This is a genomic window from Prevotella sp. KH2C16 (assembly GCF_900113305.1).
Classification (GTDB): Bacteria; Bacteroidota; Bacteroidia; order Bacteroidales; family Bacteroidaceae; genus Prevotella.
This window is the reverse complement of the sequence record NZ_FOOW01000019.1, coordinates 1-55132: the sequence shown is the minus strand read 5'-3', so window position 1 is coordinate 55132 and position 55132 is coordinate 1. Positions and strand designations below refer to the sequence as shown.

The 55132-nt window shown below is 43.2% G+C and carries 49 protein-coding genes, 2 tRNA genes and 2 pseudogenes; 8 read left to right on the top strand and 45 right to left on the bottom strand.

Annotation, left to right across the window (positions count from 1 at the left end; all coding sequences use genetic code 11):
• From BM114_RS11015 to BM114_RS10995, 5 genes are all read right to left on the bottom strand, one after another.
• On the bottom strand, positions 1–331 hold a 331-nt coding region (locus tag BM114_RS11015; protein WP_177207097.1), incomplete at its 3' end, for a transposase.
• 204 nt (positions 332–535) lie between these two features.
• Entirely contained in the window at positions 536–2071 is a 1536-nt protein-coding gene (gene rny, locus BM114_RS11010; protein ID WP_092113410.1) for a ribonuclease Y, read from the bottom strand.
• Positions 2072–2109: 38 nt separating this feature from the next.
• The gene (locus tag BM114_RS11005) at positions 2110–2409 is read right to left on the bottom strand and encodes a cell division protein ZapA (RefSeq protein WP_092113408.1); all 300 of its coding nucleotides are present in this window, start codon (positions 2407–2409) and stop codon (positions 2110–2112) included.
• 8 nt (positions 2410–2417) lie between these two features.
• Positions 2418–2711 (bottom strand): hypothetical protein, encoded by a 294-nt coding sequence (locus tag BM114_RS11000; RefSeq protein WP_092113406.1) that lies wholly within the window; start codon positions 2709–2711, stop codon positions 2418–2420.
• 53 nt (positions 2712–2764) lie between these two features.
• The gene (locus BM114_RS10995) at positions 2765–3406 is read right to left on the bottom strand and encodes a hypothetical protein (protein ID WP_092113405.1); all 642 of its coding nucleotides are present in this window, start codon (positions 3404–3406) and stop codon (positions 2765–2767) included.
• Positions 3407–3704: 298 nt separating this feature from the next.
• Here BM114_RS10995 and rfbA point away from each other — a divergent pair, with 298 nt between their 5' ends.
• Genes rfbA through BM114_RS10980 form a run of 3 tightly spaced genes read left to right on the top strand, consistent with a single transcriptional unit; the run spans position 3705 to position 7519 of the window.
• On the top strand, positions 3705–4583 hold the full coding sequence (gene rfbA, locus BM114_RS10990; protein WP_092113403.1) for a glucose-1-phosphate thymidylyltransferase RfbA: 879 nt from the start codon (positions 3705–3707) through the stop codon (positions 4581–4583).
• An 18-nt stretch (positions 4584–4601) separates the two neighbouring features.
• On the top strand, positions 4602–7085 hold the full coding sequence (locus BM114_RS10985) for a GumC family protein (protein ID WP_092113401.1): 2484 nt from the start codon (positions 4602–4604) through the stop codon (positions 7083–7085).
• Between the two features lie 2 nt (positions 7086–7087).
• Positions 7088–7519: a BT0820 family HAD-type phosphatase gene (locus BM114_RS10980; protein ID WP_092113398.1), complete on the top strand. Its 432-nt coding sequence runs from the start codon at positions 7088–7090 to the stop codon at positions 7517–7519.
• Between the two features lie 396 nt (positions 7520–7915).
• Here BM114_RS10980 and BM114_RS10975 read toward each other — a convergent pair whose 3' ends face one another.
• The 23 genes and pseudogenes from BM114_RS10975 to BM114_RS14645 form a co-directional block, all read right to left on the bottom strand.
• Entirely contained in the window at positions 7916–8992 is a 1077-nt protein-coding gene (locus BM114_RS10975) for a nucleotidyltransferase domain-containing protein (RefSeq protein ID WP_092113397.1), read from the bottom strand.
• 9 nt (positions 8993–9001) lie between these two features.
• Entirely contained in the window at positions 9002–10945 is a 1944-nt protein-coding gene (locus BM114_RS10970) for a polysaccharide biosynthesis protein (protein WP_092113395.1), read from the bottom strand.
• Between the two features lie 33 nt (positions 10946–10978).
• Entirely contained in the window at positions 10979–12337 is a 1359-nt protein-coding gene (locus tag BM114_RS10965; protein WP_092113393.1) for a DegT/DnrJ/EryC1/StrS family aminotransferase, read from the bottom strand.
• Positions 12338–12392: 55 nt separating this feature from the next.
• On the bottom strand, positions 12393–12566 hold the full coding sequence (locus tag BM114_RS14415; RefSeq protein ID WP_177207096.1) for a hypothetical protein: 174 nt from the start codon (positions 12564–12566) through the stop codon (positions 12393–12395).
• Positions 12567–12576: 10 nt separating this feature from the next.
• Complete coding sequence (locus BM114_RS10960; RefSeq protein ID WP_092113391.1) at positions 12577–13704, bottom strand: hypothetical protein; 1128 nt, start codon at positions 13702–13704, stop codon at positions 12577–12579.
• Positions 13705–14048: 344 nt separating this feature from the next.
• On the bottom strand, positions 14049–14687 hold the full coding sequence (locus BM114_RS10955) for a sugar transferase (RefSeq protein ID WP_092113390.1): 639 nt from the start codon (positions 14685–14687) through the stop codon (positions 14049–14051).
• Between the two features lie 61 nt (positions 14688–14748).
• Positions 14749–15288, bottom strand: a complete 540-nt coding sequence (locus BM114_RS10950; RefSeq protein ID WP_369808424.1) for a transcriptional regulator — start codon at positions 15286–15288, stop codon at positions 14749–14751.
• 149 nt (positions 15289–15437) lie between these two features.
• Positions 15438–16751 carry a glycosyltransferase family 4 protein gene (locus tag BM114_RS10945; protein WP_092113416.1) on the bottom strand — a complete coding sequence of 438 codons (1314 nt, stop codon included), beginning with the start codon at positions 16749–16751 and terminating at the stop codon, positions 15438–15440.
• 205 nt (positions 16752–16956) lie between these two features.
• Positions 16957–18066: a glycosyltransferase gene (locus BM114_RS10940; protein WP_092113386.1), complete on the bottom strand. Its 1110-nt coding sequence runs from the start codon at positions 18064–18066 to the stop codon at positions 16957–16959.
• Positions 18063–18965 (bottom strand): glycosyltransferase family 2 protein, encoded by a 903-nt coding sequence (locus BM114_RS10935; RefSeq protein ID WP_255406495.1) that lies wholly within the window; start codon positions 18963–18965, stop codon positions 18063–18065. The genes BM114_RS10940 and BM114_RS10935 overlap by 4 nt, the downstream gene beginning before the upstream one ends.
• A 43-nt stretch (positions 18966–19008) precedes the next feature.
• On the bottom strand, positions 19009–20169 hold the full coding sequence (locus BM114_RS10930; protein ID WP_092113382.1) for an EpsG family protein: 1161 nt from the start codon (positions 20167–20169) through the stop codon (positions 19009–19011).
• 3 nt (positions 20170–20172) lie between these two features.
• Positions 20173–21411 (bottom strand): glycosyltransferase, encoded by a 1239-nt coding sequence (locus tag BM114_RS10925; RefSeq protein WP_092113380.1) that lies wholly within the window; start codon positions 21409–21411, stop codon positions 20173–20175.
• A 20-nt stretch (positions 21412–21431) separates the two neighbouring features.
• Positions 21432–22406, bottom strand: a complete 975-nt coding sequence (locus BM114_RS10920) for a glycosyltransferase family 2 protein (protein WP_092113379.1) — start codon at positions 22404–22406, stop codon at positions 21432–21434.
• A gap of 92 nt (positions 22407–22498) precedes the next feature.
• Positions 22499–22915, bottom strand: coding sequence for a serine O-acetyltransferase (locus BM114_RS10915; RefSeq protein WP_255406494.1), 417 nt, complete (start codon positions 22913–22915; stop codon positions 22499–22501).
• 151 nt (positions 22916–23066) lie between these two features.
• Complete coding sequence (locus BM114_RS10910) at positions 23067–24095, bottom strand: acyltransferase (RefSeq protein ID WP_143089315.1); 1029 nt, start codon at positions 24093–24095, stop codon at positions 23067–23069.
• 2 nt (positions 24096–24097) lie between these two features.
• The gene (locus BM114_RS10905; RefSeq protein WP_092113375.1) at positions 24098–25219 is read right to left on the bottom strand and encodes a glycosyltransferase; all 1122 of its coding nucleotides are present in this window, start codon (positions 25217–25219) and stop codon (positions 24098–24100) included.
• Positions 25220–25242: 23 nt separating this feature from the next.
• A complete protein-coding gene (locus BM114_RS10900; RefSeq protein WP_092113373.1) occupies positions 25243–26208 on the bottom strand; it encodes a glycosyltransferase in 966 nt (321 codons plus the stop codon).
• Positions 26209–26312: 104 nt separating this feature from the next.
• Positions 26313–27419 (bottom strand): polysaccharide pyruvyl transferase family protein, encoded by a 1107-nt coding sequence (locus BM114_RS10895; RefSeq protein ID WP_092113371.1) that lies wholly within the window; start codon positions 27417–27419, stop codon positions 26313–26315.
• Positions 27398–28609: a Coenzyme F420 hydrogenase/dehydrogenase, beta subunit C-terminal domain gene (locus tag BM114_RS10890; protein ID WP_092113369.1), complete on the bottom strand. Its 1212-nt coding sequence runs from the start codon at positions 28607–28609 to the stop codon at positions 27398–27400. Before BM114_RS10890 ends, BM114_RS10895 begins: the two co-directional genes overlap by 22 nt.
• Complete coding sequence (locus BM114_RS10885; protein ID WP_092113367.1) at positions 28569–30110, bottom strand: oligosaccharide flippase family protein; 1542 nt, start codon at positions 30108–30110, stop codon at positions 28569–28571. Before BM114_RS10885 ends, BM114_RS10890 begins: the two co-directional genes overlap by 41 nt.
• Positions 30111–30793: 683 nt before the next feature.
• Positions 30794–31174 carry an L-rhamnose mutarotase gene (locus BM114_RS10880; RefSeq protein ID WP_092113365.1) on the bottom strand — a complete coding sequence of 127 codons (381 nt, stop codon included), beginning with the start codon at positions 31172–31174 and terminating at the stop codon, positions 30794–30796.
• A gap of 44 nt (positions 31175–31218) precedes the next feature.
• Positions 31219–32019: pseudogene (locus tag BM114_RS14750) on the bottom strand (UDP-galactopyranose mutase); the annotation flags it as partial.
• 219 nt (positions 32020–32238) lie between these two features.
• Positions 32239–32871, bottom strand: a pseudogene (locus BM114_RS14645) (UDP-galactopyranose mutase); the annotation flags it as partial.
• 187 nt (positions 32872–33058) lie between these two features.
• Here BM114_RS14645 and htpG point away from each other — a divergent pair.
• A complete protein-coding gene (htpG, locus tag BM114_RS10870; protein WP_092113363.1) occupies positions 33059–35113 on the top strand; it encodes a molecular chaperone HtpG in 2055 nt (684 codons plus the stop codon).
• A gap of 368 nt (positions 35114–35481) precedes the next feature.
• On the opposite strand, the gene BM114_RS10860 is transcribed toward htpG, so the two are convergent.
• From BM114_RS10860 to lon, 9 genes are all read right to left on the bottom strand, one after another.
• Positions 35482–35558: transfer RNA gene (locus BM114_RS10860), tRNA-Arg, on the bottom strand.
• Between the two features lie 30 nt (positions 35559–35588).
• Positions 35589–35662 (bottom strand) — tRNA-Arg (locus tag BM114_RS10855).
• 144 nt (positions 35663–35806) lie between these two features.
• Positions 35807–36493 carry a hypothetical protein gene (locus tag BM114_RS10850; protein WP_092113359.1) on the bottom strand — a complete coding sequence of 229 codons (687 nt, stop codon included), beginning with the start codon at positions 36491–36493 and terminating at the stop codon, positions 35807–35809.
• Positions 36494–36538: 45 nt separating this feature from the next.
• Positions 36539–37261: a DUF6563 family protein gene (locus BM114_RS10845; RefSeq protein WP_143089314.1), complete on the bottom strand. Its 723-nt coding sequence runs from the start codon at positions 37259–37261 to the stop codon at positions 36539–36541.
• 65 nt (positions 37262–37326) lie between these two features.
• Positions 37327–37614: a hypothetical protein gene (locus tag BM114_RS10840; RefSeq protein WP_092113355.1), complete on the bottom strand. Its 288-nt coding sequence runs from the start codon at positions 37612–37614 to the stop codon at positions 37327–37329.
• A 4-nt stretch (positions 37615–37618) separates the two neighbouring features.
• Positions 37619–39226 (bottom strand): DEAD/DEAH box helicase, encoded by a 1608-nt coding sequence (locus BM114_RS10835; RefSeq protein ID WP_092113414.1) that lies wholly within the window; start codon positions 39224–39226, stop codon positions 37619–37621.
• A 10-nt stretch (positions 39227–39236) separates the two neighbouring features.
• A complete protein-coding gene (locus BM114_RS10830; protein ID WP_092113353.1) occupies positions 39237–40508 on the bottom strand; it encodes an LptF/LptG family permease in 1272 nt (423 codons plus the stop codon).
• Between the two features lie 7 nt (positions 40509–40515).
• Positions 40516–41643: a tRNA guanosine(34) transglycosylase Tgt gene (gene tgt, locus BM114_RS10825; RefSeq protein WP_092113351.1), complete on the bottom strand. Its 1128-nt coding sequence runs from the start codon at positions 41641–41643 to the stop codon at positions 40516–40518.
• A complete protein-coding gene (lon, locus tag BM114_RS10820; protein WP_092113349.1) occupies positions 41640–44102 on the bottom strand; it encodes an endopeptidase La in 2463 nt (820 codons plus the stop codon). The genes tgt and lon overlap by 4 nt, the downstream gene beginning before the upstream one ends.
• Before the next feature lie 143 nt (positions 44103–44245).
• Here lon and BM114_RS10815 point away from each other — a divergent pair, with 143 nt between their 5' ends.
• On the top strand, positions 44246–44938 hold the full coding sequence (locus tag BM114_RS10815) for a tRNA1(Val) (adenine(37)-N6)-methyltransferase (protein ID WP_092113347.1): 693 nt from the start codon (positions 44246–44248) through the stop codon (positions 44936–44938).
• Here the strand turns inward: BM114_RS10815 and BM114_RS10810 are convergent.
• Positions 44933–45961: a diacylglycerol/lipid kinase family protein gene (locus BM114_RS10810; protein ID WP_092113345.1), complete on the bottom strand. Its 1029-nt coding sequence runs from the start codon at positions 45959–45961 to the stop codon at positions 44933–44935. The genes BM114_RS10815 and BM114_RS10810 overlap by 6 nt on opposite strands.
• A 166-nt stretch (positions 45962–46127) precedes the next feature.
• Between BM114_RS10810 and BM114_RS10805 the strand changes: the two genes are divergently transcribed.
• The 3 genes from BM114_RS10805 (at position 46128) to BM114_RS10795 (ending at position 48754) form a co-directional block, all read left to right on the top strand.
• A complete protein-coding gene (locus BM114_RS10805) occupies positions 46128–47315 on the top strand; it encodes a serine palmitoyltransferase (RefSeq protein WP_092113344.1) in 1188 nt (395 codons plus the stop codon).
• Between the two features lie 258 nt (positions 47316–47573).
• Entirely contained in the window at positions 47574–48011 is a 438-nt protein-coding gene (locus tag BM114_RS10800) for an Hsp20/alpha crystallin family protein (RefSeq protein ID WP_092113412.1), read from the top strand.
• A gap of 137 nt (positions 48012–48148) precedes the next feature.
• A complete protein-coding gene (locus BM114_RS10795) occupies positions 48149–48754 on the top strand; it encodes a glutathione peroxidase (protein WP_092113342.1) in 606 nt (201 codons plus the stop codon).
• 43 nt (positions 48755–48797) lie between these two features.
• On the opposite strand, the gene BM114_RS10790 is transcribed toward BM114_RS10795, so the two are convergent.
• The 7 genes from BM114_RS10790 to BM114_RS10760 all read right to left on the bottom strand — a co-directional run.
• Entirely contained in the window at positions 48798–49307 is a 510-nt protein-coding gene (locus tag BM114_RS10790; protein WP_092113340.1) for a nitroreductase family protein, read from the bottom strand.
• A gap of 124 nt (positions 49308–49431) precedes the next feature.
• Entirely contained in the window at positions 49432–49623 is a 192-nt protein-coding gene (locus BM114_RS10785; protein ID WP_092113339.1) for a hypothetical protein, read from the bottom strand.
• Positions 49620–51437 carry an InlB B-repeat-containing protein gene (locus BM114_RS10780; RefSeq protein WP_092113337.1) on the bottom strand — a complete coding sequence of 606 codons (1818 nt, stop codon included), beginning with the start codon at positions 51435–51437 and terminating at the stop codon, positions 49620–49622. Before BM114_RS10780 ends, BM114_RS10785 begins: the two co-directional genes overlap by 4 nt.
• Positions 51438–51439: 2 nt before the next feature.
• Positions 51440–52648 carry a lipoprotein N-acyltransferase Lnb domain-containing protein gene (locus BM114_RS10775; RefSeq protein ID WP_177207095.1) on the bottom strand — a complete coding sequence of 403 codons (1209 nt, stop codon included), beginning with the start codon at positions 52646–52648 and terminating at the stop codon, positions 51440–51442.
• 120 nt (positions 52649–52768) lie between these two features.
• On the bottom strand, positions 52769–52972 hold the full coding sequence (locus tag BM114_RS10770) for a hypothetical protein (protein WP_092113333.1): 204 nt from the start codon (positions 52970–52972) through the stop codon (positions 52769–52771).
• Between the two features lie 10 nt (positions 52973–52982).
• Entirely contained in the window at positions 52983–54761 is a 1779-nt protein-coding gene (locus tag BM114_RS10765; RefSeq protein ID WP_092113332.1) for a hypothetical protein, read from the bottom strand.
• Between the two features lie 56 nt (positions 54762–54817).
• Positions 54818–55132 (bottom strand): transposase (locus BM114_RS10760; protein WP_143089313.1); only part of this gene is annotated, 315 nt, incomplete at its 5' end.

Genomic DNA, 55132 nt, shown 5'->3' with positions numbered 1-55132 from the left:
CATACATGCCAATAATCTGGTCTGCCATCCCTTCTGCAAGAATCGTCTCACGCTTGCGGACAGTCTGGGGATCAAAGCTGCCATCACGGTCACGGGGAGTCTCAACGGTCACTTCACCATATTGTGTCTGAACTGTCTTGGACATCTTCCCGTTACGCCGATTGCCAGACTCACGGGATTCTCCACTCAGGTGAGCATCCATCTCACCTTCAAGAGCTGCATTCAATATACGCTCCAACATCGGTGCCAAAGCACCGTCTTTTCCAAATAAAGGCTTGCCTGTACGTAATTGCTCGGCTGCCAACTTGTAATCTATTTCTTCGTTTGCCATCTTAAAATAAACGTGTTAAACTACTTTTTTATTGGTGCCTGACACAGTTTACTTTACATTCTCTGCCAGATTTGCTACCATTCGCGTAACTTATTGTCATCAGGTGGAACAAACCCACAACCAGAAATCTGCACTTTATCTTTAGCATAGAGGGGCGCATCAGTTAGATGCACCCCTCTATTATATTCTGGCTATAAGCCTATGCTATTTAGCATATGCTACCGAACGAGTTTCCCGGATAACAGTAATCTTTACTTGACCTGGATAGGTCATCTCGTTCTGGATCTTTGTAGCAATTTCATCGGAGAGCTTTACACTTTCTTCATCATTCATCTTATCGGCTCCCACGATAACACGAAGTTCACGGCCTGCCTGAATGGCATAGGTCTTAGTTACTCCTGGATAACTCATCGCAATGGATTCAAGGTCATTCAGACGCTTAATATAGGCTTCTACAACTTCTCGGCGGGCACCGGGACGGGCACCGGAAATGGCATCGCAGACCTGCACTATCGGGGCAAGCAATGTCTGCATCTCAACCTCATCATGATGAGCACCAATGGCATTGCAAATATCAGGTTTCTCCTTATATTTCTCTGCAATTTTAGCTCCATAGAGTGCATGCGGCAACTCACTCTCTTCGTCAGGCACCTTACCAATATCGTGAAGCAGACCTGCACGCTTTGCTTTCTTTGGATTCAAGCCCAACTCTGAAGCCATGATGGCACAAAGATTAGCTGTCTCGCGAGCATGCTGCAATAAATTCTGCCCATAGGAAGAACGGTATTTCATCTTTCCGACAATTCGAATCAGTTCTGGATGCAGGCCATGTATGCCAAGATCGATAGTCGTGCGCTTTCCCGTTTCAATAATTTCATTGTCGAGTTGTTTCTTAACTTTTGCAACGACCTCTTCTATACGGGCTGGATGAATTCTTCCGTCAGCAACCAATTGGTGGAGAGCTAATCGACAAACCTCTCGACGGACTGGGTCGAAAGCCGAGATGACAATTGCCTCGGGAGTATCATCGACAACTATCTCAACGCCTGTTGCAGCCTCAAGGGCACGAATATTACGCCCTTCTCTACCTATGATGCGCCCTTTGATTTCATCGTTATCAATATGGAATACGCTTACCGAATTTTCTATTGCGGTCTCTGTCGCAACACGCTGAATGGTCTGGATAACAATTTTCTTTGCCTGACGGTTAGCATCAAGCTTTGCATCCGCAACTATCTCATTGACATAGCTTGCAGCATCCAGCTTAGCCTGGTCCTTCAAGCTCTCTATCAATCTCGACTTTGCCTCTTCTGCACTAAGCCCAGAGAGTTCCTCAAGCTTCATGCGCTCTTGTTCCTGCATCTTCTCAAGATCAACTTGCTTTGCCTGAAGATGCTTCTTTTCGCTATCAACACGCTGTTGCTGTTGATCAATCTCCATCTTTTTGCGACCGAGTTCTTCCTGGCGCTGATTCAAAGAAATCTCGCGTTGTTTGAGGCGATTTTCATTCTGTTGGATCTTCTGGTTACGCACCTGGACTTCTTTTTCCAACTCGCTTTTCTTGTTTAAGAATTTCTCCTTAACTTCAAGAAGCTTTTTTTCTTTTATCACATCCGCCTCTTTATTAGCGGCTTCAACTATACCTTTATATTTTCCTTTAATCACATAACGGAAAATCAGATACCCAGCAGCAATACCTATTACCAAAGCAATAGCTGCGACGATTAATATTGTTGTCATTTATTTAGTTATTAATAATATTCTCTTTTCCACATCACTCATTTTAGAGCCTCTTCTATTTCCGAAGTCAACTTTCTGAGAATATCATTAAAAGGCATGGCATCATGACGCTTGGATTCCTTCTCATATCTAAGTGCAATATCTATAAGTGCCATGTACAGTATTTCTTTATCACTTTTTCTTCCTTTGAAGACAGCGCTATAAGAATTAACGATATCTGTTATAAGCTTAGCACACCTACGATAAAGCTCCTCGTCTTCACGAGGAACCGTCACCGACATGTCAGTGTCGTATACATGCAGTCTTATATGTAATCTTTCTCCGTTGGCCTCACTCATCGCTCTGATTACTTTTCACTGAGCAGTGTGATACATTTGTTTACTTCTCTAATAAGCTTTGCAATTCTCTTCTGAGCTCCTTCAAAGTCTCCGTCTGAGACTTCAATCATGCGAGCCATTTTCAAACTGTCATAATCATGGTGAGCTTGAGCCAGCTTTCCTTGCAAAGTATTCAGCTGGGCATCGCGTTCTTCCAGCTCTGCATAGAGGCTTTCCCTCTCTTTCTTCATCTCTTGAAAGCGAAGAATCATTTGCCTCATGCGAGTGGTAAACAACGATAATGTTTTCTCGTTCTCATCCATAGATTCAGCTATTTGGATACAAATTTAATTTAAAAAACTGAAAATTCCAAATATTATGCAAAATTTTTATTTTTTTTGCCATCGTCTGCCGGCTTGGGCTCTTTCTTTGCAAGCATCACTACTTGATAGATAAAATCTGTAATCCACTTTCGTGAGAATCCAAGCTTTCTGTCATACTGCCGAACAGCCATAACTGCCTTCAATACACCAGCGTCCTTAAAATCATTCTTGTCAAAAAGATCGTTTACGGTTTTCTCTGTCATTACATAGATTGATTTTTTGAAAAAAGACGGTACCCGGAGTTTGAACTTCATCAAATTACCAACCAACATCATTAAATCTTGTGAGAAGCCTTGGAATTGCACAAGATAAATCTGAACATCTTGAATCTTATGACAATTTTTGCGAATGCTTAAATCTATTTCTTTGAAGAAGTCGTCATTGGTATTGTACATATTCTTCAACATCTTTTTGACCTGTGATTTTTCGCCTACTCCCAACTTGTTATTGACGGTTGGGACATGAAGCGTGGCTTTAAACATCCTTAGGTCTGGAAGCATTGATAAGTTCGTTATTCCCAAGTCGCTTGCTAATGCCGCCTGAAAATAAACTCTAACAAGCATCATATAGTCCTCCATTCCTCCAACTTTCCCTTTCTTGGAACTTTTCCCGAAGATTTTTGAAAATATTCCCATAATGTTTATAATATTTTTTATATTTAATTTTTACACTTCCACCATAGAAGTCAGCTACAAAATTACAACAAACTCATGATATTTCAAAATAATTTATGCATTAATTTCCTTGTTCCCATCGAAGTCTTGAAGGATTGCAAGATCTATCACTTATGCATTATCGATAAAATTTCCTGACTTTATTTAAAATAAACATTGAAAAATATTTGGGTTATTTATCCGAATATCATTATTTTGTTGTAACTTTGCACATTATTAAAAATGATATTTCATTTTTCACTTAAAAGATGAGAACTATATGAAAGGTATTGTACTTGCCGGTGGTTCAGGGACTCGTCTCTATCCTATAACAAAAGGAATTAGCAAGCAACTCATTCCTATATACGACAAGCCCATGGTTTACTATCCTGTTTCAGCATTAATGCTGGCAGGTATTCGGGACATTCTTGTCATTTCCACCCCGTTTGACCTTCCCGGGTTTAAAAGACTCTTTGGAGACGGTCATAACATAGGAGTTAATTTTGAGTATGCAGAGCAACCAAGTCCAGACGGCCTCGCGCAAGCATTCATTATAGGAGAAGAATTTGTCGGTAACGATAGTGTCTGCTTGGTATTAGGTGATAATATCTTTTATGGTGCAGGGTTTACCGGCCTATTGGAACAAAGCGTGATCAATGCAGAGCGGAATCATAAAGCTACCGTATTTGGTTATTATGTAAACGACCCGGAACGCTATGGCGTTGCAGAATTCGATGCGGAGGGCAATTGCCTAAGCATAGAAGAAAAGCCCGGGCACCCCAAGAGCAATTATGCAGTAGTGGGACTCTACTTCTATCCCAACAGCGTCATCGAGATTGCCAAGAATATAAAGCCAAGTGCTCGTGGAGAATTAGAAATCACGACCGTCAATCAGGAATACCTGAAACTGAATCAGCTGAAAGTCCAGACTCTACAGCGTGGCTTCGCATGGCTGGACACAGGCACACACGACAGTCTCTCCGAAGCCAGCACCTTTATTGAAGTCATTGAAAAGCGACAAGGCCTCAAAGTTGCCTGCCTTGAAGAAATTGCATACAAGAAAGGCTGGATTAACTCTGATCAGCTTCGTGAAGCCGCAAAGCCTATGTTGAAAAATGAATATGGAAAATATCTCATGCATTTGGTAGAAGAAAAATAAATAAAACACAAATAAATAATGGAAGAAAACAAGAATTTGGTTTCAGAGGAAACGCTGGAACAGGAAGGAAAATCTTCATTCGACTTTGCCCAGATTTACAAAGCCGTAATCCTAAATTGGAAATGGTTCGTGCTTTCCTTGATTATTTGCCTGGGTATAGCCGCTATCTATCTGCGCTACACAACCCCAGTCTATCAGGCAAATGCGAAATTCCTAATCAAGGATGAAAACAATAGTCAGCGCGGGAGTTCTTTGAAGAATGCCACCAACCTTGGTTTCATCTCTAACTCCAACGGTATCGACAATGAGATGGAAATTCTCAAATCCCATTCTCTCGCGGAGCAAACAGTCAGAGACCTAAAACTTTATGTTTCCTACCGTACGGAAGGACGGGTAAAAGATGTCATCTTATACAAAGGGCAACCCATCAGTGTCGACATAGATCCCATACATCTTGAATCGCTTGCCGCACCAGTAGACCTTGAGATACAACGCGAAGGTAAAGTCTACCATGCAACAGGAACCTATGGTAGTGGTTCTACCCCATACAGTTTCGATAAAACATTCTCCACCCTCCCCGCAACCATTGCAACCCAGGCCGGAACCTTAATATTTACCTCCAATGGTAGAACTCCCCTGAAAGACGGGCAGAGAATAAAAGTGCAAATTGTGTCCCCGAAATCCATGTCTTATAAATATAATAAGGCTCTTTCCGTTATCCAGACCTCGAAGACGACCACCATTGCACAGCTATCACTCACCGACGAGGTTCCAATGCGTGCCATCGACTACCTGACTCAACTGGTTGTTGTATATAACCGGCAGGCCAACGAAGACAAGAACGAAGTTGCGCGGCACACCGAGGAATTCATCAACGGACGTTTGGAGAAAATCAATGCTGAGCTGGGTAGTACTGAAGGGCAACTTGAAAGCTACAAAAGAAGAAACAATGTAGTTCAGCTCAATATGAATGCCGCACAGGCCATGCAGAACTCCGATGAATACTCCCAGAAACTGGCCGATGCCAACACTCAGGTGGCTCTTTTGAACAGCGTGCAGCAGAGCATGCGCTCAAGCGAGAAGTACGGACTGCTTCCTGCGAATGTAGGTATCAGCGACGGCAATGTCAACAGCTTGATAAACAAATATAATGAATTGGTCTTGGAGCGCAACCGGATACTGAAGAGTGCTTCGGAGACCTCGCCAACAGTTACGCCTCTTACAGAACAACTGGACGGCTTGAGCAGCAGCATCAACCGCGCGATGAATCAGGCAAAGACAAATCTGCAGATTCAGAGAAATGCCGTTGCTTCACAATTCAACAAATATTCCGGACAGGTTAATGAGTCTCCCGAACAAGAACGAATGTTGACCCAAATCGGCCGGCAGCAAGAAGTAAAGTCGGGACTCTATCTGATGCTGTTGCAGAAGCGAGAGGAAAATGCCATCTCGCTGGCCTCCACTGCAGATAAAGGAAAACTCCTGGACGGTCCTGACTATGGCGGGCAGATCAGCCCGAAGAAAAGCATGATATTGCTCATAGCCCTCATCCTCGGTCTGGCAATTCCAGCGCTGATACTCTTCATTGTCCAGCTCTTCCGATATAAGATTGAGGGGCATGAAGATGTGGTAAAACTCACCAAGCTGCCAATTCTTGCAGATGTCGCCGTGGCGAGCGAGACGGCCAAGACCAAAGCCGACATCGTCGTCCACGAAAACCAAAACAACCAGATGGAGGAAATCTTCCGAAGCGTGCGCACCAACCTGCAGTTCATGCTCAAGGAGGGTGAGAAAGTCATAATGTTCACCTCCAGCACATCGGGCGAAGGCAAGACATTCAATGCTGCCAACCTTGCCGTCAGCTTTGCATTGCTCGGCAAGAAGGTCATTCTCGTAGGTCTTGATATCCGTAAGCCACGACTTGCCGAACTATTTGAGATAGACGACCATATCCATGGCATAACCCCGCTCCTTGTAAAGGAGAATCCGTCGTGGGAAGATATTCAGAAACAGATTCTCCCTTCGGGCATCAACAACAACCTCGAATTGCTCATGGCCGGCCCGATACCTCCCAACCCAGCAGAACTGGTGGCACGCAAGAGTCTTGACGATATCTTTGACGAACTCAAGAAACATTACGACTATATCCTCATCGATACAGCGCCGGCCGGTCTGGTTACCGACACCCTGCAGATTGGTCGCGTGGCCAATGCCTGCATCTATATGTGCCGGGCCGACTATACGGCCAAGAGTACCTTCAGCCTTATCAATACCTTTGCCGAGGAAAAGAAGTTGCCTAATATGGCCATTATTATCAATGGCATTGATATGAGCAAAAAGAAATATGGTTACTATTATGGCTATGGCAAATATGGCAAGTATGGCAGATACGGCCATTACGGGCATTACGGAAACTATGGCAACTATGGCTCTTACAGTTCATACGGCAACTACAGCAACAGCCACTATGGCGACAAGAACGATACCTCAATTAAGAAGTAACCATGGCGACCATAGCAGTTGATTTCGACGGTACAATCGTTACCCACGAATACCCTAATATCGGCGAGGAGATTCCGTTTGCAACGGAAACTCTTCGCATGCTTATCCACGACCACCATCGGCTCATCCTGTGGAGTGTCCGTGAAGGCCAGCTCCTTCAAGATGCCATAGACTGGTGCAAAGAGCGCGGGGTCGAGTTCTATGCCGTGAACAAGGATTATCCTGAAGAGGAGAAAGACAAAAACAACCATTTCTCGCGGAAGATCAAGGCAGACTATTTTATCGATGACCGCAACATCGGAGGCTTGCCCGACTGGGGACAAATCTATCAGATTATAAGCACAAGGAAAAGCTACCGGCAGATATTGAGGGAATCAATGAACAGACTGACCGACCAACAGGTGCCGAAGAAAAAGCACTGGTGGAGCAAATAAACCAATGAGGGGGAGCTTTTCAGCTCCCCCTCATTCATACTATACCCCGACTTTATCACCCTTAGACCGAGACGCTCACGGTTCGGCGCGGCTGGCGCGACCGGCTGCCGGTCATTTCCGTACGGCTTTTTCGCCTGTGTCCATCAAATCAGTACGCCTGCAAAAGAAGCTTCCACTGATTCAGTTGATAAAGGGAAAAAGAGTTTATTGTAATTCGAAACAGCCATTGTGATGGCAAGAAAAGTAAGTATCAATGACTGAAACCAAGGTTTTCAATGGCTGAAACAGAATGTTTCAACGGCTGAAACACGGAGTTTCTATGACAGAATCAAAGATTGCAGATGGCCAGTAGCCCTGATAATGACGGCCTATATGCACCTCCCCGGCAACCTTTTTTCATCTTTTCAAGGCCTGTCCGATTTTCTTCGGAATACTCCTGAAGAAAAGGCTCCTCATCATGGTGGGCGACAAAGAATAGAATTGCCAGTAATTTCGAATCTTCCTGGTAAAGGAGTCTATATAATACCGTATTCCACTCCTCACCGTATACTTCTGACTATACTTGCCAAAGTTTCCTCCCTCAAATACCAATTGCAGGACAGGCTCTATCCTATTTCTGTCTTTCTTGTCTATCGCCACAGGGAGGACAGCCTCGTCCAGCCCGAGTTTCTCCACGCAGATAGCCTCGAAAGCGGTAAAGCCCCGCCTGATATCAAACTCCTCAAGAAGCAGCCTGACTTTATGGTTATCATAGCGTTGATTCAGCAAAACGGCAAAATCACAAATCTGCCGTAGTCCCACCCCTAACTCTATAAAATGATGATAAAGATGAAGATAGGTATAGACTAATTCTGCCTCGGGCGAAAGAATCGGCACTTCGACGCCCTCTACATTGCGAGTGCATGGCTTGGCATCGAGAATCATTCGGTCGAAAACTGCCTGTAGCCTCGGTGAAGTGAATTTCAGAAGAAGGTAGTGCATCTCGAACACAATGCCGTTATGCACGAATGCTATGTGCTGCTCGCCAGCCTCATCTGCCTCGTATTCTACATTCCAAGCCTCGGAGATTGCAGACTTTGCCTGTTCAAAATTATCCGTGCCGCAATAGAAATCCACATCTCCCGGTATCCTCGATGATGCCTCGGGATACAATGCGCCGATGGTTGCTCCCTTCACCACGATGAACTTGATATGCCTTTCCCTCAACAGGCTGCACAAGGCAATGAGCTCCGCATTAAGATTCTCGTTCACTCCTCGAATGTCGCGCAAGTTTGCAAAAGTATTGATAGCGTCCATTTTCTGCAACTTCACATTGTTCGACATCAAAGACTGACAAAGCAGACCCGTTACAGTCTGCCTGCTTGCCAACTCCATAAGGCTCTTATAGGCGCCGGAAGGCATTTCAAAAGACTCCGTAGGCTTCTTCCACAAAGCCGAGGCAATCATCTGGAAAAGAAAGTCTTTCCGAGTCATCCGGCTCTATTAATTGGCTTTTGAAGTATCCAGAGCTGAGAATACAGAGTTCTTAGACACATATTCAGGCACGATTTCCTTCATGGCCTTCACGATGGCCATCTCATCGTATGTATGCGAAATATGTATTAAATCCTCTATTTGCTTATTCGCGGTGTCGTAATCATATTTCCGCACCTTCGCGATACGGATCTTCTCGTGGAAGCTCGGAACCGTGTTCTCGTCATTTGAGAGCACCTCTTCATAAAGCTTTTCTCCTGCGCGAAGCCCAGTATACTTTATTTCTACATTCGTAGCTCCGCTCAATCTGATCATGCGCTTTGCCAAATCCGCTATCCTCACGGGCTTGCCCATGTCGAAGACAAAGATTTCCCCACCCTTGCCGCGTGTTCCGGCTTCCAATACGAGCTTGCATGCCTCGGGTATCAACATGAAGAAGCGAATGATGTTTGGATCGGTAACCGTGATGGGGCCGCCGTTCTTGATCTGCTCTTCAAACAGGGGAATGACAGAACCGTTTGACCCCAGCACATTCCCGAAACGGGTCGTGATAAACTGTGTGATGGCTTTCTCGCCATTATACATCAGCTGGTCTCCCTTAGCAACCGAAGCGTTCAGCGACTGCACATATATCTCGCAGATACGCTTGGAACACCCCATCACATTGGTAGGGTTCACCGCCTTGTCGGTACTCAGCATCACAAACTTCTTGACACCATACTTCACGCTGAGATCGGCTATGACCTTCGTCCCGTAGACATTGTTCTGAATGGCCTCCGAGGGATTGTTCTCCATCATCGGCACATGCTTATAAGCCGCAGCATGGAATACATAGTCTGGGCGGAAGTCTCTGAATATCCGCTCCATCCGTTCCTGATTCTCTATCGTTCCCACTACCGTGGTGGTCTTGATGTCAGGCCATTGACGCACCATCATCATGCGAATGTCGTGCTGTGGTGTCTCGGCTGAGTCTATCAGCATCAGCTCCGAAGGCTTATAGTCTGATATTTGACGGAGTATCTCACTACCAATGCTTCCCGCACTACCCGTTATAAGAATCTTGTGCCCACATAGCAGATTGCCAATCGCGTCCATGTCTACCTGGATTTGGTTTCTTGGCAACAAGTCTTCTATATGGATAGGCCTCAGCTGCGTCATGTTGATGTCCTCTCCCGGATGCCATTCATGCGTGGCAGAGGTCATATAAATCTTGACATTGTTGGATATCAGCATGTCCTGCAAAGCTTCATCCGCACGGAATCGTTCGTTCTGCAACGGAGATACCAACACGGCCTGGATATTCATTCCCTTCAATACATGGGGCAGGTCGTCATTCACTTCATATACTTTCTCACCCAATAAGATACGCCCTTCATAGCGGGCTTCCGGAGAAATGAATCCTTTCAGTTGGAAACGAGACGGCTTCGCATTGCGAATATTCTTGGCGAGACCGACGCCACCTTCCTTCACACCATATACAAAAGTGCGTATTCCCTTATCAGTACTGAAGGCTACATCATATAGGCTCTTTACCAATACACGCATTGCCCACATGAGAATCGTCGCAATGACATACATCGCAAGGATCTGGCGTCCTTCCAAAGGAACGAAGCCCCATGAGTCGTGGAAAGGATAGATGATGTAATGGAACACCAAGGCTATGACGCACGAGAGCGCCATGGCCAGCCCCACCCTCTCCAAATCGACAAAGGAAGAGTAACGGATGATTCCCGAATAGGTATGGAAAATCTTGAAGCCAATCAGGTTGAAGATCATATAGACAAAGATGGTCTTTGTCAGAATGCCTATATTTCCCAGCGTAACGGCTCCATGGTAATACAGCCAGAACACGAAGATGCCTGACAAATAGCATATTAATAAGTCCAATAGAAGAATGCACCAATAAGGCAGCGCATTCTTCGTGAAATACCAGTTTAATATCTTATGCAACATAATCTTTCTATTTCGCTTGTATCTAAAAACTGCCTAAACAATCGACTTCTTAATGGCATCTATGATGTAGGCAATGTCGTCATCCGTTACTAGTGGACCGGATGGAAGGCAAAGCCCTGTCTTGAAGATGCTTTCGCTCACTCCGTTACCGTATGCGGGACAATCCTTGTATACGGGTTGCCTGTGCATGGGCTTCCACAAGGGACGGCTTTCTATATTGGCCTTGTCCAAGGCCACACGCATGGCCTCTACATTCGTATTAGGCTCGCAGTCTGTATGGACTTTCCCGGTAGAGTGAACTACACCAGCAGCCCCGCCGACAGCTCCTTTCACGGCCTCATGATAGGCCTCATCCTGACCTGCAACCCTGAGATTAGAATCCAAGGTTATGGTATTCAGCCAGAAATTAGAATCGCAATGCTCATCGGGATTTCCATGAAAAGTGATGCCTTCCATATCTTTGAAACCTTCTGCATATAGTTTTGCGATATGTCGATGGTGGGCAATATGCTCGTCCAGAACGGTCAGCTGACCACGGCCGATACCTGCACAGATGTTACTCAGCCGGTAGTTGTAGCCAATCTCTTCATGCTGATAATATGGGAAAGCTTCGCGAGCCTGGGTAGCAAAGAACATTACTCGATTCTTGCTCTCCTCGTCCGGGCAAATCAAGGCTCCGCCTCCCGAAGTCGTAATCATCTTGTTGCCATTGAAACTCATCACGCCATACTTGCCAAATGTACCCACCACCTGACCATCGTATCTCGAGCCAAGTCCCTCGGCGGCATCTTCTATCAGCGGAATGTCATATTTCCCTGCCACCTGCATGATTTCCTTGATCTTTGCGGGCATGCCATAGAGGTATACCACGATGATGGCCTTAGGCTTCTTGCCCGTTTTCTCGATACGGTCTTTGATAGCCACTTCTAACAATTCTGGATCCATATTCCAAGTGTCCCGTTCCGAATCCACGAACACGGGAACAGCTCCTTGATAGGTTACCGGGTGCGAACTGGCACAGAATGTGAAGCTCTGACAAATCACTTCGTCGCCAGTTTTCACGCCTAATGCCACCAAGGAAAGATGCACGGCTGAAGTGCCCGAGCAGAGAGCCACAACCTGTTTCCTCTCTAATGCGGGTAATGAGTCTGGCCATAGGTTGTCCGGATTGCTCTCATGGGCATTGATTGTGTCTGGATAATTCTCTCCCTCATAACGCTTCTCCCCATCGGAATGGCTTGAAGAGGTTACAAACCGCTTCAACTCCTCTTCAAACGCATTCACATTCGGGCCAAGTGGAACAACCCAATTGGTGTCGAAGGCTTCTTTTATATATTTCATCTCATTCCCTGACATATGTGCAAGGCAGAGCAGAATTCTATTTTTTTTCATATATCTATTTCATCTAAGTGTTAAACCATAATGCCAATTACTGGACATGGTGGACTCAGTCTCCCCAGACTCCAGAGTCTTCATACTCCTTGCTGTGCGCACCACTCGCCCCTCCTTCACCAGGATTCGTCGGATCCACAACGACGGCGTCCGGGTCACTTGCAGCAAGAATTTCTGATGAGGCATATGCACGAGCCTGACATTGCGGCTCTATATAATTTCTCTTCATATTCGTTTACCTATCTAATAACTATCTTTTTGCCATTTTTGATATAGATTCCTCTGGACAGATTCTCGTTGTCCATCCGTAATCCGGAAATTGAATAGACGGCATTATTTATCGTTGGGTCTAATTTTATCTTTTCAATCCCTGTGGTCTGGCCTACAAGGCAAACTTTCGCCTCAGCCTGTACAGTCCTGACAAAAGCCCGGAAACCATAGATTATTTTATCAGATTCTATCGGCTTACAAAGCTTATCTTCCGAATAAAAGAACAATTCCGTTCCATCCGTTTTCATCTCGTAGTTCCCAAAAGTACCTATGAAAGAATAGCCCTGAATGGTTTGCTCGACAGGAGTAGCCTTGCTGATAACCACATCCGTAAACCTAGGGCTCGCTGCATCCGCCCTTAGCAAATAGGCTTTGCCGGCCTCAATATGATCAGTCTTTGTAAAAAACATTGTCGAATTCTGCACGGAAGAGAATTCCCTAATCTCTGCGTTCTCGCCAAAAACCGACCTTACTTGATTGGCATCCACATCGAAAGGCAAACAGAATGTGTTCCAATAAGCGGAAACCAGCTTGCGATCCGACAAGGTAACGGTAGCCCTCTTACCCAAATAACCAGTCAGGACAGACTCATTGTCAGCATTCTGAAAGAGAGAAAGGTTGTCGGACGCATCTGCATAGGTAACTATTATCTTAGAGATATTTGCAGAACTTGCTCTGGAGCTTAGCTTCACCGATTCGCCATTTGTAAAATCAGTCAAGGTACATTCTTCCACGCCTCCCCCAGCAATATCTTTATTACCATACTGCAAATAGGCTAAATACCTCCCCATAAACTTTATAGACTGAATGGTACATCCTTCTTGAACAGAAATCGTGATAGCATCGCCCTTATAAACTCTCATCTGCCCCACATTCTTAATCAACCAGAAACCACTATTGGCGTTGGTAAAAGAAGACTCGATAACTACAGGAGATGCTGTTGTAATCCTCTTGAAATCATGGGATGTTTCCGAATAATCAGAATAATAGCTTTTTATCGCGCTCTCGGTCGTGAAATCAAAAGTTACTACATTCTGGGCATTCATCCCAAGGAGGGTAAATAGGACTCCACAAATTAAGGATACAGATCTCTTCATAAACTATTGTTATATATATTCAAGAACAAAGTTAATCATTCTTTATAATAAAAGGAAATGATTCGCATAAGAATTTATAGTCCTAATTAAAATTCCTTAAATATGAGGGCAGGCATAAGCAGTTCCTATGAAGGGTCTTGCGTCCATACTAGTATCATGGAATTCAGCACCGGCAGATACAAGGAACCACTTTACAACCATCGCTTCGCAGTAACTATACAAACCCTCTGTGCATTTAGCATAAGACCTTTGTTCCAAACACGAAAATTGTTTGCGCAAAATTTGTACACGAATCATAATACAGCTCCATCCGCACAAATATAAAAAAGAATTAGTCGGCTGGGCTATATCTTCTCTCCGGCATAATCCATTTTCTTTCCCAAGACCGTGCAGACCATCATTTGTATATCTTTAACGAACGAATAGTGCTGCAAGTAATAAAGATTCAGCCGCACCTTATCAGGATAAATTACCTCATCATTATATTGCTGTGGATTATCCACGGTAGCCAATAAATATTCTTCATCACGATATTTCAGGCTTGCAGGGCCCGTAATCCCAGGCTTCAACTTCAAAACATTCCGGCTCTCCCCCTCTAACTTATCGGCATAGCCAGGCACATCCGGACGGGGGCCGACAAAGCTCATGTCGCCCTTCAGTACATTCCAGAGTTCCGGGAGCTCATCGAGCTTGTATCTCCGCAGCTTTTCGCCGAGAGGAGTAATTCTGCTTTGTTCCTCCGAAGCAATGGAAGTGGTCTCTGAATCCCTGCTGGCTATCGAGGCTTCTTTCTTCACTGTCATTGATCGGAACTTGTAAACGGTAAACAGCTTACCATTTTGCCCTACCCGCTTTTGCCTGAACAGGACTGGCCCTTCCGGCATTTTTACTTTAATCAGGATGGCAACCACTAATAGCGCGGGGCTTAGGCAAATAAGCCCTACCAGCGACATCAACCTGTCAAAAATACACTTTAATATCATTTTTTAGTTAAAGCCATACTTATAACTACCCATATATTATCTACCAACTAAAAGCCAATAGCTAAAAACTATCCCTCTTCGGGATATATTGCACATACATATCACCGTTAGGCATTGCTTTGACAACTCGAATCTCATTTACAGCTTCGGCTGATTTTAATGAAGCTATGTTATTATGAGAAATCGTACCATAGGTTTCCATCTGCAAACAGGAGGCTATCTCCGTAGCACACTGATTCATCAGCTTGTTTATTCCCATCCGCCTATGCTGATAATCCGTCATATAGCCACGGAAGCATTTACCCCAGAAATAACTTCTCATGAAGAAATAGCCTATTGCTTCTGGCTCGACAGATTCATTCTTATCAATCTTAATAGTATTATTTCTCGAAGGCTCAACGACCACAAACGCTAAAAACGACTTATCCTTGGCAAGTGTTTTCAATGAAGCCACATCAAAGCCATGTGGCCTGAAATACTCAAACGCTTCCTCTGGTTGCCTTGCAAACATACTAGCCAACAAAGGAATATTAGCCTCATCCAGAGCTACTATCGAGTATTGTTTCGTTTTATATCTATCGAGAATGAGCGGAATTTGCATGAGTTTTCGCCTGTATCTGACATTAAAAAGCCGAGACAAGATGATTCCAAAAAAATTCCAGACCTGCGGACATCTGTCCCGTAAGAAATGTGCTATTTTGTACAACATTACCTTCTGTCTTAATCCTTACACCCCAAAGCAATCATCGACTAGACCCCAAGGCTATGGTAATACTCCAATAGCGCGGCCCAGACATCTTTCTGTTCATACCGACTTACAATCATTTCTCTGGCATTTGCACCCATTCGCTTCACTTCTGCAGGATGCTCCAGAAAGTATCTCATCGTCTCGTAGAGAGCTGTCTGCATAGCGGTTTCCCCTTTCTCATTCCTACGCTTACCAGCATCAGATAGTGGTGCTACAATTATTCTCCCGTTCTGCCCGTCCTTGATAATCTCATTACACCCGTTGATATCGGTTACAATACTTGCCAAATTCATTGCCCCGGCTTGCATCGGAACATTAGGGAATCCTTCCCGATAGCTTGGAAATACCAATGCGTCCGCTGCCGCAAGGTAAGGCCTCACATCCTCTTGCCAACCAATCCATCTTACATACGGCGAAGTCTTCAACCACCTTTCATCTTCTTCAGTAATAGGATCTCCTTTTTCAAATGAGCCGACCAACAAAAGTTTAGGAATCCGGAGTTGACAGTTGTTTGTTGCTTGCCTATCACCAATAGCAATATCGGAAGGCTGAGAAACAGAAACAGGGGACTGCGTTAACTTCCTCATTGCGCCGACAAGTTCATGAATTCCCTTATCATGGACTATCCGACCTATAAATACAAAAACGAAATCATCTTCTGAGAACCCATATTTGCCCCGAATGTCATGGATTGTTCTCATTTCAAGATTTGGCTGTGGAGCGCCGTTTCCTTTCGGATCTGCGTCATTTACTAATAACGAGCCTAAGCTGAAGAGTTTGGTATCTACGCCGTTGATATTCCCATAATGTAAGACTCTCATTGGCTTGCTTGTTATGCCGTCTTCCCGCAAAGTGTGCAAAACCCCATTCCCTTCAGGTATTATGTTTGTAGCGCAAAAACAAGAAAGCTTTTCCATCATTTTCAGAATCATCCGAAGCGGTCCCGTTGCCCCTTGATACCGAAGTCCTGTTACCAGATAAATCCTAAAGGGAATCCCAGTAATTTTCCCGGCAATTAGGCCGAGCAGGCTTCCTTTGGGAGTATTGCAATGCAGAATGTCCGGCTTCTCCTTTTTAAAGAGCTTGTATAAATTCCATAGCGACCTGATGTCTTCTCGCAAGGAGATCTCACGACACATTGACACATTGATCACCCTAATCCCCTCTCTTTCTGCCACAGCTTGTAGAAGCCCAGTGTCAGATGCCACCCCCACGACATCATAATAATCCGACAGAAAACGCAACTGTCCTCTTATCAGTTTATCCAGAGAAAAGTCAACTGTCATCAACCTGAAAAGCTTCTTCTTATTTTCCATTATCAATCATTTTTTAAAAGTATGGGAATTATGAAACTGAAAAATACTTTTTATGGGGCAATATAAGTATCGTATGGAAGCAACAAAGTAAAAGGCGGCCTTTTACTCTCCTTTTAACGGCTATCTACCCTCCTTCTAACGGCCTTTTGGCGAGTAAAAAGCTACCTTTTGCAAGCCTGTTCTTATTTCCCAGTATTTCAGTTGATTACACTTTCGTAAACAACGAGGTATACACCTGCTCATATCCTGCAACCATCTTATTGATGTCGTATTGCAAGGCACGACGATAGCAAGCATCTGCCACCTTATTATAATAGGCGTTGTTATCATGCAGTTGCTTGATAATATTTGCCAAGGCCTGGGCATCCTGATGGGGGAAAAGAATTCCATATCCATGCGTAACCTCTCTCAAGCCGTTCACATCACTCGCAATAAAAGGCTTGCCCGAGGCCATTCCCTCGATATTCGAGAGGGACAGTCCCTCCCAATGGGAAGACATCACAACCATGTCGGCAGCTTTCAACACACGAGGAATATCCGTGCGCATCCCCAAGAACCTGATCCTGTCAGCAACATCCAATTGGGCTGCCAAAGCCTTAACAGTCTCCAGTCTTACACCAACACCGGCAAACCAGACCTCAAATTTTTCCTTGCCCAAAAGGCTTAAGGCCCTCACCACAGTGTCTTGATCTTTTGCTTCGCGAAAGCCTGCTACCATCAGGATGGCCCGACGGCCATCTTTTATCTGCAGGAGTCCTTCATCGGCACCGGCATCATTAATGGCCCGGACATCCACGCCATTATTGATTGTGGATATACGCTTATATCTATCAGAAGTCTCATCCTGCCATTCTCCTCCCATATATTCCCGGAGCTTCTGCTCCGCAATCCCACTGATGCAAATAACATGGTCGTATTGTCCATACATCCAGCTTTCTATCGGAGCATACCACTTCCAACTGCGTTTGCGGTTGGAAGTGGTATGCTCGGTTGAGACAAGCCCCACCGAGCATAACACTTTTGCAATGGCCACGAAAAGCTGGGGTGAAGAGTTATGCGTGTGTACAATGTCGTAGTTTCGCATAATACGGCTTAACTTCAATATATACAGGGGATTATAATATCCATGCCCAAGTTTGTATATCTTTATCGCAGGATTCTCTGCCCGCAACTTCTCCATCAAGGGAGTCTCCTCCCCATTGAAAACGGCCAAGTCCACGGTATGCCCCATAGCTCGCAGTCTCGGAATCATCTCCGAGACCAGCTTCTCCGCACCTCCCATGGCCAAGGAGGTTATTACCTGCAGTATTCTCACAACAATTCTTTTTCCATATTTCGCATATCCCGCCAGTGCATCATAGCACCTATAGGGAAAAGCACATTCCAAAATCCATTAACTCCCGGCAAGTACTTTCGATTCCTCTCACCGCCTTTCTTAGTTAGGCAAAGCCTGAATCTCCAATAATTGACAGCGGCTTTCACCCGCTGGATAAAAGGTATATCATAGCTCAGCATTTCTGCATAAGTCATACAAGAGGCTATGGGACTATTCATCCGAGCTCTGACAATTCCCGCCGTAATACCTTCCGCTTGGTACTCTGCTATATAAATCGGCTTGTTAAAATAATGCAACTTATATTCTTGCGCTATACGAAACCATATCAATTGTTCCGGGCAAAACCGCTCCCCTGCAATCTCAGGAAAAGGGTATTGTCTTAACACTTCGATTCTGAAAACCTCTTTCAGATCTCCATGCACATGATATCTATATCGGATATCTATAGCGTTACAGTCTATATAGTCATGTGGTAATCCAGAGCCAATCATCTGATAACCATCCATTGCAATATCAAGACCTGCAAGTCCGCCTAACGACATATTATCCTTGACACTCTCCCATTCGTCTGCAATAGTCTGTAAGGCATCGTCGGTCAGCATATCATCGCTATCAGCAATGAAGAACAACTCTCCCTGAGCCTTTTTGACACCGACATTTACAGCCGTATGCTTGCCCCCATTCTCTTTCTTAAAATACTGAATTGGGAAAGCAGAAGACTGATTTTGAAACGAACAGACCATATCTTTCGTATTGTCCGTAGAGCCATCATCCACTATGATCCATTCGAAATCCCTGAAACCTTGCCTCTTCAGACTCTCATAAAGCCTTGGCAATAAGCTTGCCCTATTGTATGTGGGGGTGAATATCGTAATCAATGGCTTAGTTATCTTTTATTCCTTACACACCTTACTCTTTCATTTATTCCCACAATCTGATAGGGCTTCTATACATCTTATCATTAGCATAATCAAAATCATATTCATATTTTTGGTATATGAAATCCCCTTTTCTTGTTCCATCTGTCAGAAATGTTTTATAAGGTGTCAGGAGGACTCCCCACAATAAAACTATTCTCATGTATAACAAGAAAGAAACTCCAATCAAAAGCAATGCATACCCAGAAATCCGTTTTTTATCAGTTGCTAAATATGTGAGTGTCGAAATAATTCCCATCATATAATACCAGCTCAAACGACCGCCATTCTCAGAGCGAATAAAGAAGAGCAAGATGGCACAGAAGACCAAGGCCATATTAAGTAACACGATATGTTTCTTTTCATTAGGGATGTCATTATATTTTATGAATATAAAGTACAAGAAAAATGCTGCCTCAAGAAAATACTCTATTCTAAAAGCTCCAGCCGAATCATACTCATTGGCTCTTTCTGCAATAGCGGATTCACCATAAGCTTCAAACAGCATATTGGGGAGAGGAGATATTCCTAAGACAAGTAAGCCTGCCATCACCCACAAAACGGTAGTTTTATTGAATTTGCGGATTGGTACAAAATACATCGGCAAGAAAACTATAGCAGAATTGTGCATCAAGAATGCAATTATCCACACTAGCAGGAATCTCCATAACTTCCGGTCTGTAATATACTGGATTCCCAGCCACGCAATGGTGGCTCCAAGTACCTGTCTTAAATATGTAAAACTAAAGAAGAACCATAGCCCCAGAAAGAGAATTAGAGCAAATGGATAATTTGCCGTATACTTCCTTATAGAGAAAAACAATAGCGTATAGACTATTACCGTAATAATCAAGATGAATATATAACGGTTGGCCGTAATATATGATATCAGCACATTCAATAGACTGTATCCTACCTCTGTACCATAAAAATTAAAGGCATAATTATCTAAATAATTCCCATGCACAGTAGTTACATCTGCGATACTATCAAAGACTTCTCCATAAATATATCGGTCGTATCCCCCCAACATATCAGAGATACCGACTAATAATGCGAGGAAAGTCAGATAGACCGCCAACTGTTGCGCATTTTTGTTAGTTTTCTGCTTTCCACTAACTAATAATACCAGTGGGATCAGAAAGATAATGAGATAGAGCCACATATATTAATTATTTTTTGCAATACCTGTATATTGGAACAACGAGAAGAGTTGCTTAGCTATCAATCTCCTCGAATGCTTCTTCAAGACAACAGAGGTCCCTTCTACTGCAATTTGTTCAAACCGTTGTATATTCGAAGCAACCGCTTTTAGAATATCAACAGCCTCTTCTGCGTTCTTATATTCTATGCACGATTTATTGCTTTCAACTGCAATGTTTTCTAAAGCACCAGGCGTACCAATCTCTAATAGACCATTGGCAATGGCATCGAGAACTTTACCTTTAGTTCCTGTTCCCACACTTATAGGCGTTATTTGTATATCATGCTGTTGCAGTTCTTCTATGTAATTCAGCGCGAATCTTATGTAATTGACCTTATACCCCGTATTCTTCAATTGCTCCACATCATCTTCCCAGCCTTTACCCAAGAAGGTAATTTCGTAATGAGAGACAAGGCTGTTAAAAGAATGTGTATGGCATAGTGCCTGAACAAGATCATCCGTTGCCTCTTTCATGTAAATATCATTTCTTCCCGCAATAAGTATTTTGATCATTGGAGAACGGAATTTTATTTCCTTTGTCTTATATTCATATAAAGGATGTCTAATGAAAAAAGCATCGGCCCTGGGATTTGTATCTCGATAAAACTCTGCATCTGCATTACCTACAAAATGATATTTTACTCCTTGTACAAATGAGTCCTGCTCCATCCGGAGATATTGGTTATAGGCAAAAGAATACTTCCATATTTGAAAAAGACTTTCGGTTGCAAACCGCTTGGAAAGAAGTCGATAGTAATACATCGACTCACAGTCTGGCATTGTAACAACTGTCTGAATTCCTTCAAAGTTCTTAGCAAGACCCGCTATTTCCTCCCCATATATCCAGATTCCATCAGGATTTATACTTTTGATTTTATCAATGGTCTCCCTGTTCAACCTATAATAGGCACATAAAGGATATTTAAAAAAAATACGCAGGAACAACAAATGAAACCTCATCACCCACTTTTGCCATGTCGGCCTTTGAAGCAAATGTATTTTTATCCCAAGTGCCGATTCTGTCTTCTCGATTCCCTCTGCATCTATTTCATTAATATTATAAGAGTAAACCTCGAACTCCAACTGCTTCAACCACGATTCTTCACATTCTCTGCATCCTTTAATCAAATGATAAGGCAACGCCGAAGCCGCCCGTACATTATTATATGTAGGAGTAGAAAGCGTTATTAAACTAATTTTCATACATCAAAGGAGTGTATATGTTAATTGTTTAGCCCCAATCTATAGCGAATAAAATTCTTTAGAATAATACCAAAGGCACATACTTTTAGAGCATAAGAGAAACGAATATGGAGAATACACCACTCTTGAAAGTTTGGATGATAGTTATATTTCTTTATATCACTTTTCAATTGTTGTAGATAAGGATGCTTCCACGAAGTAATTTCATTGGGAGTCCGATAAGCTATAGATGTTAGGCCATTGATTCGACTCCATATAATTTCTTTCATGTAAGATGCTCTTTTCTCTAAGGGTATAGACATACTTCGAGCCATATCAAAAGCCTGTTCATGCTTTAAAGAAGCCTTTTTGGTATGTGACACGCTTGCTGAATTTCTTCTGAAGTTATAAACTTTATGAAAACAGATTCGAGGGGCACGATTAATTTTGAACAATAATCGTATGTTCATAATCATGTCTTCCTCGCCATCAATTTCCCTGGGAAAATCGAAAATGTCATCTGTCAGAATCTTCCTTTTATATAGCTTTCCCCACGGGCTCGGAGGCAATAGTTTCGCAGTTATCATGTTGCGTCTACATTCCTCCAGGCTTAGATTCTTATTGTAATTAGGAACATCAGGAAAACCAATAACAATATCTGTATTTTCGTGGAGAGCATATAATCTTTCCAGAGCATACTCTGGCAAGGAATCATCATTGTCAACAAAAGCAATCCATTCGCCTTTTGCCTCAAAGACACCTCGCCTCCTCGTTGCATTTATTCCTTCATTATTCTTGTGAATAACCCTCACACGCTGGTCTTGGATGGTATAATCATCACAAATTTTCCCTGAAGAATCTTTGCTACCATCATCAATAAGTAGCAATTCTATATCTTTAAATGACTGGGCAAGAATGCTATCAATACATTCGTTCAAATATTTTTCTCCATTATATACCGGCACGACAACCGATATTACAGAATCACTCCTATTTATATCTGTATGTTGTTCCATTTGGTATTTTATTTATCACCCTTTCAACGCATTCTTTGGTATAACATTAGCAATATTTTCAATATCACAAAGAGATCACCATCTTTATGCTATTACCATTTCCAGGGATTACGATGCAAATCGGAATGGTCTTTCCAAGATATTATTCTTGCAGGATTACCTGCCACGACGGCCCCATCTGGTACATCCTTCACCACAACAGCGCCAGCACCTATTGTGACATTATTGCCAATCCTTACATGCTCAACAATGCAGACATTGGGGCCAATGTAAACATTATTACCAATAGTAGCTGCGTTATAATGTTCTGAACCTATATTCACACCCCTATGTATCGTAACATTATTACCAATTTTAGCCGTTACATTTAAGACAATTCCTTGAGGGTGGGGAAGATACAAGCCATACCCAATATTTTGTGGCCAGTTAATATACACACCATACCTCCTTCGATTATTATAATGTCTCCAACGCCCAATTAGCCCCAATACACCTTTAGCCTTAGCCAATCGAAACTAAAAAGAATAGGTAAAGCCAGGAACACGACCAAATAACGCAAAAAGGACAATATGAGCACGACGAAAAACTTCTCTATCGCATTGAGTTTTCGCATTACCTTTTAGCCGGTAGTAATCACTTTCAATATATTTCCAAACGAACTTATTTTGCATAAATTAAAATCAAAAGACGATTATAAACATAGGCTCTTATTTTGTCAATCATTGCGAAAACAACAAACAAAATAATTAAAACAACAATTATCAGTGGCCAGAATATTGTAGGGGGCATCATATTGTATATTGATGAAACAAAATCGAAATATAAAGCTTTAGCATCAAACTGCTGATGCAAAATATATACTGCAAAAGCAGATGATGCGAACCAATTAATAATGCGACTATAAAATTTAAATTTAGTAAATGCTAAAAATAAAAAAACAGAAGACACCATCGTCGTTGGGGAGATATAATTACCACATTTCTGGGCCACAATATCTCGCCCCGCACCTAAATTACCCATTATAAGTAATATCGCGAAAGCTAAAACAACGCCAATAAGAAATATCATGAAATCATTTTTTATTGATAATTGTGTCCATTTGGGGTTATAAACATGAATATATCGGCCAAGAAGATAAAGTCCAATAAAAGCAATAGTATGAAATCCTTTATAAAAGATAAAATCAATTTGAGTGGTGAAATATATAAATGTAGCAAATGCATAATATGCAAATAGAAAAAGCTCAACTTCTTTTTGTGTCTTGTTTTCTATAAAAGCATTGAGAACAGGGGCTAAGACAAAAAGAAGGAGGTAAGCCCACACAAACCAATACATACTAAATATTCCAAATGTGCAATGATATAATCGTTCTAAACAAACCGTAGCATAGCCTGTAGCACAAAGCACACCATAGACAAATAAAGAAAGGAAGATGACCTGAAACAAGAGCTTTAATAAACTTTTACCCTTAAATTTAATTCCCCAATAGCCTGATATTAAAACAAAGATATTCACACAAACTATAGAGATGCTGGAAATCAAGTTTAGTAAAATTCCATCAATACCATTCGTCGTTACATGGTTATTGATTGAGATTGAATGGGTGACATGAAACAACATTACCAGTAACATTGAAATAATTCTCAGCAATTCAATATTAGACTGGCGGGCAGTTTGATTTTTTCTCACTTTTATAATCTATTAAAAATTTCAGTATACAATTTAATTTGCTTCTCTCGAGAATAGGCTTCATTATAATTATTTGCAATTAAAAGAAGTTCTTCCTTACTCTGTGGCATGGAAAGTGTTTCTTCCATCACCTTACTCAATGCTTCTGCATCCATGGGAGGCCCATAATAATGAAGCAACCCCTTAGAGGTATCGGCCAAAGCCTCACAGGTAGAACTCACCACAGGACAACAACACATCGCAGCCTCAATAGGCGTATAACCAAATCCTTCCTTTAAAGATGTAGTAACAAAAAGGTCGGCATGCTTATATAGCCATATCAATTCAGCTTCAGATAAATTTTCCAAATGAATTATCCTTTCGTCTATGCCTGCCGCTTTGATATATCCCATAACATTGCTCGACCAGTAGTCTGTTGTTCTGCCCACTATTATCACCTTTTGCTTGATTTTCTCTTTCAATAAAGCAAAGCCCTTTAAGAATGTCATAACATTTTTATAGGGCATTAAAGTGTTGACAAAAAGAATATAATTTGTATAGTTATACCTAACATCTTCAATTCCTTGTTCGGATATCTCCACACTATTGTATATCACTTCTATTTTCTTTTCATACTTACGGGGGAAAAAACGAAGTATATCTTCTTTAGTATATTTTGATATAGCAACCACCTTGTCAGAATGTGCCAACAACCTATTATAATAATATAAATTGGAAAGATATTGGATAGATAACTTTGGTGCATTGTTGATGGACTTCATGTCGTGAACTACAGTAACCTTCCTAAGTTTAACTTTGACGGAACTGAAAGTTACTAAATCGTTGGGGACAAACAGAATGTCACAATTACTATTTTCAACGACCTTCTTATATAATTTGTTGCGTTGAAAGAACTTCTTGATTCTATTAGAAGACAAGTTCAGTGAATATGGATTATAGACGATGAACTCAAATTGTGGATACCGCTTTTTCATATAAGCCGCAGTCTCCTCTAATACAAGAATTTTATATCTAATCCGTTCTTTTTCATCAATAGAATCCAAATAACGAAATATCCATATCGAAAGACTCTTATATAAGTCTTCCATATGAATGATACTGCCATCAATTAAAATTTTGGTCATTACAGTTAAAGAATGTAAACATCCTACCTTATAAAAGCTTTTACTAAACTATTACAATTTAGCAATCGCACTAATAGGCTTGTTTTCCATGACAAAGTATCACCCTTGATGGGATAAAGCCCTTGTTGCTTCAAGTTATCAAACATCCCCAGCCGAGTATCAACATCCAGATTAAAACTATTTCTCATAAGAGATATTAAAAATCCTACAATTGAAGAATTGGCTCGCCGGATAAAGTTTTCCTTTAATTTAGACGATTGTATTTCTGTAGCAATGTTTCGGATACTCTTAGTTGAATAGATGACACTACTATATTTCCTAATCCGCTTTTTTTTATCATTGTCGGCGGTTGATGATTCGGAATTCATAAAATAATAATAAGCAATATAGTCGGTAAACATCACCCTTTTTGCATAGCTATATGCCCTGGCGTTAAACTCCACATCCTCGCTTAATATTTTAGGAACAAACTTTAGGTTATGTTCTTTTATCATCTGTGTCGAATAAAGAGATGTACAAACCGACCAAAGTTGCAACCCTGCCAGTAAAGCCTCTTCTCCACTCATTACCTTCATCTTCGGTAGGGGTTGAGTGCTCCCGATATTGCTTTGTTTCAATGTTTGATATATCAACCGAAATGAAATTATATCCAAATCTTTATTTTCCATCTGCTCTAATATGGGCCTTATAGTATGCGGTATCAACCAGTCATCACTATCTATAAAAGCCAAATAATCGCCTTTCGCATGTTTCATGCCTAAGTTCCGTGCTACAGACTGACCTTGATTTTCCTGAGTATATAGCTTAATGTTACCATGCACAGATGCAATTTTCTGAGCCACGACATAGCTATTATCTGTTGAACCATCATTCACGAGAATAACCTCAAAATCACATTCTGGTATTCCCTGTTCGTAGATTGAACCAACGCACCGTGACAGGTATTGTTCTGTATTATAAATCGGTATAATATAACTAAGTCTCGGCATAACTCCCTGTATAGTTTTAAGAATTTTTCTTAAACATATCAGCTCCTAAGACAAGTCTTAGCAAGGTCGGGCACTATCATATAATTCATATTTGCTTTCATGGATTAATTTTCAATTGAATCTATCAGCCATGACTGACTTTTATTTCTAAAAGTCTCCAATTTATTGTTAAACTCCTCTATATTATATTGATATTCTGATATATCATATACGACATTCAAATCACGAATAATGTTTTTCATCAAACCGAAATCATTCAACAAAGTATATATGCGTGAAACTTTGCTTTCGTCAGAAATTAAAGTATTAAAACTCTTTCCAAATAGTAAAGAGAAAACAGTCCCATGAAATGAATTCGTTAAAACATAGCTTGCATTTTCAATTAATCCAAGCCATTCTCTTGGTCCAGCATTTGGCTCGAATACTGCCTCAATTCCATTAATCTTACTGCCAATGACAACTAAATCCAAATTATTCTTTTTTGCTATACCAGAAGCAAATCTTAAACTTCCGATATCATTCCCTAACAAATATACTAAAAGATAATTTTTCTTATGGTATGGCTTAGCGATTTCAAGATATTGCTCTTTTGATAATAACATTGTAGGATCAAGAACAACGCTTACATTCTCACTTCCAATTATACCCTCCACAATTTCTTTAGCGCGTGTCTCCCGAACAGATATATGCTTATATTCTGGCAATGTCTCGACATATAAATGCTTGAACTCGGAAGGTATATCATTTAATCCAATACTTGCTGCATAAGATATCTTCTTCTTATCTTTCCCGACAAAAGATAGCAAATAAGGTTCTATATTATGAACAAGGATAGGATTCCAACTTTGATCACTTCCTGTAATATACACATCATATTGTGGTGGATTAGCATAAATCTCATCAACTTGTCGATATAACTTGGAGTATTTAACAAGTCGATTAAACATACCAAAACGATATACTCTCAACGGATGACGAAAATAATCGCATATCAATCCATGGACTATGTTTTTACGTAGACTTTGCTGAGGAGCTTTGTATCTTTCACTCAATCTGAAGCGAAACCGAGTTATCATGCTCAAATCGATAATTTCGACATCATAGCCCCTTGACTTCAAAAATTTCCAAGTGGCATAACTTTGCAAAGCTGCTCCATATGAAACTATCTGCTTCTGTAAGGTAAGAATACCTATTTTTGTGGGACCTTCCATAAGATTTTGTTTATAGCTTTCTTAGCTAAAAAATAATTGAAATGCTGAAATATTACATCAATCAGTACTAATGGTATATATTTCTTACTTTCGGTATTTCCATTGGAACCAATAACATGGTTAAGAACCTGGTCACTTAGGTGACGCACAAGGTAAGGATAGAACCAACGAAAGGGATTATATCTAAAAATATTATTTGGATAGAAATAATCTTTGTTTTTGGGCAAACACTCTTCCCAAGAAGTCTCACGGACAACGATATTTGTCTTGCTTAAAAGAGCTCTTCCTTTGTTTGTGTGAATTACACATAAAGACAAGCCCTTCTTTCTTTCTTCCTGGAACTTTTCTCCACCCCAAAAATCACCAATTGTTATATCGGAACAACGCTGAAGACCTGTTTTGAATTTACAATTATAACATGACCATCGTAATGACTTATTATTGTTGAATGCATTATAGAAATAATTATTATCATCTCTTATCATACTTCCATCTTCTGCAATACAAGTCATAGCATAGCCTATCTTCCATGATTTATCACGAAAACTCTTAATACCAACGATTCTCTTATCATGCATCCCTAAATAACGCCACAAATCGTATCTTGAAGGAACGCCATGGCAAATCAGGTCTATTGTGAATAAATTATTCCAATATTTCTCTGGAATAAAGTTGTATATTGCTGCAACTTGGCATCCCGTACCACTAAAGAGAACTTTCTTTCCAACCTTTAGACATTCTTTTGCTTGGTTGTATATGCTTTGAGTATCACTTTGAATATATTTAGAACTTTGAAGGACTGGTAAATCCTCTATTTCTTGGATTAAGATGTGACGAACATCTAATCCTTCTATTCTAGCTCCAATGACAACTCCGCCCTCTAGAAGAAATGAAGTGGCAATTTGAGCGAATGTGCCTCCAGAGCTAGAGAGTCTACGAATGCCGTCATTATTTGTCCATGTTGCATATGGCACAGATTGAACAGACAATTCTTTTTTACGATGTAATACAGGACAGGCCCTCTCACAACTATGACATTGAATACACCGATTCATGTCTATCTTGGGTTGCCAATGCCCATCTGCCCCCAATGGGAAAGAGATACATTGCTTGGGACAGGCATCTCCGCATGCCATACACCCAGCACAACTATAACTTCCTGGTAATTTGGGATTTTGCTTTTTTGACATAAGCTATAACTATATCTCTTTCTTTATGATTCATGCCGACAAAATAAATAATAATAGAACTACTTATCAATGTAATAATAACTGACATGCATAATCTAGAAAGTCCCTCATTCATAGAAATTAGAATCAATTGAGGAACTATAGGAACTAAGACGGTTGGGATAGAAATTTTAAATACCACCTCCTTGAGGAACTTAGTCATCTTCAGTCCTACAAGCTTCTGTGCATAATATGCTCTACCTATATTTGCCACTATTGATATAAAGATACTTACCACAAACACAATAGTCGGCGTTTGGAATATTTTCAAGCAAATATACGCTATAGGAAATGTCATTAAATTGATAAATGATATTGCTATTTGATAACCTTTTATATTTTCAGCTGCCAGTACTGTTGTCATCAATGGATTGGAAAAACTTTCAAGCACGCAATATATAATTGCTAAACGCCCAAATACTATCAGAAAATTGGGAGTTTCTCCTAGCCATAATTGAACAATATATGAGAGTTCGAAAAAGACAGGAGCTGCAATTAACAATGCCAAATAATAAGAAAATCGTGCACTATAACAAACGAGATTATACATTTCACTAAAATCCTTTGTTGCATAATACTTTACGACTTGAGGTTTGACAGCCGTGTAAAAATTTGCAAAAAACTGAGTAATTGCTCCCGACACCTGAAAAGCAATCCCTCTTGCGGCATTGACTGCTGGCCCATAGAAAATATTGAGTAAAATATTAACTCCTTGATTTGCAATTAGACCGGCAGCCGACCCAAAAATATTCCACCCAGAATAAGAGATAAGCTTGTTGTATCTCTCCTTCTCATAAAACAATCTTATCCTACATTCATTGAAATGCTTATAGCAAAAACTTATATAGCATAACGCAACAATAACAAAAGAAAGAAAAAGAAAGAAACTATATACTATCAAATGATCGTATCCTATATATAAAACTGCATAAGCAAGTATTAACCTAATCGAAACTTCTATTATGCTAATCCATGCAAAGGCATCCATTCGCTCATGTGATATAATACTCGCGGTAAAAGGTGCCCAAAGCAAAGAACAAATGCTTGAGAATATCGTAAACTGATATACATAATTCGCAGCTAAAAGACGATCTGCAGGAATATTGAGTTGAGTATTTACAAACCATAAACCGATTGTTTCTGCTATTATAATAACGATAACTGATAAAGCTATGTAAATATTTAAACATGCCGAAAAGTCCTTATTTAAAGAATTTCCATCTCCATTCCCGATATCAAATGAAAGATAACGTTGTGTAGCAGCAGATACAGAACTATTGAAAATACCCAAAAAAGCGATAACGCCACCAATAACATTGTATATGCCGTAGTCCACTACGCCGAGAGCCTTCAAGATGATTCTCGTCGTGTACAAAGTCACCAATGTCACGAGAATCATCCTAACATAGAGCAGTATCGTATTCTTTGCTATTCGCTTGTTATTTGCAGCTATATCTGGCATAATTTTTAACTACGAAACATTTGACATGACTTATAAACCTTTTGAAACAGGTTTTATTAAAAATACTAAGGAAATGGAAAAACCTTATCTTACTATCATTTCTGATTCTCTGATACGCTCATTGTGAGACGGTTAATTTCAGCTCTCCACAAATTAAAAGCAGACCGAATATGCACAACTCACCCTCCCCTTAGCAAGTAGCAAAGAGGCTGGAGAGTAATTAACGCCTCCACTTTTGAGCAAGTCCACTACAATCATAGGGAAAGGCTAACAGCTATGAAACCAAGTTTTTTTCTTTATCAAAGGCCCGTTGTTTTTCCCTAACCTTGCTCGCAGAGCTTATCTAATTATCCATTTTATTTTTACAAAATTGTGAGTTACAGCGACTCCCCCCTCTCAGAAATCACAAAAAATGTCTTTTTTCCTGTAATTGAGCAAGCTCGCCTTTCACTCTGTTTATTTATAAACGATGCAAAGATAGAGAAAAAAAACTACATACAGAAGAAAAAGCTAAAGTTTTTTGGCAACACTTAACATTGCTTACCATACCGCAAAGGATTCTGTGCAAACACGAAAAGAACAAATAATGACCAAGAAGCTCGGAAACACAAAGCCGCTCCTTGTGCCTCTCCCCTTATTCGGGCACTTATCACAAGCAGAAACAAAGGGATTCTTGCTAAGACTTAATCCTCGTAGAGATAGAACATCCTATCCATTTTATGCCACTTCTCATCAGAGGTGCTGCCTTCAGGACAAACCTGAAAGCGGCCTACGAAGTCTTCCCACTCCTGCTGGCGGGGAAGACCGGCCAGCTTGGTCATGGCGGTATTCCAGTCGAAATCAAGAGGAGTCTCCACTATCATCACTTCTGTATTGCCATAGATATACAGTTCCATCTCGAGAATGCCGACGGCCTTGATGCCTGCCTTAATCTCCGGCCAGAAACCTTCCTTGGAATGGGCGTAGCGATACTGGCGAATCAACTCCGGCTCATTCTTCAGAGTCAATATCTGGACATAGCGCTTGACGGGCCGTCCGAATTCCTTAACCTTGTATCCTTGCATGATTTTCCTATATTATATATTGTATAAAAATGCTGAAGAAGCACTTACTCCCTACTCCTATTCCCATAAGCCCTGACGGCACTTTCTATAACGGGTGCCATATCGTAATACCTGTATTCGGCCAGGCGGCCACCAAAGATAACATTCGGTTCCGCTGCTGCCTCGGCACGATATTTCGCAGCAAGTTCATTATTGCGGGTGTCGTTCACGGGATAATACGGCTCCATGCCCGGCTGCCACTCCGTGCTATACTCCCTGCTGATGATGGTCTTGGGAACATCGTAGACCGTCTGTCCGAACATTTCAAAATGCTTGTGTTCGATGACACGGGTGTAAGGCACTTCTGCCTCCGTATAGTTGACAACCGCATTCCCCTGATAGTTGGGCATGTAGAGCACCTCGTTTTCAAAGCGTACGGTGCGGTAGTTCAATCGCCCAAACTTGAAATCGAAGAACTCATCAATGGGACCGGTATAGACTAATGTGTCGGAAGCCTCCCTAAATCCCTCCCGTAGAGGGACTTTCTCTGCCAGCCAAAGTGCTAATTGCAGTTTTCGAACGACCGCTTCGGGAGATGATATAACCTCCTCGTTCTTAATTCTGAAAATAGTGAATCCATATGACTTCAACTCTACAGAACGCAGATAATCATTCTTTTCTTGCTCGTCTTCACTATGATATCCACCATCGATTTCTACAATAAGTTTTTTCTCCAGACATGCAAAATCAACGATATAATTTCCTATGACATGCTGCCGGCGAAACTTGACACCCAACTCCTTTCCACTAACCAGTTCCCAGAACGCGGATTCTGCTTCAGTTGGATTCTTGCGCATTTCTTTTGCCCTTGCCTCAAGCATCTCATAAGCTATAGGATCTGACAGTTCCCGATACCCGCCATTGTCTAAACTATATTCATGTTTTGGCGGATTTATTGGCACATCAATTCCTGTAAGAACATCTATGCAACCAGAATTGAACTCAGAAGGAATATCCCGAGAGACGGTATTGCAATGTGGGACTGCTTCAGTTTCTCCCCTACGGGGGGAGTTAGAGGGGGCTCTTAACAACCCCTCTATTAACTTATTATACCCTCCTATCGGGATGCCCTGATAGGTGTCGTTGAAATAATTGTTGTCGAAGACCAGGCGAACGGGAAGCCGCTTGATGATGAACGGCGGGAGTTCGGTGCACTTCCGCCCCCACTGCTTCTCAGTATAGCCCTTGATAAGGCGTTCGTAAATATCCTTGCCGATAAGCACTTGTGCCTGTTCTTCGAGGTTGCGGGGCTCAGAGATGCCGTCGGCTTTCATCTTGGCAATGGCCTCCGATTTTTGCTCTTCTATTTTGGCATGTGCCTCCTCAGGCGTGGTTACACCCCACATCTGATAGAAAGTGTTCATATTGAAAGGCAGGTTATAGAGCTTGCCCTTGTAATTGGCCACGGGAGAATTGGTATAGCGGTTGAACTCTACGATGGAATTCACGAAATCCCAGGTTTTCTTATTGCTCGTATGGAAGATATGGGCACCATACTTATGCATGTTGATGCCTTCCACCTGCTCGCAGTAGACATTGCCGCCCATGTGCGGACGCTTGTCTATGACGAGGCACCTCTTGCCGTCTTTGCACGCCAGATGAGCAAAGGTCGCGCCGAAGAGGCCGGAACCTACTATCAGATAATCGTAATGTTCCATTATTTTCGTTCCTTTATCCAGATGTATATATGGCAAAGATAGTAAAATAAACCGAACTTGCAAAGAAAAGCAATAAAAGTTTCCGTTTCCATATTTTAGATGAATTAAGCAAAGGCCGAGCCCCTTCTGTTCTTTTGGCACGCTTTTTGCAATCTTTCTGGCAGAATTCAAAACTAAACATATAAACATGAAACAAGGCAACATCGGGGTTACGACGGAGAATATCTTCCCCGTGATTAAAAAGTTTCTCTATTCCGATCATGAAATTTTCCTGCGCGAAATGGTGTCTAACGCCATAGACGCAACCCAAAAGTTGAAGACGCTTGCCACGCAAGGCGACTTCAAGGGTGAATTAGGCGACCTGACGGTTCGCATAAGTCTGGACAAGGACAAAGGAACCCTGACCATCAGCGACCGCGGCATCGGCATGACGGCTGACGAGGTGGAAAAGTATATCAATCAGATTGCCTTCTCTGGAGTCAACGATTTCCTTGACAAATACAAGGACAAGGCCAACGCTATCATCGGACATTTCGGACTGGGATTCTACTCGGCCTTCATGGTCAGCAAGAAGGTGGAAATCATTACCAAGAGCTATCAGGACGGCGCGCAGGCCGTAAAGTGGAGCTGCGACGGCAGTCCTTCGTTTACATTGGAGGACGCAGAAAAGGAAGACCGGGGTTCTGACATCATCCTCTACATTGACGACGACTGCAAGGAATTCCTGGAGAAAGCCCGCATAGAGACCCTGCTGCAGAAGTATTGCAAGTTCCTCCCCGTGCCCGTAGCGTTCGGAAAGAAGACCGAGTGGAAAGACGGAAAACAGGTTGACACCGACGAGGACAATATTATAAATAATGTGGAACCGCTGTGGGTAAAGGCTCCGAACTCACTGAAGGACGAAGACTATACCAAGTTCTATCACACGCTGTTCCCCATGAACGACGACCCTCTGTTCTGGATTCACCTGAATGTGGACTATCCGTTCAACCTGACGGGAATACTCTATTTCCCCCGCATCAAGAGCAACATTGAACTGCAGCGCAACAAGATTCAGCTCTACTGCAACCAGGTGTTCGTTACAGACCAGGTGGACGGTATCGTACCGGAATTCCTCACCTTGCTGCATGGTGTCATCGACTCACCCGACATCCCGCTGAATGTCAGCCGCAGCTACCTGCAGAGCGACGCAAATGTGAAGAAGATATCGACCTATATCACCAAGAAAGTAGCCGACCGACTGCAGAATATATTCAAGGAAGACCGCAAAAACTACGAGGAGAAATGGGACGACCTGAAGATTTTCATCAACTACGGAATGCTCTCCCAGGAAGACTTCTATGACCGTGCCAAGGACTTCGCCCTGCTCAAGGACATCGACGGAAAGTTCTTTACCTTCGAGGAATACAAGAACCTCATCAAGGATAATCAGACCGACAAGAACGGGGAACTGGTCTATCTCTACGCCAACAACAAGGAAGAGCAATACAGCTACATCGAGGCAGCCAAGAGCAAAGGCTACAGCGTGCTCCTGTTGGACGGTGAGCTCGACACCCCGGTGGTCTCCATGCTCGAACAGAAATTTGAGAAAAGCCGCTTCACGCGGGTGGATTCCGACATCATCGACCGGCTTATCATCAAGGAGGACATGAAGAAGACGGAACTCAGCAGCGAGCAAAGTGCCAATTTGTCAGAGGTATTCCAGTCTCAGATGCCAAAAATTGAGAAAGTGCAGTTCATGATGGAGGTGCAGTCGCTGGGCGAAAACGGCCAGCCCATACTGCTCACCCAAAGTGAGTATATGCGGCGCATGAAAGACATCAGCCGCTTCCAGCAGGGCATGGCATTCTATCAGCAGATGCCCGACAGCTATGCCGCCGTATTGAACGCTGACCATCCGCTTGTCAAGAAGGTGCTCGAAGACACGGAGAAAGCTACTGCTGACGCGCTGAAGCCTATAGAGAGCGAACTGAAAGGACAGGAAGCCCGGCTGGCTGCCCTGCACCAGAGCCAAAACGGCAAGAAGCCGGAAGAGCTTACCCAGGAAGAGAAAGACGACTTGAAGAATACCGAGCAGGCCATCGCCGACCAGAAGAAAAAGAAAAACGAACTTCTCGCGGAATATGCCAAGGGCAATAAAGTGATACACCAGCTCATAGACCTTGCCCTCCTCCAGAATGGAATGCTGAAAGGGGCTGCCCTCGACGAATTCCTCAAGAGAAGCGTGGATATGATTCGATAATAGCAGGCCGGAAAGCCGCTGAATGAACAGGGCCTCTCTCCTACGGATGTTTCCGAGGGTGAGAGGCCTTGTCGTCTATATATGCTTTGGGCTCTTTGCCTTTCCTCCGATTTCTTTCCGCAGGATTACAAGCGGTGTGTAACCCTGTTACAAGCCGTGTGTAATGATGTTACAAGCTGCTTGTAACATCATCATCAGCGGCATGAAGCTGCACTCCGAAAACCTTTTTCATAAAAGCAAGACATTCCCGGGAAACAAAAAAAGCTTCACAAGCAAGAGTCCCGAGCCCGTCAGGAAGAGAAAGATGGTAAATAACGTGAGTTCGGTGAATTCAGAAAAAAGCCTCAGAAATAAATCTGAAGCTCTTGTGGTGACTCCGGCGGGATTCAAACCCACAACCTCTTGATCCGTAGTCAAGTGCTCTATTCAGTTGAGCTACGGAGCCAGTCCGTATGTTTCTGCTATCGTAAAGAAGTGACTCCGGCGGGATTCAAACCCACAACCTCTTGATCCGTAGTCAAGTGCTCTATTCAGTTGAGCTACGGAGCCGTCCTTTCGAATAGCGAATGCAAAGGTACGCACTTTTTTCGTAACCAACAAATTTTTATTTGTTTTTTTGGTTCACCTTTCGAATATAGCAAGCCTTACTCTCCTTTTTATCAAATCGCACTACCGGCCATATCGTTAAAAACGCTACAAGTTTAGGAGAATACCGAAATTGAAGATGCCTTGCATGCCATAGCCAAGTTCCGCAAAGCCACGCATACGCTCACCACCCACTTCGACGCCTACTGCAGAAAGCTGATAAGACAACTTCATATTTTTCTCATGTATTTCTGGAAATGATTGCGTGTTGCAAGTTACATCGAGTTTATAGTATCGTGCTCCCAGCCCTGCTTTGGAATAAAGCCGGAAATGATTATGGCCATACCATGTGTATTTCACTACGGGCATTGCAAAATAGTAGCGGCTTCTCATATTTACTATAGTATTTGGATAAGCCTCATAAGAAACTCCTCCTGCTTCATGTATGGAGGAATGTGGATGGTTAGCGTCATGCCTTTCCTCCCATGGTACATGTGCAGCCTCCCGGCTAATCCCAAATCCGACAGATGCTCCTACAGCCCAACGCTTGCTGAGATGATAGAAATACTCCAGCCAAGCAACCCAAGCAGGACCTTCCAGACCCCAGTCGGCATCACCCGTTCCTTCTTCCAGATTATAGTCGCAGACATATTTATGCTGCACGGAATTCAAATGCTGTTCCTCTCCTGCTCCGAACCCGACCCTTATTTCATGGCGGGATTCCTGGCCGAGAGCCGTCAGGGAACAGAACACGAAAGCCCCGGTGATGAGTGTGCGATACTGTTTTTTTCTCATAGAAGATTTTATCCTCATAGAAGGGTTATAGAACTTTCCTCTCACTTATTGAACAGGATTATGCCTATGAATCAATCCGGCTTCCTCCAATAAGGGCACCACATTTTCGGCATTGCTGCGTTTCTTCTTACCGACGCTCATATATTTTTCCAAGAGGTCTGGTTTGTCTGCCATGAGCTCTTTCATTTTCTTGTCATCAATTATCAGGGCCTTATTCTGTCCCGGCGTAATGATATAGCAGACATTCTCATTCATGATGGCAGAGGAGGAAGCTGCGACGGCCAAAGACCCCAAAAGCCCGAACATACCACCAACTGTCTGTCGCGAGGCGATCTCACTCACATTGAAATAAATCATGATGAACCTGCTGTCAACCATCGGCAAAGCACGGGCATATCCATTCCCAAACTTGGTACCGCGGTCTTTGTAGAACCGAGTATTCAGTAACAGAGTGTCAGCATACATAATGGCAAAAGTCTCTTTCTTCAACTGGGTCTTGACGGCTTTGTCTTCTGAGTCGAACTTGAAATCCTTCCCGCCCCACCAAAACTGCCGACTACGGCTCTTGGTCTTGACCTCCACAGGGCCTACCGTTTTCCAGTTATTGGCAATGAAATCCTCATAGGTAGCACAGCTTTCTACATTCGTAGTTTGGTTGCTTACAATAGTATCATTCGTGGTACTCATGTCATCTTGCGCGAATACTGGATATGAGCCCAAGACTGACAGCAGCAAAACCAATAAACCTAAAGTCTTTCTTTTCTTCATCGAATCATTCTTTAAATGTTATTATTTTTCCCTGTAATCATTGGCAAGCTACGAAACGAAATCTCCTATGCCAAGGTGGAGTTTGAAGCCGTCGCACCGGGCAGGCTTCCCAACAGAGTCTCCAACTGGCTTACAGCGGATTCCATATCAATCGCAAAAGCAGAATGAAGCTTCATAAAGTCGGGATTGCCTTTGGATATAATGGCATAAAGCTCCGGATTCATGTCGTCGACATACTGGCCTATGGCATATTCTATATCGTCTTTCTGCCACTCCATGGCGGAGTGGCGAAAGACATTCCATTTCTGATGGAAGAAGCTGTAGGCGGACTCTATGCTATCTCGTGAAATCATAAGCCTACTTGCGGCGAATCCAGCTAAAGGCCTTCTTTACAAGACCCGTGATGCCTTTCTTCCGTGGTTGAGCAGTCTGGGGCTGTTGGCGAACCTCGCCTTCTGCCTGTTGCCTCTGTACACTACGGTTATTATGACGCTGCTTATTGGGCCGCTTACGGTTCCGAGACTGCCGTTGCATGTCATTAGGGCGATTGTTCTGCTGGCCTTCGGAAGCTGATAGATCTACCCTGTTCTGCCGATTACGGGTACCAGGCCGTGCTTGAGCCTGCCCTGAATTCCGACGACGGCGATTTGCGGAATTCTTTTGTCCGCCATTGGTGTTATCTTGAACGCTCTTCTCAGCAGCCTCCTGCGGCTCCTGCCGTGCTTCCTGACTGCCGGAGGGGGTTGGCTTACGCCTGTGAGCTGTCTGATTGCGATCATTGCGACGGCGAGCCTTGGCCTTCTGCCCACCTCTGCTATAAGACGGTTGCTCACCTAAATCCTGCGGCAACTCGTTCTTATGGACCTCCTTGCCCAAGAAACGCTCTATGTCTTTAAAATAAGACATGTCCTCGGCACTAACGAGAGTGATGGCCACTCCGTCTTTATCAGCACGAGCCGTACGCCCGATTCTATGCACATAGTCTTCGGCATCACGGGGCACATCATAGTTGATGACCATGGCAATGTCATCGATATCGATACCGCGCGCAACAATATCAGTAGCGACAAGCACATCCAGCTGCCCACTTTTGAAACGGAACATCATATCATCACGCTCACTCTGGGTGAGGTCGGAATGCATTTCTCCCGAATTAATCTTCATCTTCACGAGCTGACGATTCACCTCTTTCACCTTGGTCTTCTTGCCACAGAAAACGATGACGCGCTTCAAGTCGCTATCCTTGAAGAGATGACGGATAATTCCCAGCTTCTGGGGCTCATAACAGAGATAGGCACTCTGCTGGATTTTCTCCGCAGGCTTGCTTACCGCTAACTTCACCATTGACGGATTCTTGAGCAAGGTCTTTGCCAATTCTTCTATCTTAGTCGGCATCGTTGCAGAGAACATGATCGTCTGACAGCTCTTGGGCAAATGCTTGGCTATTGTCATAATATCCTCCGAAAAACCCATGTCGAGCATGCGGTCGGCCTCGTCAAGCACAAAGAAGGAAACCTTAGAAAGATCCAGATTTCCCAGTTGCAAATGAGAGATAAGGCGTCCTGGAGTGGCTATGATTACATCCGCCCCCAATCGCATGCTCTTCAACTCCTGGTCGTAACGGTTCCCGTCATTACCTCCATAGACGGCCACACTGCTCACTCCCTGCAAATAATAGCCAAATCCTTGCATGGCCTGATCTATCTGCTGTGCAAGTTCACGCGTCGGCGACATGACAACGCAGTTAACGGCATCCTTGGGATAGCCCCCGTCATCAAGTCTTGACAAAATGGGCAGCAGATAAGCAGCTGTCTTACCCGTTCCCGTTTGGGCAACGCCCAAAACATCTTTACCACTCAGGATTTCTGGAATACACTTTTCCTGTACTGGAGTGCATTCGTCAAAATGCATCGCATACAACGCATCCAGTATGTTATCATTCAAATCTAATTCTTCAAATTTCATATTCATTGTTTTAATTTGGTGCCTGCCGGTAGCAGAAATACGCGACAATGGCAAATAATATATTAGGTACCCACGCTGCCAACATGGGAGGGAAGCCTGCATTAATGGCAAAAGTTGCCGAAACGGTCTGCAGCATAATGTATGTAAAACTCAGAACCAGACCTATGCCCAGATACAACCCCATGCCTCCCTTTCGCTTCCGCGAGGACAGAGAAAATCCGATAATCGTCAGTATAAACGAGGCAAACGAAGAGGCTATCCGCTTATGATACTCCACCTGATATTGGACAACATTACTGGAGCCGCGGTCTATTTGCTTAGAAATATAGTCATGCAACTCTGGAGATGTAAAAGTTTCCTGCTGCCCTTTTGAGTAGACAAGGTCTGTAGGCTCCATCTGAATCAGGGTGTCCATACGAGCACCACTCGTAATATGCTCCTTCAATCCCTTTAGCTGGCGAATCTTCCATTGCCGGGCATTCCAGTGATACTTGGAATCAGAGATGGTGTCATACTGTATCTCCATCGCCGTCATATGACTTACCAGTTTCTTATTTTCAAACTTGTCAAGAGAGAATCCATAACCCTTCTTCAGGTTGTTATCGTAGTGCTGGATATATGCGATGACACCCTGCCCCACTTGCAACTGCACATTTTCTGCAGAGGTGCTCTTTTGCTTGTTACGATAGAGCGCCTCGAAATTCTGCCGCACAACGGTCCCGTGCGGAATAACATAAGCACTTAAATAATACGACATTATCGCAATGAGTACGCATGATATCATATAAGGACGCATAAGGCGCTTGAAGGAGACACCTGCAGCCAACATGGCTATTATCTCAGAATTTCCTGCCAGCTTTGATGTAAAGAAGATTACGGCAATAAAGACAAACAGCGCACTGAACAGATTGGAGAAATAAGGGATGAAGTTCAGGTAATAGTCGAATACAATGGCTCGCAGAGGAGCATGATACGAAGTGAACTTGGACAGATTCTCGTTGACATCAAAGACCACCGCCAACGAAATAATCAGCGCAATGGAGAAGATATAAGTGCCTATAAACTTCTTGATGATATACCAATCAAGCCGCTTGATATATTTGAATGGATTCAGCACTTTCAAGAATCCCAATTGAGATGCAATGACCATGAAAAATCTCCGTAACCATCCTGTATGGTCATAAAGCCAATGCGCAAGACTATGTAGCCAAGCAGGATGTCTGTCCAGCCATCTTAGCACCCGATAGCGCTGATAGTGTCTTCGCAATTCCTTGTATTCCATATTCCTCTTAAATTCTCTTTCCCAGTCTATCAATGATGCTGTTTTTCCAAGAGACAAAATCCCCCTGCTCTATATGAGTGCGGGCATCGGACACCAACCTAAGATAGAATGCCAGGTTATGAATCGAAGCAATCTGCATGGCAAGAAGTTCCTGCGCCTTGAAAAGGTGGTGCAGATAAGCCTTGGTATAAATCTTATCGGTCTCACACCCCTCCGGGTCTATGGGTGTGAAGTCCATCTCCCACTTCTTGTTACGCATATTCATCGTGCCATCGTAAGTAAAGAGCATCGCATTACGCCCATTGCGGGTTGGCATCACACAGTCGAACATGTCTACGCCGCGCTCAATGGCTTCCAGAATGTTCTGCGGCGTGCCCACTCCCATTAGATAGCGGGGCTTGTCCTTGGGCAGTATCTCGTTCACCACTTCTATCATCTCATACATCACCTCAGTAGGCTCTCCCACGGCAAGCCCACCGATAGCATTGCCGTCGGCACCTTTATCCGCAACGAACTTGGCAGCTTCCTGACGCAAATCCTTATAGGTGCAACCCTGAACTATAGGAAACAACGACTGGGCATATCCATAAAGAGGTTCCGTTTCTTTGAAACGCCGAATGCAGCGGTCAAGCCAACGCTGAGTCATCCCAAGGCTTTGCCTGGCATACCGATAATCACTCTGCCCGGGAGGGCACTCGTCAAAAGCCATCATAATATCCGCACCGATGACCCGCTCTGTATCCATGACATTCTCAGGGGTAAAGATATGCTTGCTACCATCAATATGGCTACGGAACTCACAACCTTCCTCCCGCAACTTCCGAATGCCTGTCAGAGAAAAAACCTGAAAGCCTCCACTATCAGTCAAGATTGGGCGTTCCCATCCATTGAAACCATGCAAGCCGCCTGCTGCCCTGAGTATATCAAGCCCCGGGCGAAGATAGAGATGATAGGTGTTTCCCAAAATAATCTGAGCCTTGACCTGATCGCGCAGCTCCTGAAAATGAACTCCTTTCACAGAGCCACAGGTTCCCACCGGCATGAAGATGGGAGTTTTGATCTGACCATGGGCGGTCGTAATGATTCCCGTACGGGCATCACTGGCATTATCCGTATGTTGCAGTACGAATGTCATTGGGCTGTTTTCTGTTCTTCGATTTCAAAATGAATTGGATTCTTGACCTGCTCATCCGTCAAAGCAAAATCCCATACATCCTGTACATTCTCAACATAATGAAAGTTGACGCCCTTTAAATAGATGGCAGGTATTTCGCTGATATCTTTCTTATTGTCCTGGCACATGACTATATCGGTAATTCCGGCACGCTTTGCAGCCAAGATCTTCTCCTTGATACCTCCTACTGGCAAGACTTTGCCCCGAAGGGTTATCTCGCCCGTCATGGCCGTATTCTTACGCACTTTGCGCTGAGTGAGCGCAGATGCTATAGAAGTTGCAATCGTAATACCTGCAGAAGGACCGTCCTTGGGAGTTGCCCCTTCCGGTACATGTATATGAATATTATATTGATCAAAGATGCGATAGTCTACTTTCAACTTATCAACATGAGCCTTGACATACTCAAGGGCAATAACAGCACTTTCTTTCATCACATCTCCAAGATTACCTGTAAGGGTCAGCTTGCCAGCCTTGCCCTTACTCAGAGATGTTTCGATGAAAAGGATCTCTCCGCCTACAGAAGTCCAGGCCAACCCTGTTACTACTCCTGCATAGGCATTACCTTGATAAATATCACGATAGAATGGCGGTTTACCCAATAAATCTCCAATCTCTGCCGGAGTGATTTTCTGATAAGGCAGACTGCCGTTCTTTGCCTTCAGGAAAGCCAGCTTACGCAACGACTTGTTGATCTGCTTCTCTAACTGACGGACACCACTCTCACGAGTATATGACTCAATAATCTTTTCAAGTGCGGCCTTTGTAAATACAGGTTTTTCATCAGACATATCTAATCCCGTATTCTCCAATTCCTTTGGAACCAAATGGCGTTTTGCAATCTCAATCTTCTCTTCTGTTATATAGCCAGTAACCTCGATAATCTCCATGCGGTCAAGCAACGGACGAGGAATGGTGTTCAGATCATTGGCCGTAGCAATGAACAACACCTTAGAGAGATCATAGTCTACATCGAGATAATTATCATGAAACGCATTGTTTTGTTCAGGATCCAGCACTTCGAGCATTGCCGACGAAGGATCCCCATTGATGGTGTTCTGGGTTATTTTGTCTATCTCGTCAAGAATGAAAACGGGATTAGAAGAGCCCGCTTTCTGAATACTCTTGATAATGCGACCCGGCATTGCACCGACATAAGTACGGCGATGCCCGCGAATCTCACTTTCATCGTGCAATCCACCCAAAGAGACCCGGACATATTTACGCTTCATGGCCGCAGCAATGCTTTTGCCGAGACTTGTCTTGCCTACTCCGGGAGGACCATACAGGCAAAGTATAGGTGATTTAAGATCGCCCCGCAACTTTAATACGGAAATATATTCAAGGATGCGCTCTTTCACTTTTTCCATACCATAATGGTCGCGATCAAGAATGCGCTGGGCTCGCTTCAGTTCTAAGTCATCTTTAGTATATTCAGCCCACGGAAGGTCGACCAAAGTCTGCAGATAGTTTAACTGTACACTATACTCCGGGCTCTGTGAATTCAACAAGTCAAGCTTGGAAATCTCCTTGTCAAAGATGGCTTTTACACTCTCTGGCCACTTTTTCTTCGCTGCTTTCTCCGTAAGTTCCCTGCGTTCAGGACTTCCTTCCCCTCCTCCTAATTCCTCTTCAATATTCTTGATTTGCTGCTTGAGGAAATACTCCCGTTGTTGTTCGTCAAGATCTTGACGGGTCTTGGTTTGAATCGACTGCTTTAACCTTAATAACTCCAGTTCGCGATTAATCAGGCGAAGGGTACGGAACAAGCGTTCCATAGTGTCAGCTCCCTGTATCAGGTTTGCCTTGTCCGTAACTGCAAACGGAAGATTTGTCTGGATAAAACTCAGACAGATAATATCATTTGTGGTATCACGGATTACAAACTCCGTCTCGTTAGGGACTTCGTCATTCAGATGGATATACTCCACAGCTTTCTGGCGCAAATCTTGCATCGCCGTGCGAAATTCCTTGTTTCCCTCACGAGGGTACACCTCCTCTAAACTTCTCACCATGCCCCGATAATAAGGAGCATAGTGCGTAATCTGATCAAGTTCACAGCGGCCAAGGGCTTGAAGGATAGCTGTTACAGAGCCCCCATTTCCGGGCATTTCCATTATCCGGAGCAACTTGGCATAGACACCTGTCTTATAGAGATCGTTTTCCTGAGGCAAATCAACATTCACATCTTTCTGACAAAAGACGGCAAAGATTCCCTCTGGGTTCTTCTGTTGATATTCAAGCAATTTCAAGCTTGCTGGGCGACCAATAATGATTGGGGAAACCACACCAGGGAAAAAGAAAAGGTTACGAGTGCAAAGTATTGGCACATCGCTGTTTACATCTATCTTGAACAGTTCATTCACATCCCCATTGAAGTCTGTAATGGTCTGTATAGACGGACTCATTTTTCTACTCATATAGCCTAAATAACCATTTTAGTATGCAAAGATACATATTTTTTATAAGAAATCGATAATAAAGCCATGTTATTTATGTATAAGAAATAGGTTTTTAGGAAAATTCATAAAATAAAAAAGGGATTCATGCGTTTAAAACCACGATGAAAGACGAGTTTACATTCAAGCAATTCACGATAAAACAAAATTTATGCGCAATGAAAGTTGGCACGGATGGAGTTTTACTGGGAGCATGGGCAAAAGGAGGGAAACGCATCCTTGACATTGGGACTGGTACAGGACTGATAGCACTCATGATGGCGCAAAGGTTTCCTGAAGCCATTGTGGAAGGCATTGATATTGAAGAAAATGCATGTGAGCAGGCTAAAGAGAACTTTTTAAGCAGTCCGTTTTTCAACAGGCTGCAAATCTTCCATACCTCTTTACAAAAGTTCCAGTCTAAGTTGCAATTCGATGCTATAGTCTGCAATCCACCTTACTTTGTGAACTCGCTAAAAAATCCCGACATAAAGAGAGCTATTGCACGACATACGGATACCCTGTCGTTTAATAATCTTTTCCATCATTCGGAAAGGCTCTTAAAGCCAAAAGGAGAATTGAGCATCGTAATCCCTATTGAAAACCTTGAGGAAATTCTTACAGAATCTTATTTCTCAGGATTTTTCACCACAAAGAAAGTTTGGGTAAAAACCATCAGGAACAAACAAGAGAAAAGATTATTGCTCGCATTTTCAAAAAGAAATACCGAGACAGAAGAATTGCATGTCTCCCTGTTTGAAGAACATAATAAAAAGAGTGAATGGTACAAGAAATTAACCGACAGTTTTTATTTATAAATTCAACTTCCTGTGCAAGATTTTACTTAGGGCAAGCACATGCCTGCCCTGTCTGGAGATATCGTCTTTAACAACATTGATTTCATTAAAAAGTTCTGCTGCTGCACTCTGAAGCATATTGGGCTTACGAAAGTCCTTGTTTGCATCTGGATTCACAACAGCCTTAAATCCCTTTTCAAACAAACGCACATCCACATCAGCACTGGTTATAACAGGATCGCCGTCAAAGTGGATGACTCCTGGAACGGCACGATGGATTTTCAGGTGTTTTGCCCTGAAGCTCTTAATTCTCGAACTTTTATCAAGAGTCTTATTAAACATATCAATGGCTATCTGCGAAGCTTCTAATAAGTCAAACGGCTCCATAATAATCACATCCATCATGCCATCACTCATTGAGGCCTGAGGGGCGATATAGGCATTATTGCCATACTGAGAAGCATTGGCACATGAAATAAGGAATGCTTTATAGCGAGTAGTATCACCGTCAAATTCAATCTCGTAGGTTTGGGGCCTATATTTCAGGCCCTCCTCCAGAACTTTCTGAACATAAGTTATCGGTCCACGCTTACCCGACTCCGCAAATTTCTGACTGATATCAGCATCAAATCCCATCCCACAAGTACAGAAGAAAGGATGACCATTGATGATGCCATAATCCAAATCATGGATTTCACATAGGTTTATAATTTCTATACTCTTGCGAAGATTCATTGGCAACATTAGATGGCGAGCAAGCCCATTACCAGAACCACAGGGAAGAATGCCAAGCGCCGTCTTTGTATGCACTAACGAACGGGCAACTTCGTTCACCGTACCGTCTCCCCCTACCGCAACGACAATATCGACACCGCGGGCTACCGCCTCCTTTGCCAACTCAACACCATGGCCTGCATAATCTGTACTCTTAATTTCAAAGTCAAATTTCTCCTTGTCGAGATATTTGTCAATGAGCCTTGGGACACCAGACTTTGAAGTTGTCCCTGAAATTGGGTTCATGATAAAAAGTACTTGTTTCTTCATGATGTTTCCACTTTGCTGCAAAGATACTAAATAAAAAGAAGCAAATCTCTTTGTTTTTCAAAAAAAATCATCATTTGGAATATTTCTTGGTAAAATTAAGCGAATTAAGAGTATTTTTTGTAACTTTGCAACCTGTAACAAAAAGTAGTGATTCTACATCGTTTAAATGGGACAATTACAAGAAAGGTATAAGAGCTATCGTGAGCCACAGAAATTTATGGCTGCAGGAGTGTATCCATATTTTCGTGCTATCACGAGCAAGCAAGGGCCCGAGGTCACCATGGAGGGGCATCGGGTGTTAATGTTCGGAAGTAATGCCTACACAGGCCTTACAGGCGACGAACGAGTAATTGCTGCAGCAGAGAAAGCTCTCCTCAAATATGGTACAGGGTGTGCTGGAAGCAGATTCCTCAATGGAACATTAGACATCCATGTACAGTTAGAAAAAGAACTCGCAGAATTTGAGCATAAGGACGAAGCCCTTTGCTTTTCGACGGGTTTTTCCGTAAATTCTGGTGTCATCGCCGCCGTTGTAGGCCGTGGAGACTATATTATTTGCGATGACCGAGACCATGCTTCCATCGTTGACGGTCGCAGACTCTCATTTGCAACTCAGCTACACTATAAGCATAACGACATGGAGGACTTGGAGCGTGTGCTGCAAAAGCTGCCACAAGAGGCAGTCAAACTGATTGTCGTAGATGGCGTCTTCTCTATGGAAGGAGATTTAGCTAAGTTGCCCGAGATTGTGGAGCTTAAGCATAAATACAATTGTTCTGTCATGGTTGACGAAGCCCATGGCTTGGGCGTATTCGGCAGACAGGGACGCGGTGTCTGTGATCATTTTGGCCTTACTGATGAAATAGATCTCATCATGGGAACTTTTTCTAAGAGCTTAGCATCCATTGGAGGATTTATTGCAGGAGATTCTGATACCATTAACTATTTGCGGCATACTTGTCGCACTTATATATTTAGTGCCAGCGATACTCCCGCTGCTACGGCTGCAGCAATGGAAGCCCTTCACATCATTCAAGAAGAACCACAGCGTATTGAGCATCTCTGGAATGTAACTCACTATGCTCTAAAGCGTTTCCGCGAAGAAGGATTTGAAATTGGAGAAACCGAGAGCCCGATTATTCCACTGTATGTACGCGACATTCATAAAACATTTGAAGTTACGAAAAAAGCTTTTGATGCCGGTGTATTTATCAACCCAGTTATTCCTCCTGCATGTGCCCCACAAGACACTCTCGTTCGCTTTGCCCTAATGGCTACTCACAGCCAGGAACAAGTAGAGCGTGGTGTCGTAGCATTAAAAAAGATATTCATAGAAGAAGGTATTATCAAGTAAGCAACTATAATCATTAAGGAATATAAGAGGAGGTTTCCAAAGAGCTTCCTCTTTTTTTATCCTCCATGAAAACTGGCGGTAAAAGTAAATTATTTTAAACTTTACTGACAGAATTAGTAATTCTCCTGCCAGTAGTGGCAGAGCATATAGGTTGGTATGAATATTGTTGCTCTGGATATTGAAGCTTGGAAGTTCAATCAACCGAAAAGCCTCAAAAACATAAACAAAGAACTAAAATACAAACAGGAGGTATTAATTATGTTATTAGCTCGCAGAAACAACAATTCTAATTGGTTAAGCAACTGGTTTGATGACAATTTCTTTGATACAGACTTAATGCCACAGTTTAACACAACGGCACCTGCAGTCAATGTCAAGGAGAATGAGAAAGAGTATACGATGGAAATCGCTGCTCCTGGCCTAAAGAAAGAGTTCGTCCGCATGAATATAGATCATGACGGAAATCTGAATGTTGCTATCGAAAACAAGATGGAACATAAAGAAGAGAACAAGAAGGAGCACTATCTGCGCCGTGAGTTCAGCTACTCTAACTATGAACAGAGTTATATCTTGCCGGAAAATGCCGACAGAGACAACATCAGCGCAAAGGTGAACGACGGAGTTCTTGAGATCGTAATTCCAAAACTTACGAAGAAAGAAGAAGACAAGGATGTAAAGCGGATAGAAGTTGTATAAGGGGGCAAAAGGATAAGAGAGGCGGTAGGTCGATAGGCTTACCGCCTTTTTGCTCACTTTAAGCCCTACTCATTGCTACAACTTATAATATTTCTTGTTTTTTCCCGTTATACTGGCAAATCATAATACATTTAATAATGCGAAAACTTATCTTAATATTGACGACCGTCTTTGCCCTTACTGCAACAGCGCAGGAGAACCTATACGGGTTCACGGTTAAGGATGAATACGAAAAAGAAGTAAAACTCGAAAAATACAGGGGGAAAGTACTACTCATCGTAAACACTGCAACCCGCTGTGGATTTACCCCCCAGTACAAAGAGCTACAAGAGCTCTATGACCAGTATAAGGAACAAGGCTTCGAGATTCTCGATTTCCCGTGTAATCAGTTTGGCGCACAGGCTCCTGGCAGCATTCAGAATATCCGCCAGTTCTGCACCGAAAACTATGAGACCACCTTTCCCTTGTTTGATAAGATCGAGGTAAACGGAGCGAATGAGCTCCCGCTATATACTTGGCTGAAAAGCAAGCAAGGTTTCAGGAGTCTCGGTAAAGGCATCAAGGCAAAGTTCATGTCGGGCATGCTCAAGAAAAAAGATCCCGGCTATGCCAGCAAGTCGGATATCAAATGGAACTTTACCAAGTTCCTCGTCGACAGGCAGGGCAAGGCGATTGCCCGTTTCGAGCCTACACAAAGCATGAAAGAGGTTGCTAAGGCCGTGGCCAAGGCGGTGGCAGAATAAGGCAAAGGCGACGAGGTCTGTCTCGTCGCCTTCTTTGTTTTCATCAAATCGTCTCAAAAAGATCCTCCATGGACTTGCGCTTCTTCTCTGGATGCGGGCAGTCGGATGCTATATGTCCTATCGTCACGATGACCGCTGCCTCATACCCCGCCAAAGGGAAGAGCTCTCTCAGTTTGCCGGTATCGAAATTGCACACCCAGCAGGTTCCCAGTCCCTGTGCCGTAGCTGCCAGGCAGAGGTGCTCCGTAGCGATGGCCACATCTATGTCAGCATGTGGCTTCCTGTCATACTGGCGTACCCAGCTCGCTTCATCACTTTTGTAACCTATAATATAAAGAGGTGCCGACTTAAACCAATCACGGTCATAGCATTGTTGAAGACGCCCTCTTTCTTCTTCAGACTGCACTATCACAAACTTATACGGCTGCTTATTAACGGCCGAGGGAGCCATGCGAACAGCCTCCTTGATATACTCCAGATCTTGTTGGCTTACCTGCTCCGCCGTATACTTGCGGGCAGAGAAGCGTTCTTTACATAAATGCAGAAAATCCATCTTGTCAATCCTTTCTTTTTATTGCAAAGTTAATGATTATTTTTCAAATCTGCAGATAAATTTCAAAAAACAGGGCAAGAGATCTTCTATCCCCTGCCCCGCCTGTTTATATTGATTACTTAAATCAATCTTCCCAAGGATCATTGCTGTCCAAGTCTGAGAAATCCGGCTTGGCGCCCTGCCCGGAAACCTCCTCGTCCGTCGTCTTCCAGTCATCGTCTGATACAGCCATGAGTGATGTTGGTTCGATTTCACAAATCTCGCATTTAGGCGCAATATACTCTTTTTCCATCTTCAAAACTTTATATTCCTTCATTTTACAATAACTTTCTTGCCATTTCGAATATAGATGCCGTGTGAAGGATGCTCCACCCGTCGGCCTTGCAGGTCGTAGTAGACATTATCTTGTGGAACCTCAGGATTTGCTATATTCTCGGATATTCCATCCACAATACCCGCATCGTCAAAATCAATATATACAGTACCGACCTTTGCACCGCCTGATACCTGAGATAAATCCAAGAAAGCCTTGTTAGGACTCATGTAGGCTTGGGATGCACCCAGCTTATAGAAACCTATCTTGCCTGTAGTCGGGCTTATATTCAGAACACGGAAGTTGGTCTGGTCATTCTTTAGCTTTTTAGGCAGATAGATGCCCGAAAGTAGATTATTGGAGATCTTAGTATCCGGATTGCCCAACTTATGCGTGTCCACAGGAGTAAGCTTGTTATCTTCTGCCTCCAACGAGGAACACTTCAATAGTACTGGCGTACCCGCAGCGACCGTCGCGCCCTGACCGGCCAGCAAGGCAGGTCTGGCATAGCTGTTGCCGTCGGCCGTTGTGATTTCCTTGATAGTGTATGCCCCTTTGACGCCTCCTCCGACAGGAATCTCATAAGGGAAGGCTGTCATCAGAGTGGTCCAATAGTAGCCATGCCCATCCTTGATGTTTGCATTGAGCGGCTTCACACCGAAGTAATGCGATTCGTCTACAGGTTCTATTGCCCACTTCGCGAGGGAATTGTTCTCCGTTTGAAAAGTCAGAGTGCTGTTATCATCACCCAAATATCGTGTTCCCAAGTTATAAGAACTTAGGGCAAGATCTATTGACACTGCATAAGTTCCATCCGAATTGGAATTAACATTTGCATAGATATCGTTGATATCAAAGTCCCCCAGGCTTGAATTCCATGTTCCCGTGGCAATGGTATTCAGCCCCGTACCTTGAGCTTGGAAATCATATTTTTTGTCTACCTTCGTGAAATAGAATACGGCCGAGGGATCTGCATAGGGGTCATAAGTGGGCTCACTAATAAGAGTAATGTCCTGATTCAGATATTGCCCGGCTCGGGTGATAGCTTTATCCCTTGCTCCTGGATTATTTAAGGCAATTGCCTTACCGCCGCCGCCTGTCGCTACAATTTCATTGTAGTTGAACGCATTATCTACCAGACTGATGTAGTCATTGATGGTTGGAGCATTGGCACTCCTAACACGATAGTAACCAGTCCCCGTAAAATCAGAGGAGGAACTATTGAAAACTGCCGTATACTCTCCGGCCGTTTCATCAGAAACTGTCAGAGTCAATTTTAGCTCCGTAGAATAAAGAGTCCCATTCTTTTGCCATCCTTCGAAGGTGGAGCCTTTGGACGGAGTTGCCGTCAAAATAACATTGTCCCCGTCTTGGTTCATGGGAGAGTTTATCGTAACAGCTCCATAACTGTTATTGTTGGATTTTGCCACTATCCTTGAGAAATTAGCTATATAACTATAGGTAACAGTACTTTTATCCGTATTGTTCTTCATTGTTATCTCATAAGGGATCGCGTTACTCAGGATATTTGCAGGAGTGGCTGCTTCTGCCCAGCCCAAGAAGAAATATCCACCTGAGGGCGTAGCAAACAAATAAGCCTTTTCCTCCTGATTACTACTATTACTAATCGTTAGAGTTGCATCCCCACTTGTTGCAGTCTTCGTTTTCGCTGCATACACGCTTCCCTTTCCCGTTGGATTTGCAGTAACGGTAACAGAATAATTATAAGAACTGCTTCCGCCTGCATAGACATTTCCCATACCCAAGAGGATAAACCCAAGGAGAATCAACCGTTTTCTGTTAAAATGTTCTTTCATATTTATTTTTGTTTGTTTTTTATAAAGTAATTACTTAGACATCTGACGACTAATGTTGCCACGAGCAAGAGATGAGGTAGATCAACCTGAGAGGTCAGCAAGGGAGCTATGAGCATAAAAGCTATGCCTATTACCGCATAAGCTCCATATAGCCTGTAATAGTTCTTTTTATTTTTCCAAATAAGCCAACATGCGGCCGGAAGCGGGTTAAAGGGAATCAGATACCAATTCCAATGCAAACCAAACAGGCCGGACACAAATGTAACATACAGCAGAATGATTCCTGCAAGGGTCTGCATTGCCAGCAATGCTATATCCACATACTTGGCAATGTGCTGCCATTTCCATCTCCATTCCCCATAGGTCAGCACCAGAATGCACAACAGCAACAGCGCAAACACAATGGTAGGCGATGCTGCACAAGGCTTCTCCTGTATCACAAGGGGCAAGAGTCGGACAAAATCTCCGGTCAGAACTGGCCGGGATTCACGACTAACGAGATTCACGATTCTTGCCTGTTTAAGGACAGGTATCATCAACTCGGGCGACAGTTTATTTTCTATGTCCCAGTCCTGGTCGCTTTCTGTACCCATGAATGTCATGAACAGAAACTGTGCCCAAGGAGATTTTCGCGACAGAAACCGCACGCCTATTCCGTTCTTATAATACATAGGGGTAGGCATCTTTCCAAAGTTTATCTCCTCGTTTGCCAATACCGATTCTATCATGAATATGCTCATCGAAGTGCAATTATTCTGTAACAGATTAAACTTACGATGAGCTCCATCCATCATACTGTTGTCCAAAGCTCGCCAAAGCTCCTGTTTCTCATGAGGAGTGAGATTCAGGGTGTATTGCTCAATCCCCCTTCCCTCATCACTATAATACTTCAGGAATTCAGAAGTGGGCACTGCTACAAATCCAGCTTCCGCCTTCCCTGCAAAGAACTTCAGGAAATCATAAACCCGGGAATCCATCTCAAAGGTAAAGCAATAATCCAAACCTTTTGACGGGCACTGCATACGGATGGCACTATGTCCGAAGACAGAATAGACGGCGTCAGTCGGAGAGACAATGAGGATACTGGCCGTAACGAAGTTACTGCTGTCAGAGGCAACTTTAATCGTATCATCCGCACTACTGCTCACCGTGAAAATAAAAGCAAGGAGGATGAGGTACAGTTTTCGGACATCCGGCATGAAGCTACGCATACAGATGTAAACTTCTATCTCTAAAACTTCTAATTTAAGAATAAAAGGTGGATGCCGATTATCTCTTGTAGTCGTCATCCACCCTATCATTATTAATAATATAGCTGGGATCTCATCTGATTAGTCTTCCCAAGGCTTGTTAAGGGAATAACCGCTATTCTCCTCGTCATCCTCACTAAATCCTTGTTTAGCAGGATCGAAGACGATATCTCCGCCTTCGCCTACGGGGTTAGTAGATTGTCCTCCAAGTGTTTCGCCCAGTATCTTATCTCGCATATTAAGTTGTACCAGCATTGCGTCTGGCTTGATATACCGTTTCTTCATTGTCTTGTATTTATTTCTGAATTATCTTCTTTCCTTCTACAATAACCACGCCCTTATAATCCTTGCCGACACGCTGTCCGTTCAGATTATAGCGAGGAGCATTGTCGCTGATTGTAGCACCAGTCTCTATACCGTTGATACCGGTTGTCTCACCGCCAATCATGAAGTAAATCTTGGCACCGCTGGTAGCAGCAGTCTGAATGAATGGCTTGTTGGTTGGAATAGTCTCGTTGCTGTAGAGATAAAATCCATAAGGATTCTTAGTATCACTCTTGTTATAGCCCCAGAGATAGAGTTTGGAGTCTGCATTAACTCCAGTTCCCCACTTCTTGTTCAGGTCGCCCTTATTGCCTCCGAGGAAAGTTCCCTGCACGAGGTCTGTGCTATTGTAGCCGACCCCGGCGCGCGTCCCGTCAACAGAGGGAACGAGAGACAAGGTATTGTCTACGGCAGAACTCTTGAACTCGATGACAGCGGCAGTAGCTGCGGGAATAATGCCCGATGCCTTTTCGAACTCCACATACTTAGTGGTCGAACCATCAGTTTCATTCTTCGACTGGATACCGTCGGCCGTTACCGTATATACGGCATTCACATTCTCACCCTTGACCTCAAACGGGAAATCAAGATAGGTGGAAGCATAATACATGCCGTTCTTAGCTGCATTCGTGTTGGGCTTCACAGTAAAGTAATTGGTTTCGTCAATCGTCTCAAGCACCCACTTTCCATAGTCTCCAGCATTCTGCAGGTCGTTGAACTCGGACTGTGAGCCGTCATTGGCAAAACCGAAGTCATTGCCAGCTACGAAACTTCTCTGTCCGGCGTCATTCTTGTAAGAGCCCGCAATCAAGAAGTAAGGCACATTATAGTGAATCTCATTGAAATACTTATTTGCAAAAGCATCCAGCATGGAAACCTTGTCGCCGCCTAACAGGCTGCCTAATGCACCCTTCACTCTCGCAGAATTGTAAAGCTTATAAATATTCATCTTCACCCAATAGAACATCAGTTCCTCATCGGACATGATGGTGCCGTAGGAGATATACCATACATGATAGGATGGATCGCCAATATCATTGGTCTTATACTTCTCAGGGAAGGTGTAGCCAAGTTTCTGTAACAGGGGAATCTCATCTGGCTCGATGCCCTCACCGCTATCCTGCCCGTGGGCTTCCATGAACTTTCTCACAGCCGGGCATACCACGCGATCCATCTCTGCTTTGTTGGCAGTATAGAAGTCCTTGATGGGCTTCAGTGATGGGAACTGCGACCTTACATAATAGGTATTGGCAGCTCCGGCAGGAACGAGATAGATGTCGAGCTTGATTTTCGGAAGATAGTTTTTGTTGAAATCATCCATCAGGTTCTGATAAATCACCTTGTCGGCTTCATTGTCAACAAACGGCTTGACCTCAGCGTCGGCAAAGCCGGTAGCCATATTGAACATCGTGTGCGCAAATGCCATGTAGCTGTTGTAGGCATTCCAGAGATTCTCACCCTGAGCCTCTGGCAATACATAAGTCTGAGCATAGCTGAGAAGGTCAGCGGTCAAGCCGTTCCCGGAAGCAGTATACTCTGATGGAACCGGCTTGGAGTCAATGCCATCGCCAATGACATCCAGCCCCTGGCTGCGGAGATTGGTCAGGCGCATGGCACCGTCTGCGGCACCCGACGATGCCTCTGTTCCAATCAGGAGTACTGTTCCCGGCTTGGTGAACTTGTCCGCGTTAGCGACACTCGCATCAGCAGTAGCACGGCCACGCACCTCTACATAATTTTTGCTTCCCACATTCTGAATGCGATAATAAGGGCACAGTTGCAAATATCCGTGGCAATAACATTTTGTTATCCAAAGATCATCGTCGTTCTATACATGAAGAATGGCAGGTCTTGTACTCCACGGAGCTGTGCTCTGAAGCCTTTCAACTTTGAGTTTAGAGATTCTGCATGAGCATTAGTTGATCTGTTGATGAAGTAGTTTAGTACTTCTTCCTCCTTGTATTTGATAGCATCCCTTGCAGCCTTCACTTCACGCAAAGTGCATGCTGAGACCTTCTGATACCAATCATGCAGTTTATCCTTTGCTGCAGTCCGATTAATATCCTTGCTACTAAATATGCATCTTAGGCTACAAATAAGCGTATATGCATCCTTTATCTT

Coding starts and splice junctions, on each gene's coding strand:
- rny (WP_092113410.1), bottom strand. CDS start 2,071: ATGACAACAATATTAATCGTCGCAGCTATTGCTTTGGTAATAGGTATT.
- BM114_RS11005 (WP_092113408.1), bottom strand. CDS start 2,409: ATGAGTGAGGCCAACGGAGAAAGATTACATATAAGACTGCATGTATAC.
- BM114_RS11000 (WP_092113406.1), bottom strand. CDS start 2,711: ATGGATGAGAACGAGAAAACATTATCGTTGTTTACCACTCGCATGAGG.
- BM114_RS10995 (WP_092113405.1), bottom strand. CDS start 3,406: ATGGGAATATTTTCAAAAATCTTCGGGAAAAGTTCCAAGAAAGGGAAA.
- rfbA (WP_092113403.1), top strand. CDS start 3,705: ATGAAAGGTATTGTACTTGCCGGTGGTTCAGGGACTCGTCTCTATCCT.
- BM114_RS10985 (WP_092113401.1), top strand. CDS start 4,602: ATGGAAGAAAACAAGAATTTGGTTTCAGAGGAAACGCTGGAACAGGAA.
- BM114_RS10980 (WP_092113398.1), top strand. CDS start 7,088: ATGGCGACCATAGCAGTTGATTTCGACGGTACAATCGTTACCCACGAA.
- BM114_RS10975 (WP_092113397.1), bottom strand. CDS start 8,992: ATGACTCGGAAAGACTTTCTTTTCCAGATGATTGCCTCGGCTTTGTGG.
- BM114_RS10970 (WP_092113395.1), bottom strand. CDS start 10,945: ATGTTGCATAAGATATTAAACTGGTATTTCACGAAGAATGCGCTGCCT.
- BM114_RS10965 (WP_092113393.1), bottom strand. CDS start 12,337: ATGAAAAAAAATAGAATTCTGCTCTGCCTTGCACATATGTCAGGGAAT.
- BM114_RS14415 (WP_177207096.1), bottom strand. CDS start 12,566: ATGAAGAGAAATTATATAGAGCCGCAATGTCAGGCTCGTGCATATGCC.
- BM114_RS10960 (WP_092113391.1), bottom strand. CDS start 13,704: ATGAAGAGATCTGTATCCTTAATTTGTGGAGTCCTATTTACCCTCCTT.
- BM114_RS10955 (WP_092113390.1), bottom strand. CDS start 14,687: ATGATATTAAAGTGTATTTTTGACAGGTTGATGTCGCTGGTAGGGCTT.
- BM114_RS10950 (WP_369808424.1), bottom strand. CDS start 15,288: ATGCAAATTCCGCTCATTCTCGATAGATATAAAACGAAACAATACTCG.
- BM114_RS10945 (WP_092113416.1), bottom strand. CDS start 16,751: ATGGAAAATAAGAAGAAGCTTTTCAGGTTGATGACAGTTGACTTTTCT.
- BM114_RS10930 (WP_092113382.1), bottom strand. CDS start 20,169: ATGTGGCTCTATCTCATTATCTTTCTGATCCCACTGGTATTATTAGTT.
- BM114_RS10925 (WP_092113380.1), bottom strand. CDS start 21,411: ATGAAAATTAGTTTAATAACGCTTTCTACTCCTACATATAATAATGTA.
- BM114_RS10920 (WP_092113379.1), bottom strand. CDS start 22,406: ATGGAACAACATACAGATATAAATAGGAGTGATTCTGTAATATCGGTT.
- BM114_RS10905 (WP_092113375.1), bottom strand. CDS start 25,219: ATGACCAAAATTTTAATTGATGGCAGTATCATTCATATGGAAGACTTA.
- BM114_RS10900 (WP_092113373.1), bottom strand. CDS start 26,208: ATGCCGAGACTTAGTTATATTATACCGATTTATAATACAGAACAATAC.
- BM114_RS10895 (WP_092113371.1), bottom strand. CDS start 27,419: ATGGAAGGTCCCACAAAAATAGGTATTCTTACCTTACAGAAGCAGATA.
- BM114_RS10890 (WP_092113369.1), bottom strand. CDS start 28,609: ATGTCAAAAAAGCAAAATCCCAAATTACCAGGAAGTTATAGTTGTGCT.
- BM114_RS10885 (WP_092113367.1), bottom strand. CDS start 30,110: ATGCCAGATATAGCTGCAAATAACAAGCGAATAGCAAAGAATACGATA.
- BM114_RS10880 (WP_092113365.1), bottom strand. CDS start 31,174: ATGCAAGGATACAAGGTTAAGGAATTCGGACGGCCCGTCAAGCGCTAT.
- htpG (WP_092113363.1), top strand. CDS start 33,059: ATGAAACAAGGCAACATCGGGGTTACGACGGAGAATATCTTCCCCGTG.
- BM114_RS10850 (WP_092113359.1), bottom strand. CDS start 36,493: ATGAGAAAAAAACAGTATCGCACACTCATCACCGGGGCTTTCGTGTTC.
- BM114_RS10845 (WP_143089314.1), bottom strand. CDS start 37,261: ATGAAGAAAAGAAAGACTTTAGGTTTATTGGTTTTGCTGCTGTCAGTC.
- BM114_RS10840 (WP_092113355.1), bottom strand. CDS start 37,614: ATGATTTCACGAGATAGCATAGAGTCCGCCTACAGCTTCTTCCATCAG.
- BM114_RS10835 (WP_092113414.1), bottom strand. CDS start 39,226: ATGAAATTTGAAGAATTAGATTTGAATGATAACATACTGGATGCGTTG.
- BM114_RS10830 (WP_092113353.1), bottom strand. CDS start 40,508: ATGGAATACAAGGAATTGCGAAGACACTATCAGCGCTATCGGGTGCTA.
- tgt (WP_092113351.1), bottom strand. CDS start 41,643: ATGACATTCGTACTGCAACATACGGATAATGCCAGTGATGCCCGTACG.
- lon (WP_092113349.1), bottom strand. CDS start 44,102: ATGAGTAGAAAAATGAGTCCGTCTATACAGACCATTACAGACTTCAAT.
- BM114_RS10815 (WP_092113347.1), top strand. CDS start 44,246: ATGAAAGACGAGTTTACATTCAAGCAATTCACGATAAAACAAAATTTA.
- BM114_RS10810 (WP_092113345.1), bottom strand. CDS start 45,961: ATGAAGAAACAAGTACTTTTTATCATGAACCCAATTTCAGGGACAACT.
- BM114_RS10805 (WP_092113344.1), top strand. CDS start 46,128: ATGGGACAATTACAAGAAAGGTATAAGAGCTATCGTGAGCCACAGAAA.
- BM114_RS10800 (WP_092113412.1), top strand. CDS start 47,574: ATGTTATTAGCTCGCAGAAACAACAATTCTAATTGGTTAAGCAACTGG.
- BM114_RS10795 (WP_092113342.1), top strand. CDS start 48,149: ATGCGAAAACTTATCTTAATATTGACGACCGTCTTTGCCCTTACTGCA.
- BM114_RS10790 (WP_092113340.1), bottom strand. CDS start 49,307: ATGGATTTTCTGCATTTATGTAAAGAACGCTTCTCTGCCCGCAAGTAT.
- BM114_RS10785 (WP_092113339.1), bottom strand. CDS start 49,623: ATGAAGGAATATAAAGTTTTGAAGATGGAAAAAGAGTATATTGCGCCT.
- BM114_RS10780 (WP_092113337.1), bottom strand. CDS start 51,437: ATGAAAGAACATTTTAACAGAAAACGGTTGATTCTCCTTGGGTTTATC.
- BM114_RS10775 (WP_177207095.1), bottom strand. CDS start 52,648: ATGCGTAGCTTCATGCCGGATGTCCGAAAACTGTACCTCATCCTCCTT.
- BM114_RS10770 (WP_092113333.1), bottom strand. CDS start 52,972: ATGAAGAAACGGTATATCAAGCCAGACGCAATGCTGGTACAACTTAAT.